The sequence below is a fragment of the Kitasatospora sp. NPDC059973 genome, assembly GCF_042737525.1.
Taxonomy (GTDB): Bacteria; Actinomycetota; Actinomycetes; order Streptomycetales; family Streptomycetaceae; genus Kitasatospora.
The window spans coordinates 1-56,359 of record NZ_JBHWUI010000016.1 but is presented as its reverse complement, the minus strand read 5'-3'; the positions used below and the strand labels follow the sequence as shown (position 1 = coordinate 56,359).

Here is a 56,359-nt window from a genome sequence, read left to right as displayed (position 1 = left end):
CCGGATGGACCTCGCCTGTCCAGTCGGGTCGTCGCAGGGGGAAGTGGAGCGCCTCGGTGACGGCTGCGACGAGTTCTTCCGGGGTGTCCTTGGAGAACCCGGCCATCCATTGGGGTGGGCCGAGCGGTTCGCGGGCGGCGGAGATCCGCCACCAGGCGCCGGGGTCGAGCTGGTTCATGCCGATGCGGAAGCGGTGGTCGGGGCTGCTGACGAAGGTCTGACCGAGGGTGTCGTTGTAGTCGTGTCGCCAGTTGAGGGCGAGGACTGCTCGGGCGATGGGGTCGGTGCGGCTCCCGGTTCCGGCGAGGTAGCGGGGTGTGACGTCGAGGGGTGTGCTCGGGGTGGGCTTGGTGGTGATCGGAAGGGTTCCCTTCAGGGGTCAGCGGTGGCGAGCCGCACCCGGCGTCGGCTGGGTGGTTCCGGCGGGCTGGTCGCCGGGGGCGGCGGGTCCGTGCTGGGTGCGAGGGCGTCGGTCGAGGCGGGCTGCGTCGGTGCGGGCGTCACCGGGTCGGCCGGGCTGAGGCAGGGGGGCAAAGGGGTTCCTGGTCCAGGAGTAGGCGTCTTCGATGTCGGCGAAGTGGCCGATCCGGAGTGTGAACGCCTCGGTGTCGGGCTGTCGGTGTCCCACGAAGACCGCCACGGGCCGTGCTGCGTCGGGGGCCTCCCGGTCGGCGGCGATCACCCATGTCACGAACGGGGTGTCGGCTGGGGATGCTGAGTCGTGGACGTCGAAGCGCGTGCCGGCGTGCCGCAGCAGGTCTTCCGCTGCCGCGGTTTCGGCGTCGGCGGCGTTGAACTCGCTGGGCTGTATTCGCTCCCGCAGCTGTTCGGGGTCGGCTCCGCGGGCAATGAGCCACGCCTCGGCCAGTACCGACATGGGCTCGTCGCGAACGGTGACCCGGAACTGCCCCGTGTTCTGGTCCACTTCCAGGTGGACGCCTGCGAAGGATGGCTTGCCCTGCTCTGCCCTCAGATCGTCGTAGACGAGGTGGAAGTGGTCCGACCTTCCCGGCTGTTGAGGGTCTGGCTGTTCGCACCTCGCTATGGAGGTGCAGGGGTCTTCCCAGTCGGCCAGACGCGAGATGGCGCGCGAGGTGTTCTCGTCGGCGGGTGTCAGCTCGTCGAGGTCCAGGTCGGAGACGATGTCGGTGAAGGGGGCGTGGTACAGCAGGGGCTCCAAGGTCGAGAGGGTCAGCGCGAGGGGCCGCGGTCGCTGGACGGATCGGGACGGTGCAGCCGGGGAGACACGTGGCTGGGGTGCGGCGCCCCGTGCTGCGGTGTTCGGGAGGGATTCAGGCGGGCTGCCTTCGCCCTGGAGGCCGGGGCGGGTGCGAGCCGACCGACCGCTTCATTGGCCAGGCGTCGCAGGTCGGACATGACCTCGGCGACGAAGCCCAGCGAGTCGGCGACCTCGTCTTGGCGGGAGTTCTGGGCGTCGGTGAAGTAGCTGACCGAACGGAGAGCGTCGACGGTGCGCTCCATCACCCCGCCCTCGCCCACCAGGACGTCCAGGGCCCGGGCGGCTTCGGCGGGATCAGGTGCGTGCGCGACGTGGCCGGCGATGTCGTCGATCTCGCCCGCGAGCCTGTCCTTCGTCGCTGAGGGAAGTCGACCGCCGGTCACCGGGACGAAGGGCGGCGGCGAGGGACGGACTCCGAGCGCCGGGTCGAGGGAGACCTCGTATCCGGCGGTGGCCAGCAGCACCGCCGCTTCCGTCGCCTGCTCGGCCTGCTCGAAGTCGCTCAGCCCCTCCGGCAGGGAACGGGGCTCCGTGTCGCTGCCGGGTTCCGGGGTGAACCCGCACATCGACAGGAACCGGGCGGCGTGCGCGTCTCCGCCGGTCGCGGTGACGCGTCCGGCAACACGGACGATGGCGACCGAGTTGGTGTCCGGTGCGGTCACAGGCTCCTCCCGGCCTTGCTGCTGCCGGCCGGGGCGTGGGTGGCCGATGAAGGGGCTGCCGCTGCGGGGTTCGCGTGCCGGCCGCGGGCGGCGGCTGCGGCCCGCCGCGGGTGGAGCGGTTCGACGCGGACCTGGGTCCGGTTGGGTGCGGGCACCTGCCCGAGCAGGCGGGTGGCGGCAAGGGGCTCGACGACCTCGTCGAGCGCGGCCGTGATCAGCTCCGTCGGGGTGCCGCGGGTGAACTCGGCCTTCCACCGGGCGTTGTCGTATCCGCGCGGGCCGCCCCACACGGTGACGGCGGCTACCAGGGCGGGGGGCTCGACGCCGAAGACCGGGGTGCGGATGCCACCTGTCAGGTCAGCGCGGTCGAAGCCGTATTCGAAGGGGTCGGGCTTCAGCCACGGCTGGTCCGCCGCCTCCAGGGAGTAGCGGATCGCTTCGTCGCGAGGATGGCGGCCCCACAGGAGGTCGTCGCGGACGTTCGTGGAGAAGGCACCGAGTCCGGCCGTCAGGCGGTGGGCAACCGCCATGACGATCTCCACTGGGGTCTGGGTGCAGAACCGTGCCTGCCAGTCGAGTTGGGCGACCGGGGACTCGTAGGACGCGATGGTCCAGCGCGGGCCGCGCTTAGTCTCGTGGTCGAGTTCGATCGCCGCGGTGAGGCTCTGGTGGACGGCGACCGAGGTCTCGCCGTTGGGCCGGTACAGGTTCCAGGAGCGGCAGTCGTCGAGGAACGTGGTGAAGGCCGCATCGGCGTCCCCGGGCCCGGCGAGGTGGCCCGGCGTGATGGTGACGGCGGTGTCGGGGGTCAAGTGCTCTCCGCGCAGGGGTTGGCCGGGCCGCCGCTGTCAGCGGCGGCCCGGCACACGGTGGGGGCGGTCAGGGGGCGGGTTCGGTGTCGGCCGTGCCCTCGCGGACCTGCCGGACGGCTTCCGTCAGGCGCTTCTCGGCCACACCGGCGTAGTGGTCGGTGACCTCGATGCCGACGAAGCCGCGGCCTTCCAGCAGCGCGGCCACCCCGGTGGAGCCGCTGCCCATGCAGAAGTCCAGCACCGTGCCGCCCGGCGTGGCGATCTTGACCAGCTCGCGCATCACCGAGACGGGCTTCTGGGTGATGTGCACCCGGCCGGCGCCCTTGGGCTGCGAGGCGGTGTACAGGCCCGGCAGGTAGACCGGATTGGCGTCGGCGTCCATCGCGCCCTTGGACCCCCACAGCACGAACTCACAGTGCTGGGTGAACCTTCCGCGCTGCGGGCGAGCGGCGGGCTTGTACCAGGCCAGCGCGCCGCGCCAGATCCAGCCGCCGGCCTGTAGGGCGTCGGCGGTGGCGCCGAGCTGGCGCCAGTCGGTGAAGACCAGGGCGGTGCCGCCATCGCGGGTGGCGCGGTAGGACTCGGCGAGCAGCTGGCTCAGCCAGTAGGTGTAGGAGCGCTGGTCCTTGTTCTCGCCGGGGAAGGACTCCAGCGTGTGGGCGCTGCCGGCGGTGGTGTACTTCTCGCGGGCGCTACGGCTGGTGCGCTCCTTCGCCGTGCGCCCGCCGCTGTTGTACGGCGGGTCGGTGATGACGCAGTCGACGGACTGTGAGGGGATCTCGGCGAGCCGCAGCAGGGCGTCGCCGCGGTGGATCTTGTAGCTCAGGGGTGCTCCTGCAGAACGGGGACAGGGTGTCGTCGCCCTCGGCCGCCAGGGTGGTCGAGGCGGCAGCGCGAAGCAGGGACCGTACGGGTCTGGGGCTTTCGCGGGGCGGAAATGGCACGTTAGGCGCTCTCCGGCCGGAAACCTAAAAAGGGTCACGCTTTCCACCGGAGCATGATCTTTTTAGGTTTCCGGCCGACCGCCGCCTAACGTCCTCCATGTCGCACGGCGAACCCGGGGCGAGGCAGCCAGATCCCTTTTTAGGTTTCCGGCCGACCGGCTCCTACTGTGTGACAACCCGGCAGGACCGGGCCCCTCCGCGCCAGGTAACGGCACCCATGGCCAGCGGCCGGAGAGGGCCTGGACCCGCCAGCCCACCTGGTCATCGGGCGGACCGCATCCCTGCTTTTTAGGAAAACGGCCGCACCGGACCTACGGTCGAAAAACCCCGTCAACCGAATTCCGTCACGCCACGGAAAGGGCACCGCCATGTCTTTTCGCAGATTACGAGGGCGGCTGGCTGCCGCTCTCGATCTGTCCCGGCCGCACTGTCGCGGCCGGGACGGTGCCCCTGCTCTCGCCTGAAATGGAGAAGCCCATCAGTTCCCTGAACCCGTGCCCGCCCCGACCCCCGTCCGACTTCCTGGCTGCCGTCGAAGGCGGTCGGCCGGACGTCCGATGAGCTGGCAGAAGGTGGTGTGCGGCTGCGGTGCGTTCATCCTGGGCGTCCCCCTCATGATCGGCTTCCCCGCGGTTGCGGTGATGGCGAACGACGCCGCCTCCAAGGCCAACTGCAGCACCGGCGCCCAGCAGGTGGACGCCGCAGCCGTCGCCGCTCAGGTCCAGCAGATCCTGGCCGGCAAGGCCGGGCCCACCACTCCGGTGTCCGGCCTCAACGAGCCGACGACCCAGATCCCGAACGCCAAGGTCATCGTGGCCACGGGCATAGCGATGCAGGTCCCGGCCCGCGGCCAGGTCATCGCCCTGGCAACCGCGTTGCAGGAATCCGGTCTCCAGAACCTCGGGTACGGCGACAGGGACTCGTTGGGCTTGTTCCAGCAGCGCCCGAGCCAGGGCTGGGGCACCCCGGCCCAGTTGCAGGATCCCGTCTACGCCAGCACCGCCTTCTACAAGGCGCTGCTGAAGGTGGACGGGTGGCAGCAGCTGCCGCTCACCGAGGCCGCGCAGGCCGTCCAGAAATCCGGCTACCCGGATGCCTACGCCAAGTGGGAGAGCCTGGCCAGCGCACTGCAGCAGGCCATCTTCCAGGCGCTGGGCGGAAGTTCCCTCACTCCGGCGCCGTCGCCTTCGCCCGGCTCGCCGCCGCCGCCGGCCACGACCTCCTGTGGCACGGACGGTTCGGGTATCGACTGGGGGACGATCCCGCCGGGCACCCTGCCCACCGGGTACGTGATCCCGACCGACGCCCCGCAGGCGGTACAGTCCGCGATCCGTTACGCGCTAGGGCAGTTGGGCACCCCGTACCAGTGGGGCGGCTCCTGCACCGCGCCGCACGGCCCCGACCCCATGGCCCGCTGCGACTGCTCCAGCCTGATGCAGCAGTCGTACCACGCCGGCGGCATCACGCTGACCCGCACCACGTACACGCAGGTCAGCGAGGGTACCGCCGTATCGGTCGACGCCCTCAAGCCCGGCGACCTGCTGTTCACCGAACCCGGGCCCGAGGGCCCCGGCCACGTCGGCATGTACATCGGGCAGGGCCTCGTCGTGCAGGCGCCGCACACCGGCGACGTGGTCAAGATCTCGACCCTCGAATCCTGGCGGCCCGACATCGTCGCCGCCCGCCGCATCGTCCCCTGACGCCAACTGCGGCTCCTCTTCGCGCTATTCGCGCTCTCTTCCCTCTCGCCCCGCCGCGGCCCTGCCGCGTCTACCCCGCCCCCTAGCACGTGGAGTGTGATTGACCACCTACCTCGCCAACGCCGCCGCCAAGGTCCAGCAGCTGGCGTTCGACCCCGGCATCAAGCCCTCTGAGGGCGGACTCCCCGGCCTCGACGTGCTCAAGAGCACCGTCGGCTCGATCAACCTCTTCGCCATCATCGCGGTCGTCGGCGCGCTGTGCGTCTCCGGCATCGTGTGGGCGTGGGGCCACCACACCGGCTCTCACGGCAGTGAGCAGAAGGGGAAGCAGGGCGCCTTGGTGGCGGCCGGCTGCGCGCTTCTCCTCGGCGCCGCGAACGGCATCGTCAGCTTCTTCTCCAACGTGGGGACGAGCGTCCACTGATGCCCACGTCGCCCCAGCCGTTCAAGCCCGGCGGCCAGTCCCTCATGGTCCGCCGCGTGCTCGTCGGCCTGGTGGCGCTGGTGGCCGTCGCCCTGGTGGCCGGGCTCATCGCCCGGTACACCGGCGGCGGCCACCGCAGCCAGGCCGCCCCCACCGCCACCAGCACTACCGCTCCCGGCACCGCCCCCAGCAGCGGGCCCACCGCCGGGCCGAGCACCGCGCCGTCCGACTCGGGCGGCACGGCGGCCACCAACCCGGTGGCCCCGCCGCCGCACACCAGCGATCCGATCGTCTTCGCGAAGGCGTTCGCGCAGGCGCTGTGGACCTACGACACCCGCACCGCGTCCCAGTCGCAGCAGCTCGCCGGGCTGCGCGCCTGGCTGACAAGCGAGAGCACGTACGCCGATCCGGCCGCCCTGGCCAGCCAGGTCCCCGACCCCACCCTGTGGGACCGGATGCGCGACAACGGCCAGTTCGCTACCGGGAAGGTCAACGAGGCGCACCTGCCGACCGCGTTCAACCAGGCCGTGGCTGCCGACCCCACCAAGCTCACGGTGGCCTACATGTACGCGGTCACCGTCACCGGTTCCCAGACGATCACGTGGACCGGCGGCGGTCGGGGCGACGAACAACGGGCGATCACCCTCGCCGTGCAGTGCCGCCCCGGCCGCGACTGCGCGCTCGCGTCCATCGCCCCGACCGTCTACCCCTGACCCGCCCCCTATAAGAAAGGAGGGGGTGCCCTATCGGGTTTTGCGACCTCCCCCTCGCAGGCGTCTTGTGCGACGCCACCCCCGGTGGCATCGCCGACTCGATCACCGGCTCCATCGGCAACTGGATCGCGCGCAGTTGCGGCGACCTCGCGCAGAGCGCGGCCAACCTCGCCTCCCAGGCGGTGGACTCCACCACCTCCGTCGACCTGGGCGCCAGCTGGTTCCGTGAGAACTATGCGATCATCCTGCCGATCGGCCTGGTCGCGATCGTCGCCACCTTCTGCCTGCAACTCATGCGGGCCGCCTGGAAACGCGACGGGCAGGCCCTGGCCCAGGCCGTAACAGGAACGATCTCGGGCGTCCTGTTCTCGTTCGTCGCCGTCGCCGGCACCAGCATCTGCCTGACGGTTGTGGACGCCTTGTCCAACGGCCTGTTCAAGGTCGCCAACAGCAGCACCTCGGACGCCGTCACCCGGGTCATCAAGATCGGGATGATCGCTAGCACCTCCGGCCTCGGGTGGGGCGTCCCGTCCCTGGTCGCCCTCGGCTGCGTCGTGGGCGCCGTCATGTACTGGGGCACGATGGTGCTGCGCAAGGTCGCCATCCTCGTGCTCGTCACGCTGGCCGTCTTCGCCGGAGCAGGCGGCGGCTGGGAGCCGGCGGCGCGCTGGCGTCGGGCGTGGATCGAGGCCACGGCCGCCCTGGTGTTCAGCAAGTTGGTCATGACCATCGTGTTCTTGATCGGCGTCTCCGCGATCGGCAACTCCAACAGCAAGGACGGCATCGGTGCCCTGTCGGACATCATGTCCGGCATCGTCGTGATGGTCCTGGTCCTGCTGTGCCCGATGATGACCTACAAGTTCATCCACTGGGCCGCCGACGGCCAAGCCTCCGACCTGCACCGGACCACCAGCGCGGGCCTGCAGACCGCAGCCGCCGCGGCTCGCAAGGGCGCCACCATGGCGGCGAGCGCCGGAAGCGGCGGCGCGGCAGCCGCTGCCGGAGCCTCCCCGCAGGGCCCTGCGAGCGTCCCCGGTCAGGGCAGTGCCATCGGCAGCACCCCGTCCCCGTCGAGCACCCCCTCCGACACCCCGGCCCAAACGAGCTTCGCCTTCCCCGGCACCGGAACGGGCGGCGGTGCGGGCGCCGTGTCGAAGCCGCTGATCACCCGCGCTGCCTCGGGCACGGGTCAGCCGCTGATCACCCGCGCCGCTGGATCCGCCAGCAGCACTTCGGACGGCGGAGCCGCACCCGCTTCGGCCGGTGAGGGCAGCGGCGGATCGTCACCGGCTGTAGCGGCTGCCGCCGCACCCGGCAGCCCCGGCGCATCGGTCCCGATCGTCCGCGGCGTCCGCCCGGCAGCCCCGCGAGGCTCCTCGCCCGCACCGGCTGGCCCGGCGACCTCCACCGCACCGGTCGCCCCGGCCCCGGCGGTGGGTCCGCCGTCCACTCCGCCCACCTGATCCCGCCCCGGCCGGGGCGCTGACCCCACCGCCCCGGCCGGCCCCACCAGGAGTCGCCCCTGTCCACCGAGTTCCTCTCCACCGTGCGGTTCCCGACCCGCTCCCGTCGCGGCATCCTGCTCGGCCTGAGCCCCGCCCAGCTGACCGTCGTCGGCCTCGCCGGCGCCCTGCTGCTGGTGACCATGGTCGCCAGCGGCCTGGTCGGCGCGGTTCTCCTCACGCCCGTCTGGGCAGTGGCCGCCGCGCTCGTCCTCATCCGCTTCCACAGCCGCTCCGTGGCAGATTGGGCCCCCATCGTCATCCGCTACTACCTGCGCCGCGCCAAGGGACAGCTGATCTGGCTGGCCCGCCCCAGCTCCCGGCCCCGCCGCGACGGTCTGCTCCACCTGCCCGGAACCTCGGCGAGCCTGCGCGCGGTCACCGCCCCTGGCGGGACCATGGGCGCCGTCCACGACCCTGAGCGCGGCACGCTGATCGCCGCCGTCCGCGTCACCTCCCGCGCCTTCGCTCTCCTGGACGCTCCCGCCCAGTCCGCCAACGTGTCCGGGTGGGCCCGCGCCCTGGCCGCGCTCGCCCGCACCGGCTACATCGGCGCGGTGCAGGTCATCGAGCGCACCGTGCCCGACAGCGGCGACGCTCTGCAGCGTTACTGGGCCGAGCACGGCGACCCCGCCACCCCGGTCGCCGGGCAGGTCTACCAGGAACTCCTGGCAGCGGCAGGCCCGACCGCCGCCCCGCACGAGGCGTACATCGCCATCGCCCTCGACCTCAAGGCCGCCCGCCGCCTGATCGGCGAGGCCGGCGGAGGGTTGACCGGCGCCTTCACCGTCCTGTCGCAGCTCACCCCGGGCTTCGAGCAGTCCCTGCGCAACGCGGGCCTCACCCCGTCCGGCTGGCTGAACGGCTGCGAGTTCGCCGCCGTGATCCGCAGCGCCTACGACCCCAAGTCGCTTGCCGCGATGGACCAGTGGTCCGACACCGGCCGCGCCGAAGCCGACCCGGCCGCCGCCGGGCCCGTGGTCCTGGTCGAGGAGAGCGAGCGCATCACCAGCGACACGGCCTGCCACGCCGTCTACTGGATTGAGCAGTGGCCACGCAGTGAGGTGAGCCACGGCTTCCTCCACAGCCTGGTCTTCTCCGCCGGCGTGCGCCGCACCCTGTCCCTGCACTACGGGCCCGAAGACCTCGACGCCGCCCTCAAGGCCGTTCAGCGGCGCAAGGCATCGATCGTCGCCGACGCGGCGGAGCGCGTCCGCAAGGGTCAGGTGGACAGTGAGGCGGACTCCATGGAGTACGCCGACGCCAAGGAGCACGAACGCGAACTGATCTCCGGGCACGCCGACGTCGACTTCACCGGCCTCGTGGTCGTCAGCGCCGACACCCCCGAAGATCTGCGCCGCCAGTGCGCCACGATCGAGACCGCCGCCGCCAGCACCAGCCTGGACCTGCGCCTCCTGAAGTTCGAGCAGGCCGAGGCGTTCTCCCGCGCCGCCCTGCCGCTCGCCCGGATGTGACAGGAGACCTCGTGCCACACCCTCCCTCCGATGGCCCGCGGCTGCTGCGGTTCGCCACCGCCGCCGTGGACGTCCACCACCACACGAGCCTTCCTGACCAACTCCCTGCATCCCGAGTCGAGTTGGATGCTCTCCACGCGCACTGCATTGCCCTGTTCCGGCTCGTCGACACCCACACCGCGACCACCAGGCCGCACCAGCCCGCCGAAGCCGACCAGCTCCACGCCGCCCGGATCCGCCTGTGGCAGACCGCGGACGCCCTCCACGCCGCCTACCACCGCGCCCCCCGCGCCGACGGCCGCGAGCCCACCCGCGAAGCCTGCGCACTGCGACTGCCAGAGGGCGCGCCCGACCTGGCCATCTGCCAGCGACACACCCTCGCCTCCGCCCGGATGCGGCGCATCTCCACCCCCGCCGAGCTGCGCGGCACCCCGGCCTCCTCTTCCCGCGCCTGACAGGAGAAACGTTCCTGCGCACCTCCTCCGCCTCACCACTGTTCACCCCCAGCCGCTCAGACCGGGCCTCCCGCCGCCAGGCCCGCCGCGACCTCGCCGGCGCCCGGCGCACCGCCCGCGACAACTCCCGCCCCACGCGCACCCGCACCCGCCGCGAAGAGAACGAGGAACTGCGTCCGTTCTACCCGGCCGGCGGACGCCCCGGCCCCGCCTCCCTGCGCGGCGGCAAGCTCAAGCTCCCCGCCCACCGGATGACCACCGCGACCGCCTCCGGGGCCTATCCGTTCCTGGCCGAGGGCGGCCTCGGCAGCTCCGGCGTCCTCATCGGCCGCGACGTCCACGCCGAGGCGTCGTTCGTTTTCGACCCGTTCGCCCTGTACGGCAAGGTCGAGAACTTTACGAACCCGAACTGCTTGATCGCCGGGGTCATCGGCCAGGGCAAGTCCGCGCTGGCGAAGTCAATTGCCTTGCGCTCCACGGCCTTCGGCTACCGCGTCTACGTGGCGTCCGATCCGAAGGGCGAGTGGACGAGCGTCGCGCAGGCCGTGGGCGGCACCACCATCGCCCTGGGCCCCGGGCTGCCCGGTCGGCTCAATCCGCTGGACGCGGCTGCCGCGCCGGAGGGCATCGACGAGGTGTCCTGGGCCGGCGAGGTCCGCAAGCGCCGCCTCTTGCTGCTCGGCAGCCTGGCCCGGACCGTCCTGCGGCGCGACCTGCGGCCCATGGAGTACACCGGCCTCGACGTCGCGCTGGACACCGCGGTCCAGCAGGCGGCGACTGCAGGCCGGGGGCCTCTGCTCGGCGACGTCGCCACCATCCTCGGCCAGCCCGCCCTGCTGGACGAGGCGCTCGGCGACCCGTCCCGCCGCGTCGGTGAAGCCTCCCAGGACCTCTCCCATGCGTTCCGGCGTCTGATCACCGGCGATCTTGCCGGGATGTTCGACGCGCCGTCCACCGCCGTCTTCGATCCGCGCAGCCCGATGCTGACGATCGACCTGTCCCGGCTCGGCTCCACCGGCGACGACACCGCACTCACCCTCGCGATGACCTGCGCGAGCGCGTGGATGGAGGCCGCCCTCAGCGACCCCAACGGCGGGCGCCGTTGGGTGATCTACGACGAGGCATGGCGCATCATGCGCCACGCGGCGCTGCTGGAGCGGATGCAGGCCCAGTGGAAGCTGAGCCGCGGGCTGGGCATCGCGAACATGTTGATCATCCACCGCCTCTCCGACCTGCTGTCGGCCGGCGACCAGGGCTCCCGTGCCCGCGCGCTCGCCGAGGGCCTGATGACCGACTGCGCCACTCGCGTCATCTACCGCCAGGAGGCCGACCAGCTGGCGGCCACCGCCGGACTGCTCGGCCTGACCGGTGTGGAGACCGCCGCAATCTCCCAGCTCGGCCGTGGACGCGGCCTGTGGAAGGTGGCAGGCCGGTCGTTCATTGTTCAACATCTGCTCCACAAGGCCGAGTTGGAGCTGTTCGATACGGACGCCCGTATGCATGATCCGGGGCATCCGGCGTGAGCCCGCTCGTCGTCACCGTCGGCCGCCGCCCGGACCTGGATCTGCTCGTCGCGGCGGCAGCGGACCGCCGCAGTGCGCAGTTGCTGGAGCAGGCCGGGTTCGTCCGCGACGACGCGCTCGACCTGCACCGCCCGCGCCGGGACACCGCCGCCTCCATCGCCGAGCGGCAGCTTCAGGACGCGAGCCGACTGCTTACCGCCGCCGGCTACGGCGTCACCAGGGTATACAGCGAGACTGAGCAGCGCGCACGTATGCAGAACCGGCCCTCGTGGGTCGAGGACGGTCCGTTGCAGACCACGGGCAGGACTGCGCGGTCGGACCGGGTCACCGCCGACGTCTGCAACGGGCACCTGGTCCTGCTGGCCTCCCACGATTCCCCGTACGAGAGCCGCGAGTTGCTCGGCCGCTACGCCGCCAGCGGCGAGGGTGCCATCTTCTACACGGAAGCTGCAGGCGGGGAGCCGTTCTACGGCATCGGCCGGTACGCGGACCTGGACGCAGCCCTCGCGGCGTGGACGGCCTCCGGCTACTCCGCCGAGGTCCCAGCCGTCGGCCCGCGCCGGGCCGCGGCTCTCAGCTCGTCGCCTTCCCGGCCGGCACGCACCGCCTCCGTGGCGCCGGCCTCTGCCGCTCCGGTGCCGCCACCCGCCGCCCGGGTGCTCCCGCCGTGGCCGACCACCGGCCGCGCATCGCCCCCGTTCTGACCGGTCCGGCGCTCAACTTCCCATCTCTGCTTGGAGATCCATGCCTAACACCCTGACCCGACTGGACGAGCGCCTGGAGGCCGCCACCGGCGACTCGCTCTCCTCCCTGGCCGCCAACGAGGCCCGCGCCGACGCGGCCACCGCCCGCCTCGTCCAGGCTCACCGCACCCTGGTCGCTGCCGAGACCCGCGTCTCGTTCCTGCGCGTCAAGCTGATCAACATCGCTGCGGCGCGCCGCCGGGTGGACGACACCGTCCTCGACCAGCTCGACGCCCAGCTGGAGGCCCTGGAGACCGCTGCCGACCAGCGCGACCAGCTGGAGACGGAGCTGCTGCTCCTGATCCAGGCCCGCGAGGAGGAGGCCGAGCAGGCGGCCGAACGCGAGCGGGCTGCGGCAAGCGCCCCGGCCCGGTCGGTCCTGGTGATCCAGGGCGCTCCCCGGCGCCGATGACCGGGCCGCACGTGGCCTTCGGCTGGGACTTCGACGCGGGCGAGTTCGCCGTCATCCGGGGGCAGCCCCCGCCGATCGCCGGGGAGATCCTCTACCAGGCCGGCTTCTGGTACCGCGCGCCCGAGGTCGAGCAGAACGGGTGGCGCCAACGCCCCAGCGTCGAGGCGCACGACCAGATCCAGCGTGCTGTCGACGCCCTGCGGGCCCTGTCGCAGTCCGGCGTGCCGGTGGCGAACTGGCACCAGCCCGAGCAGCCCCCGACGAAGGTCCTGGCCTACTACGAGTGGCTCCAGTCGGCCGAGCCGTTCCCGGACGCCGACCTGGCCACCGTGACCGCCCGCAGCACCGCGGAACTCGAGCTGCGCGAGGGGCTGGCGGATCCGCTCAGCCGGGAGATCGCGGCCGACGTCCGGGACGGTCGAATCGTCGTCGAGGCGATCCAGAGGTTCGACGACGACCACTGGTGGCTCGCCCGGCTTGCCGAACAGCTCGACCAGGAACGGCCGTTCGTGATGATCCGCTACAACTCGAACGACCGGTACCTGTCCGGAACCGACTGGTGGAACCCCTCCTACGGGGATATGCCGCGCCGCGACTTCCGCGCCCTCTACCAGCGCGACACCGCGCGTCCCGACCCGGCCAGCCTTCGTGCAGCCGCCGCGGTCCGCGCGCCACTGACCCGGATGGCCGCTGCCCCGTCCAGCCCACCGCCGCGAGCACCGACGGAGCCGCCGCCCGGGGCGTCCCGGAGCCGCTGAACACCGATCCCACGGAGCCAACTCGTGCACAACGATGCCGAATCCACCCACCCCTCCCGTGTCACGTTCCGGCGGTTCCGGGAAGCCGGTATCACCGCCACCACGGCCAGCCGGGACCAGGCGGTGCACCAGGCGCTGAAGGACGCCGGATTCGCACTCGGCCTGCCCGCCGCCCCCGAGCGCTACTCGCTCGCGAGCCGGGACGCGGACCAGCAGAACCGCGCCACAGACCGGGCCATCGCAGCCCTCGGCCAGCTCGGCGTCGAGATCGCCGTCCGCAACACCCCGCCCGGTCGCGCGAGCGCCGCCCGCGCCGGGACCAGTCCCACCCGGGTCATCGCCGCGCCCGCAGCTACGGCCGCCGCCGGCCAGGAGCCGGTCCGGTCGACAGCCCGCCGCTGAACCTCCCCTTCCCCGCCTCCACCAGGAGTAGCGCATCACCCCCCATCACGTCGCCATCACCCGAGATCCGCAGTACGGGATCGCCGCCTCCCTGGGCGCCGATGCCGACCCGGCAGCCCGCGAGGTCCTGCTCCGCGCCGGGTTCCGGCCGCTCGCCGACGGCCGTCTGACCATCGACACAGCCCCCAACGAGCAGAACCTCTTCCTCCACGTGCGGCAGACCGTCGCCTTCCTGCGCCACAGCGGGGTCCAGGTCGAGGCCGCCCAGGAGTTCGACTACACCGCGGCCAGCCAGCCCTCGCTGCCGAGCCCGGCCCAAGCCGCCGCCAGTGCGGACGCCGTCGTCCACCTCGCGCCGCCTGTGCCGAGCCTGGCGCACGAGGTGGCCATCGGCCGGCACCCGCAACTGGGCATCATCGCCCGCGTCCCCTTCGTGCAGCCGCACATCAGGCCGGCGCTCGCCGAGGCGGGGTTCGTGCGCCTTCCTCCTCCCAAGTCCGACCTCTTCGCCCTCGACGAGCCGGAGCACGAAGGCGACCGCCGTGCCACCCGCGCGGTCGCCCAGCTGCGTAACCAGGGTGTGCGTGTGGCGACCGACCTCGCCTTCGAGCCCCTGGGCGGCCCGTACGTGCCGACCGATCCGTTCGCCACCCGGCTCATCGCCGCCATGGACCGCACCCCGGCTTCGCCGGAGCCGAGCCCAGCCGCCGAGCAGACCGACCCCTTCGCCACCCGGCTCATCGCCCCCGAGGACCGGACTCAGCCCTCACCCGCGCCATACGCCGCCGGCCAGTCCGACCCGTTCGGAACGGTCGTGCACACCGGGCCGAGCGCCCAGGACCGCGGTGCCGACGCGCTGCTGCACAACCGCGTGGCGATGAACAACGAGGTCGCCGCGAGCCTGCGTGCCATCGACTCCCAGCTGCGCGCCGATCCCGCCAGCATCGATGTCTCCCGGGTGGAATCGGTGATCGCCCAAGCCGACACCGTCCTGGCCGGCAACAGCCGGGACCTCGCCTCCGTCGCTGCCCGGCCCGCCACCGCCGCAGCCCGTCCGGGCCCGGCGAGCCCTCGTGCCCGGGCCGCGCTCGCCACCGGCGGCCGGATCCGCTCCAGCGCCGCCCTCCAGGCGCAGAGCGCCGCTTCCGCCGCAGCCGCCGTCCCCGCCGTCGACCCGCGCATCCAGTGGGCCGCTGGCCACTCGAATTCCCGCTAAGGAGAGCCAACTTGGCCGTCAAGAAGATCTGGTCCGTGGAGCACTCCTGTGGCCACAGCGTCGACCACGACCTGTCGGAACGCCCCGCCGACAAGCGCGCGGGTTTCGCCCGCTGGCTGGCGGAACGCTCCTGCAAGGACTGCTGGCTGGCCGAGCGCCAGTCGGACACCGCCTCGCGTGAAGCCTGGCTGGCCGAGCGGCGTACCGAAGAGCAGCAGGCCGCCACCGAGTGGGCCGCCCAGTTCCGCATGCCCGCCCTGGACGGTCCGCCCAAGGCCGTGCCGTGGGGCGAGCGCAGCCGCCACCAGCTGGTTACCGGCGCCTACCGGGTCCTCGTCGAAGAGGGCGACCTGGACGAGGGCGACTGGCAGGAGATCGAGGACCAGGTGCGCCTGCTCGACAAGGCGACCTGGTGGATCGACCAGCGCGACGCTGCCCCCGGCGACCTGCCCGAGCTGGTGGCCGCCGCGCACGACGCCCGCACCACCGAGAACCCGTACTGAGCCCCGTGACCGAGCGCCTCTTCCACTTCTACGTCGACGGCTCGGAGCACGGCCCTTACCCCGGTCTGGTCGTTCCCCGCGACACCACCGGGCTCATCGGCCCCTACTGCTCTCCGGCCTTCTCCCGGCTCGCTGCGGAGCAGATCGTCGCGGACCTGCAGAAGGACAACTGCGGGCTGACCGCTCGGTGGGACGGCGAGGTGCTCACCTTCGACTGGACGCGCGACTACGACGGTGACGGCGGCACCGAGTTCGTGGCCCCGGACGAGCGCGGTCTGTACCGGATCGGAGGTCGTTGGCCGTGGGACTACGACGGCCCCCTCGACGCCGCCGAGCGTCACCAGGCGGCACTCGCCCGCTCGGCCACCCGGTCAGCTGCCGGTCTGCCACCGAACGCGGAACCGGTCGCGGTGGTCTCAGCCGCCGCGTCCGCGCTGGGAAGGTGACCATGCACCCGGTGATCTCCCGCTACTCCTCGGCGCAGGACCTGATCGCCGGCCTGGCCACGGCGGCAGCCCACCGGGAGCAGCCGCTGCGGCTGGTGGACGCCTGGCGGTCGGTTCCCGAACTCGCCGCGCTCAACCAGCAGGCATTCGTCGCCGAGCTGACCGCCCATCTTCCCCGGGCAACAAGCCCGTCCCAGGCGGTGAGGTCCCGGATGGTGTGGCAGTGCACGCTGCGTACCGACCCTGACAGGGCCCCCGCCCCCGACCACCGGTTCGCCGAGGTCGCCCGGCGGATTCTGGCCGCCACCGGCATCGCCGTACCGGGCGACCCTGCCGCCTGCCGCTGGGTCCTCATCCGCACGGACCCGCACGAGGCCCGCGTCCTGGCCCCGCTGGCGCGCGCCGACCAGAGCCTCGCCGAGACCTCGCGCGACCGCTCCCTCGCCCTGGCCGTGTGCCAGCTGGCCGAGTACGAGGACCGCAACCCCCGCTTCACGGCAGCCCGTTCGGCCCCGGGGCCGCGCGGCACCGTCGTGGCCGCGCCCCCGGCCGTCATCCCGCAGACCGCGGCCCGCCCCCTCCACCGTCCCCTGTAGGAGCCCCGTGCCCACCGACCCCACCCTCGCCCTCGTCGAGGCCGCGGTCGCCCGTGCCAGCGACGCGCTGCGGCAGATCGAGCGACTGGCGCCCGAGCTGACCGCGGAGCACGCCGCCGACGCCGTCCAGTGGCTGGGCCTGCGCCCCGGACCGGCACACCGACTCGCCGCGGCGTTCACCGCCCTGGGCAACCAGCTCGGCACCGAGCTGGGCGACCAGCCAGAGGTCTGGGAGCCCGTTCTCGACGCAGGCTCCCGGATCGCCTCCGCCGGATTCCGCGCGGCGGCCCCGGCCAGCGACCTCCTCATCGGCAGTACCCGCCACCGCGCCGCCACCGCCACCTCCCCGGCCATCCGGACCGCCGGCCCCGCCCCGCAGATCCATGCCGCCCCCGCAGCCGTCACCCCGCACTCCCGGATCGTCGAGCCGCCCCACCGTTGACCCCGGAGAACCCGATGCCCCCCACAGCCGAGGACGAGTTCCTCGTCCGCCCCCGATACCTCGCAGGAGCCGGCGAGACCAGCCGCGTGCTTCAACCGCTGGTCCACGTACACGGCTGGCCGCACCAGAACACCCCGGCCACCGGCCGGATCGCCGCCACCAGCCCCTGCGGCCGGATCGAGGTGGCCGCCGAGATCGCCGTGTTCCACCTGTGGCGAATCACCATCCGGACCCGCCCGCACGACGCGGAACCGCGCTGGTGGGCGACGTTCAGCAAGGAGACCCCGGCCGAGATCGTCGGTGCACTCGTCCAGGCCCTGGCCGCAGACCGGCACGTGGCTCCCGAGGAGATCGTCACGGAGTGGCCCGGCCATCCGACCGCCGGGTGGCGCCCGCTCCTCAAGGCAGGCTGGGCCGCCTCCGACCTGACGGCCGTGTGCTTCCAGGACCCGGACGGCACGGTCTCGATCATCGACGCTCCCGCCGGGCCGGCCACCAGGGTCGTGGACGGCATCCGGTTCACCTCTCCCGATGGCACCGCCTCCCTGACTCACAGGCCCAAGCCGGACAGCCAGTTCGGCGAAGCCATGGGGCCCTGGATGGTCGAGGTCGCCTTCGGTCCGAACTGGAAGGACCAGTGGAGCGCGGTCCTGTCCGCCGCGACCCCGATGCGCTACCTGAACATGCTCACCTCGGCTGTCGTCGACCCGGCCCCGGTCGTCCGGACGTCGTCGCAGATCAGCAGCGCCACCCGTGCAGCCGCCGCGACTCGCCCGGCGCCGCCTCGGTCCCGCAACCCCTTCGCCTATGTCGAGGCCGAGTTCGCCAGGTCCGACCCCCGCCATCCGACTCAGGGCCACCCTCGCCGCTGACCAGAAAGGCCCCCCGTCCTGACTGCCCCGATCGCAGCCGGGCGGCCAACTCCCCTCCCCCGTAAGGATCCACCCCCTGCCCGCCACCCCGAAAAGCCCCTCGCAGAGTCCGGGCACCGACGCCCTGCTCTACGCCCTGATAGGTGCAGGCGCCGCCCTCGCCGTCTTCGGCTCCCTCGCCTGGATCGGCGGCAACACCGCCAACTCCCTGACCGGAAGCGGCCCCTGGCACGCCCCCTTCGAGCCGGTCACCGCCGCGCTGCACCCCGGCCAGCTCTACCCGCACCTGTCGTCGCCGGCGCTGCTGATCGCCACCCGCGTCGTCCCCGGCATCGCCGCGCTCGCCCTCGCCGCCACCGGCCTGTGGCTGTGGTCCCGGCACCGGAGCAAGCCCAGCGGCCTCGCCACCTCCCGCGACCTCGCACCGCTGCTGCCCGCCGAGATCACCGCCAAGGCACGCGACCTGCGCCCGAGTCTCGCGGACTGTAAAAGACCGGGCAATCCGCCCCGACGAGAGCGGGTTGCTGCTCGGCAACCTCGCGCCGTCCGGCCCGGAGGTCCGCGCCTCCTGGGAGGACGTGTGCGTCGCCATCATGGCGCCGCGAAGCGGCAAGACCACCAGTTTGGCCGTCCCGGCGATCCTGCGGGCCCCCGGCCCCGTCCTGCTGACCAGCAACAAAGCCGCGAGGGATGCCTACACCGCGACCTTGGAGGCGCGGTCCGAGGCCGGCCGGGTCTGGACCATGGACCCGCAGGGCATCGCTCACACCCCGCAGGGCATGTGGTGGGACATCCTGGCCGACGCCAAGGACCTCCCCGGTGCCCGCCGCCTCGCCGGGCACTTCGTCGCCGCGGCGGTCAACGAAAGCTCCCAGGGGGATTTCTGGAGCACCGCCGCCCAGAACACCTTGTGCGCGCTTTTCCTGGCCGCCGGATGTGACCGGCGTCCGATCACGGATGTTCTGAAGTGGCTTGCGGTGCCGTCCAACCGGACGCCCATCGACATTCTCCGCGACCACAAGCTGCTCGCTATCGCGGACCAGCTGCAGGGCACCGTTTCCGGTGCCGTCGAAACTCGCGACGGAATCTATGAAACCGCCCGCCAGTACGCGGCTTGCCTGCTCGACCCGAAGATCTCCCGGTGGGTCACCCCGAATCCTGACCTACCTCAGTTCAAGCCCGAGGAATTCGTAACCGACCAGGACACTCTCTATCTGCTGTCCAAGGACGGCGGTGGATCTGCGGGCGCCCTTATCGCTGCGGCAGCGGACTCCGTGATGCGTACCGCGGTCATCGAGGCCGAGCGCGCCGGCGGACGGCTCGATCCTCCGCTGCTCGCGATCCTCGACGAGGCCGCGAATGTCTGCAAAATCTCGGACCTCCCCGACCTGTATTCCCATCTGGGGTCACGCGGGGTCATCCCGATCACCATTCTGCAGTCGTACCGCCAGGGCCAGAAGGTTTGGGGCGAAGCCGGAATGGACGCGATGTGGTCCGCCGCCACGGTCAAGGTCGTGGGCTCCGGAATCGACGACGCCGATTTCGCGGACAAGCTCTCCCGACTGGTCGGCGACCACGATGTCGAAACCGTGTCGCACTCCACATCGGAATCCGGGCGGTCCACCTCGACCAGCATGCGCCAGGAACGCATTCTGCCGCCGGACCAGATCCGCGCGCTGCGCAAGGGCACCGCGCTGCTGTTCGCCACCGGCATGCGCCCCGCCATGCTTGACCTGCGGCCTTGGTACAAGGAGCCGGGCGCTGGAGCGATCGGCAAGGCGTCCTCCCGCCAGACCGACCTCATCACCGAGCGGGCCCTCGCCGCGGCGGGTGAGGCCGCGTGACTGTCACTCCCGGACCCGCCAGCCGAATTTTGTCTCTCGGCGCCGGCGTGCAATCCACTACGCTTCTCCTGCTGTCCGCGCTCGGCGAGCTGCCGAAACTCGACTACGCCATTTTCGCCGATACCGGCTGGGAGCCCGCGGCCGTTTACCGGCATTTGGACGACGTGGAGCACCGGGTCGCCCGCCCCGCCAACATCCCGATCCTGCGAGTAGCCTCGGGCAATATTCGAGAGGACGCCCTCGACCCGGGCCACCGATTCGCCTCCATGCCCCTTTACATCCTGAACCAGGACGGCAGTCCTGGAATGACCCGGCGCCAATGCACCGGCGAATATAAGATAAAGCCGATTAAGCGGGAAGTGCGCCGAATTCTCGGCTACCCCTACCCGGTCCGAGTGCCGCGCGGAGTGTACGTCGAGCAGTGGATCGGGATCTCGACGGATGAATTCCATCGCGCCAAGGACTCGGATGTCAAGTATACCCGCCACAGCTTCCCCCTTATCGACCTGGGGCTGTCGCGCGAGGACTGCCTGAAGCTCCTTGCCGACCACGGCTGGGCGTCCACCCCGAAGTCCGCGTGCCTTGGCTGTCCATTCCATGGGAATGCCCAGTGGAGGCAGATCCGTGACGGATCGCCTGCAGAATGGGCTGACGTCGTGGAGTTCGATGCCGCGATCCGCGCGGGCAATGCGCGGGCGAATTCCGAGGGGCGTCCTCTACTGGGGCAGGCTTATCTGCACCGTTCGCGCCAGCCGCTGTCCGTTGCCCCGATCGACCGACTCAGCCGCGCCGAGCTCCGTGCCTTGGAGCAGCTCACGCCGGCGGACGACGAGCTGGAGAACGGTCCCGAGGACGGATGCTCCCCGTTCAGCTGTCGCTCGGGAGAGGCGGTCGCGTGACTGCCCCTGCCACCAACGCCTCTCATCTGGACCGCCTGCACCGCGCCGGCCAGGACTCCGAACTCGCGGCCGTCCTCGACTCGGCGGAGGAGGGCCTCCTCGCTCCGCTCCACCAGTTCCTGGAGCACGCCGCAGAGGTCTTCCGCCAGCGGGGCGACCTCCGGTCGGCCGACGCCCTCGACGCCCACAAGGCAACAATCGAGGAGGTCGGCAACGAACTCCACGACCTCGCCGAGGACTTGGCCGCCCCTCCTCGCACGGGCCGCGCCGCCGCCGCGACCTCCACCACGGTCCGCGCCGCCGCTGCCGCCTCGGAGCCTGCGCCTACCTCAACGCCGCCCCCGCGTCCGGTCCGTACGCGCTGACCGTCTCCCCCATTCCCACCAGGAGGTACCGCATGTCTCCCTGGATCGAGTCCGTCGACCAGGCGGAGGCCCTGCGCCTGATCTGCCCCCTACCGGACGGCACCGTCGTCGGGCTGCGGCAGGTGGCCCGCCGCGGCGACATGGTCATTGCCGCCGAACTGGCCCAGACCATTCGAGAGGACACCTGGAGCGGCGTCCGCATCCGTGTCGTCTCCCCGTCCGCCGGACCGGTCGACGCCAACTGGTTCGGCTTCGCGAAGCACGGTGTCTTCAACGAGATTCACCGCGCACCCTCCGCGCGCGACGGCGGTGGCGAACTCACCCGCTACAACGCCGACGTGATGCTGATCCCCGAGGGCATCGACGCCTTCCGCCTTCGCGACGCCGTTGCCGAGTACACCGCTGTCTTCGCACCGCCGCCTCCAGCGGAGTTCACCGCATCCGCCCACCTGGGCGCCGTCTTCAGCATGGCCCGCCGGCTGGACCACCTCGGCTCGATCAAGCCGGAGACCCTGGCCGGCCGGGCCTTCGAGTACGCGGAAGTCCTGCGGGACGTCGCGGGAGAGATCCACCGCGACCTGCTGCCGCTCACAGGAGAGCGGCGCGCTGCCGACAACGCGCCGGTCGAGGTAGCCGAGGGGCTGGCCGCGCTGCGCAAGCTCCGCGCCGCGATGACGACCCTCGCCCACAGTGCCGACGAGGCCGCCCACCCCGGCTTCGCGGACGTGTTCAGGGAGCATGCGGAGGACCTGGACGCGATCGACAACGAGATCACCGCCGACCTCGCGGCGGACCGCGCCGCTTCGGGCGGAGCCCGCGTCGGCGCTGCGCTTCGCGCCTCCGCCGCGCCGGCACCCTCCCGGTCGGCTGCCAGCACCCCGTTGTCCATCTCGGAGCCCGACCGGCCGCAGGAGCGGGGGCGACGCTGAGCTACCGATACCCGGAGATCCCGCCGCGCGACTTCCAGCCGCGCCTGTCCACGGCCGGCGACCTGCGTTGGCCCACCGAGGGTCCACAGATGGGCCCGTGGACGCACGAGCAGCTCGTCTCCCTCGCCCATCCCTGGCCCGTGGCCTGGTTGTTCCCGCCCCGCCCCGGCGATCGTCAACGGGTTGTCAACTTGTTCGCCGGGCCTGGCGGTTGGGAGCAGGGCCTGCGGGTCCTGGACCCTTCGGGGTTCGACGTGGTCGGCGTCGAGATCGGCTGGGACGCCTCGGCGACCGCCGTCGCGGCCGGGCACCGGCGCATCGTCGCCGACGTGCGGACCCTCGACCCGGTCCACCCCGCGCTGCGGTACGTCGAGGGCCTCACGGTCAGCGCCCCGTGCCAGGTCTGGTCACCTGCCGGCAAGCGCGAGGGCCACCAGGAACGCAACATCGAGTTGCTGCTCGACACCCTCACCATGGCGTGCGAGGCGACCTTCGGGCACTACCACGACACCGGGGAATGCGAGGCTGCCGACACCTGCGGCATCTGCTCCGACCCCGACTGGGACGGCTACAACGGGTTCACCGGGCCGCTGCTGACCTTCGACGAGGCACGCTCCCTGGTCCCGCAGATGAGCGACGAGCGCATCGGGCTGATCGCCGAGTCGCTGATCTGGTCGCTGGGGCTCACCGCCCGCTACGACAACCTCCGTTGGATGGCGATGGAGCAGAGCAGTGCTCTGCCGGAGGTGGTGCTGGAGGCCATCTCGGAGGAGCTGCAGATAGCCGACTGGTGCTCGGCCGACTACCAGGTCCTTGATGCCGCCGACGTCGGTGTCGCCGCCCACCGGCGGCGCGTCTACCTCGTGGCCGGGCGTCACCACTACGTCAACCTGCAGGCCATGCAGCCCGCCGAGCTGGTCCCCGGCCGCACCCTCGCCGAGGCCCTCGGCTGGCCGGAAGGCGTGCGCGTCAACACCCGCGGCAACCGGCGGACTTCCGGCGGCAACGAGTTCTCGGCCGACCGCACCGCTCCCGGCACCACCAGTAAGATCCGCGGCTGGTACTGGTCTGACAACAAGGACCGGAAGTACACGGTGCCGGAGGCGGCGCTCACCGTCGCCATGCCGGCCGACTACCCGTGGACCGGCTCCCGATCGTCCGCCTGCCAGCAGCTCGCCGACATTGTGATCCCCACCGAGGCCGCGCGTGTGGTCGGCGGCGCGATCCTGCACAAGGACTGGGAGCGGCCTGTCTCCCAGTACCTGGAGACGATCTACAGCCCCGAGAGCCTGGCTCTGGCAGCCCCGGCCGCCGCCGAGCCGTTGTCGCCCCGGGTGACCGCGGCCACCTCCAGCGGCACCGCGCAGGTGCAGATGCTGCCCGGCTTCGACGACCTCTTCGTCGCAGCCGCACCCACCGCTCGCAGCCGGGCGGCCCGCCCCCGGTGACCCTTCCCCGGCTCCGGCACAGGCCCCACGCCGGAGCCGGGGACGACCGCTACCCCCTCCACTACTTACGGAGACCGACCATCGACCGCACTCCTGACCGCCCGCCCGTCGTACCGGACCGGTCGTCCGGGCCCGGCGCCTGGGCCGCCTACCAGTCCGCGCTCTCCCGCTACGCCGCGCGACAGGCCGCTGTCCGCCAGGCGCTCAGCGCCGACAGGCGGGCCCCGATCGAACCTCCGCGGCCCCTCCCCTCACCCCGCCGCCGCAGCTCAGGCCGCTGAGTTCTTCCTCGCTCGACCATCCCACCAACCTCCGCGACTCGTAACGGACTTGTTCACAGTGCACCCTCCTCTGCTGCCTCCCGCGGTGCCGCCGCGCCCCCGCCCCGGCGCACACACCGACGCACCGCCCTCCCTTCCGATCTCGCGAATCGACGGGCGCTGGCATCTGACCGTCGGCCTGGGCCACGTCCCGATCGAGGACGACGCCCTCACACGCGACCTGGAGGCCCTCGCTGCGCTCCTCGCTCCCCCCGCCTCACCCGGGCGGCGCCTGTGAGCGTCGACAGCCCTGGCCTCAGCCCGCAGCTGGAGGCCGAGCAGGCGGTACTCGGTGCCTGCCTCCTCGTTCCCGGCCAACTGGACTCGCTGCGGAGCTGGTTGGAACCCCGGCACTTCCTGCGCCCGGCCCACGGTCAGTTCTTCGCGGTCCTGCTCGCCCAGCGCGACGAGACGCCGCTGCCGACCACCAGCGACCAGCACCGCGACTGGGCACTGCGGGCGATGGCGTCAGGCTCGCGCACCATCCCGGGCTTCAGCGCCAGCTACGGACAGTCCCTGATCTCGGCGTGCCCGGCAGCGGACCACGCCACCGCGTACGGGCGGATGGTGCTGGAGACCGCGGTGCGCCGCGCCCTGGAACAGCACGCCCACCGGCTGCTGGCCGCCTCCGAAAGCGGCTCCGTCCGCTCCACCATCGACCTGACAACCGCGCTGCACACGGTGATCGACCAGCTCACGACGGCCTGGGGAACCATCGACGTCCGATCGACGAAGCCGCTGCCCGCGCCGGACGCCCAGGCCGGCCCCCGATCCGGACGCGCCGCAGCGGCAGCCCGCGACAACGAGCGCATGCTGCTGGCCTCGCTGATCGAATCGCCCGCCCGGATCAGCGAGACCGCCACCTGGCTGACCGACAGCGACTTCATAGCCCCGGAGCACGGCGCGGTCTACAAGGCCCTGACCGCCCTGGCGCACCGCGGCGAGCCCGTGGACGAGCTCACCGCCCTGTGGGAGGTGCAGCGGCGCGGAGCCCTGGCCTCCGGGACAACCACGGTCGAACAGGTCCGGAGCCTGCTGGCACCGGGCATGCCGGGAGATCCGGACTACTGGGCCGAACGCGTCCTGCGAGCCTCGCTCCTGCGCGCCTCGGCCACCTCCGCGGGGATCGTCCGGGTCCTGGCGCTGGACGCCTCCGTCTCCGCCGGCACCCTCCTCGGCGACTCGCTGCGCGCCCTGGAGCCCGCCGACCGGCTGCAGCAGCGCCACCGAGCCGCCCTCGGGTCCACCGGTCCGGAGAGGCGCGGGCCCATTGTCCTGGGCGCCCGCCGCCAAGCAGCCACCCGCACTACCGCCGTCGGGCCGGACCGATCCGCCCGGCCCGCCGCCGAACCCTCCCCTCCACGCCGCTGACTCCCGAGCAGAGACCTCATGCCCCTACCTGTCCCCAACTCCAGCGCCGCCCAGCGGCTGCGCGCTGCGGCCGACCACGCCGAGGCGCTGGAGACCGCGCTTCCCCGCGCCTACCGCGAGGAGGGCGTGCCGGCCCTCCCCGAACTGGCCGGTCACGCCGACGCGATCGACGAGCACCGCCGCTCCGTCCTGGACACCGCCGTCGTCCTGGCCGCGCGCCCACACCCGGCCACGGCCGAGCGGGTCGAGGCCCGAGCGCTCGCCGCGGCAGCCGAACGGCTGGCTCGGGCGGGCGCGGCGATCAGCCGCGGCGCTGCCATGGCCGCCCGCCTGCACGAAGTCGAAGGCGTCGGCGGCCCAGCCGCCGAGGAGACCCGCGAGCGCGCCACCCGGCACGTCAACCACTCCCTCTCCCACACCCGCATCGCCATCCGCGAGACCGTGGAGCAACTACGCGCCGAGGCGACCCGGTTGTCGCTCACCACACCGTCCGGGCGCGGCCCGGCGGCCGTCGCGCGCTCTGCCGACCGCGGGGCCCGCATCATCGCCGCCCCTCCCACGCGCCCCGCCGACCAGCAGCACGCGGCCGGCCGACGCCGCTGACCCCGGAGTCACCCTGACCAGCACAACCCACACCTCCATCCGCGACCTGCCCACCGTCGCCGGGATGCTGCGACTGCTCGGCCGCGTCACAGGCGCGCCACCTGGGCCCGGCCAACTGGCACCCGACCCCGCCGCCGTCTCGGAACGGATGGCCCAGGCCCTCGTCTTCGAGCGCCAGTGCCGGCAGCTTTCCGCCGACAAAGCCGCCGAACCGCAGTTGGCCAGCGCCTACGCGGCAGCGGCCGTCCGCTCTGCCACGATCACCCGGCATCTCGGCGTTGCCCTCGACCTGTCCGTCAAGTGCGCCCTGACCGAGCGCGGTGCCCCGCGCAGTGCGGCCGAGTCACTGCAGCAGCGCCGCCACAAGGCCGCGGTGGCGGCCCTGACCGAAGCCGAGAAGGAGGCCGATCTCGGCCACCATGAAGTCCTCGGCTTCGCCTCCCGGATCGCCGCCTCCACCACCGACCCCCCGCCTGCCCAGCCGGTCGCTCAGCCCACGTCCCGGAGCCGCCGATGACCGGCGACCAGCACGAGGTGGGGCGGCTCCTGCGGAGCATGGCATCCGGCGCCCTGGAGGCGGCGGCGGGGCGACCCGGGCCTTCCGAACCCGTCGATGTCGCCGAGCAGCTCCAGGACGTGCTCGCGCTGCAACGGCACGCTGCCGCCAGCGTTGCCCGCTTCAACCAGGCGTCACCCGAGCAGGGCGCCGCCCGCACCGGCGCGCTCGTGTTCGCCTGGGCGGCTGCCCGCCTGGGACTGGTCGGCGCAGTCCTCGGGGAGACCCTGGAGGCCGCGGCCCACCTCTGGGACTCCGATATCGCCCCTCTCAACGCCCGGCAGTTCGACGTCCTGGAGGGCATCGTCGCCCAGGGGCTGGAGAGCACACAGCTTGGCCTGCGGGCCCTGTCGGCCGATCTCCTCGCCGCCAGCGCGGCCATCACCGCAGGGCCGCCCTGGCCGAACGTGCCGCTGCCTCCGGCCGCCGTCGCCTTCGCCGACCCGTCCGCACCGGAATCTGCGCCGATGCCGCCCGCCGCCGGCGAGCACGAGCCGCGCCCCGGCGCAGCCCGGCAGCGGACACGGCATCTCCTCATCGTGGCCTCGCCGCCTGCCGCCTCCCCCAGCACACCGCCAACTGCGGCCGTCCTGCCGTTCCGCCGTCCCTGACACGGCGCAAACCGCCCGACCGCCCCTTCACCGTACGGAGCCCGCCATGCCTACCCCCGACCCCGCACCGACCCCCGTCGACTACCAGAAGCGCCTTCGCCTGGTAGCCGACCAGGCCGAGGCACTGGCCAACGGACTGCCCGGCCCCCTCGCCGCCGACCCCGGCGTCCCGGACGCCCGCGTCGTCGCCCAGCAGCTCGGCGCCCTCCAGTTCGTGCAGAGCAGCGCGCTCGGCGCCGCCGACTACGCCAACAGCATCCCGCTCGACCCCTCCGCCACGAGCGCCGCCCGGCGGACCGCCATCGCCCTCGCCGGAGCGCACACCCGGGTCACGGAGGCGACGCGGCATCTCGCGCAACTCTTCCAGCACTCCGTCACCGCGGATGTGTGGGCGATGCCCGACGCGCAGCCGGTAGACCCGCGCCAGGTCTACGCCGCCGCTCGGCACCAACTCGGCGCCGCAGCACGAGAGCTGCGGAACGAGGCTGACCGCCTCCCGTCCGCCGGGATCTCCCATCTGCCCGCCGCGGCCCGCCAGCGTGCTGCGCTGACCCTGCCGCAGCGGCTGCGCCGCGCCTTCACCGGCCGCTCGGCCGAGCCCACTCCCGCCGCCGCCCTGCCCCGCAGCTCCGCCAAGCCGCGCCGCTGAAACCCAGGACCCCCACCATGACCTCCAGCACCATCGAGACCCAGTCCCAGTGGCTGCTCGGCACCGCCGGCAACCTGCACGCCTTCCGCGAGGAACTGTGGCGCCTGTACACCTACCGCGATCCCCAGACCGTCCGCCTCGACGCGGTACTGGCGGGGATGACCCAGGTGCAGCAGACGCTGCTGGCCAACTCCACCGACGAGTACGACACCGTCGCTCTCGACTCCACCAAGCCCGAGGACATCGCCTGGCGGCGGTGCACGGTGGCCTACGCCTACGCCGGGCTGCTGAACGCCAAGGCGATCCTGCGCCTGCAGCCCGCGGTCGTCTCCGCCACGCTCATCCGTCTCACCCCCGGGCCCGCCTACGCCTCGCCGCACCGCCTGGCCTACTTCAAGTCGCTCTCCGCCGGACAGGAGGTCCTCGACGAGGCCGTCTGGAAGCTGCGGGAGGCCGCGGAGCACCTGACCGGCCCGGAGCCCGAGCTGCTCAAGGCGTTCACCGGCGACGCAGCCTTCCGCATGGTCCGCTCGGCCGCCGTGACCGCCAAGCCCGCCCAGCCCAGCACCGCCCAGAAGGCGGCCGGGGCCGACGCCGTGGTCGTCGTCGCGCCGCCCAGCCGCGCCGCCAGCGCCCGCGCCGGGGCGCGCCGATGAAGGCACCCAACCGCGAGGGGCCGCGGATCGGGTCGATGTGCTCCGGCTTCGGCGGCCTGGACATGGGGGTGCAGGCCGTACTCGGCGGCGAGGTCGTCTGGCACGCCGAGATGAACCCCTCCGCCGCGCAGATCCTCGCCCACCACTGGCCTAGAGACGCCAAACCTTGGCGATATCACTGCAGTTGACTGGTCGAGCGCCCCCCCGATCGACGTCCTGACAGCAGGCTTCCCCTGCCAGGACCTGTCGGTCGCCGGAAAGCGCGCCGGCCTGATGGAGGGCACCCGCTCCGGACTGTGGCTGACCATCGCCGACGCGATCGACGTCCTCAAGCCGAAGTTGGTGATCATTGAAAACGTACGCGGAATCCTCAGCGCAGCCGCTGCCGCGCCAGCCGATGGCGACCTGGAGTGCGGCTGGTGCGATCTGGGAGACAGCGGAGGTGAGCCTCCTCTGCGGGCACTTGGCGCGGTACTCGGAAGTCTGGCCAACCTCGGGATGGATGCGCGGTGGACGCTGCTATCCGCGGCAGCCGTCGGTGCCCCTCACCGCAGGGAGCGCCTCTTCCTCGTGGCCTGGCCCGGCAGCTCCGGGCCTGCCGACCCCGCGGGCGCGCGATGCGAAGGGCCCGGATGCCTGGAGGGCCGACCTGGGGCACACGGTGGCTCTGCTCAAGACTCCGACGAGCAACCTCGGGCAGATCGGCGGCAGCCAGCACCCGGACAAGCGCCGGTCGGGCGGCCACGGCCCGAACCTCTCGGACGAGGTGGAGCACCTGCTACTACCCACCCCGAAGGCCAGCGACGGGACGCACGGAGGCCCGAACTCCCGTGGGAGCAAAGGGGATCTGACGCTCCCCTCGGCGGCGGCGCAGCTGCTGCCCACGCCGCGGGCCTCGGACACCGGGACGCCGGGGCGCCGGGCGGGGCAGGGGTTCCGGCCGCCGCTGTCGGCGGTCCTGCTGCCGCTGTGGGACCGGGTTCCGGAGGAGTGAGCCGGTGGGGCCCCTACGCCTCGGCTGTCGCCCGATGGGAGGCGGCCACCCGGCCTGCTCCTGAGCCTGTCGACGGCAACGGTCGCCTCGCCCCCGAGTTCGTCGAATGGATCATGGGCCTCGATGTCGGCCACGTCACCGGCGTTCCCGGGCTGTCGCGCTCGGCCCAGCTGACCGCTCTCGGCAACGGGGTGGTCCGCCAGCAGGCGGCTGCCGCGATGCAGCTGCTCGACGCCCCCGGTCTCCTCGCCGCCGCCTGCTGCGGCGGGCGGCGGTGAGCCGGGCGCGCTTATACCGCACGATCGGCCGGATGCGTCCGGCCGATCGCGGCGGAATCTTGTCTCACGACCCCGCGACCGCACCGAAAGGTCTCTTCCTCCCTTGACCGCATCCGAGCCCGACGAGGGCGCCGAGCCGAACTCCGGCTACAGCGGCGCCCAGATCGAGGCCCTGTCCGCGAAGCTCACCGCCCTGGCGGCCGGCTTCGACGCGCAGGCCGAGCAGCTGGCCACCATGTCGACCGCGCTGGAGCCCGAGGACGACGCCCCCGTCGCCGAGCCCATGTTCATCGTCGCCTTCGAGGACCCGGCCTACTGCAAAAGAGGTCGAACTCATGGTCCCGTGGGTCGACGAGATCTTCTCGAAGATCTACGGACCCGAAACCACGGCGAGTCGGCCGTGGTGCGTGCGCTGGCCTGAGCACCCCGAGGCCGTGGCGCGGCTGCACGCCCTCTGGCTCGCCTGGCAGGCCGCGATCGACCCCGAGTCGGGGGCCAACGGACCCAGCGCGTGGCAGCGCGACCACCTGGAACCGGCGCTGACGAAGCTGCGCGGCGCCGACGGTCCCTTCGGGGCGTGCACCAGCTCCGCCGGGCACGTTAGCCACCGCCTGCTGGAGCACCCGGCGCTGACCGACCCTGACTCCCTCACCCTCCCCACCTCGACCTGATCGGAGGCCGACATGCCCGACCTCAGCCTGCCCGAGTGGCAGCCCGCGGACCCCGCCTCCGCCCGTGCCCAGCAGCACTTCCTGGATGCCGAAGGGGTCTACGACCTCCTCATCGAGACCGACCCCGACGATCCCGAGCCCGACAGCGACAACTTCCTGCTGTTCGAGGACCTCACCGCCTACCAGGGGAGCGACCAGCCCGCGCTCGCCGCGCACCTGCGCTACGGCGCCGACGGCACCTTCACCCTGAGCACCCGCCAGGCCCCCACCTTCACCATCGCTGCGGCGTGGCTGGTCGCCCGGGGCGCTGATGTCGGTGCCTTCCTCCACCGCGCCGGGCACTCCGGCTCCCCGGTCGACGAGCGCAGCGCCACGGTCGCCGCCCGGTTCATCTCCGACCACGCCCGCTACGAGCAGGTCGAGCACGCTGTCGAGCCCGGCGAGACGTGGGTGATGCTGCGCGACACCACCTCGGCCGGTGCCGCTGCCCCGTTCCTGCTCCAGCTGGAGGCCGGCGACCCGGAGCGCGGCTACACCCTGCGCGAGGGAAGCTTCTCCAGCCCGCAGGAAGTCCAGCAGTGGCTGGAGCACCGCCGTGCCGCGCTACCGCCCGTCGCCCAGGGCGCGGCCACCGTGGTCTACAGCCCGCAGGCGCAGGCGGCACGCGCCCGCACCACCGCCGTGCCCGCCAAGGGCACCGGCGCCGAGGCCGCCCCCGCAGCCGTCCCGGTACCCGCCGGGCGGCGGGCAGTGCGGTGAGCGAGCAGCGGCCGAGCAGTCCTCCGGTGGGCTTCTCCGCCCACCCGGAGGCGCTCGCCGACCTACTGGACGCACCGGCGGACGTACGGGACCTGGCGCTGGAATACCTGGACCGGCTGCTTCGCGCCGAGGTCCGCGGGCCGCTGCTCGACCAGCAGGGCGACCGCGACCTGCGCGATGCCCGCAAGCTCTACCTCGACGACCGAAACGCCTACAGGCTCGTTTACACCGAGCACCGCGCACCGAACAACCCCCGCCGCCTGCTCGGCATCCACCTGGTCGCGGTCGGGCGGCGCTTCAACATCGCCGTCTACAAGACGGCGGCCGAGCGGCTGCAGGCCGAACGGCTGAAGCAGGCCGCCGCGCAGGAGGCCCCGCGGTCCGGCATGCCGGCAAGGTTCCAGGCTGCCCTCGCCGCCTCTACCGGCCGGCCCTCACCGGCCCAGGCTGTCGCCGCCTCCCCCAGCGGCGCCGCGCCCACCGTGGTCGCCGCACCCGCCGCCCTCCCGCCAGCTGCCGTCCGGCGCTGACACCCGACACGCCCACTGCCACATCGGAGTTCGCCATGCCCGCATCCGCCACCGCCACCGTCCTGGACCGCGCCCAGCTGACCGCCGAGGGGATCTCCACCCGCTGGTCGACCCGCGTGCTGCGCACGTTGGGCTCCTCCGGCCCGCTGCGTCCGGCCGAGATCGTGGACGCCACGCCGATCCCGGCGGGGAGCCTGCACAAGGTGACCGGTCTGCTGGAACGGGCGGGCACCATCACCCGTCTGCCCCTCCCCGGCAGCCACCGGTACGAGCTGGCGCTCACCGACGCCGGTCGGGCCCTGGGGCCGGTCCACGCCGCCGCCCTGGCCTGGGCGGACCGGCACCTGGTCGGACGCGGGGACCTGGCGGCACCCGAGGCCACCGACGACGCCATGAGCCTGTTCGCCAGCCCCCACACCGGGTCCGTGCTGTTCGAGCTGGTGGCGAGCGAACCGTTGACGGTCCCGCAGCTCGCGGAGCGGCTCCCCGTCGGTGGCTCGGGCGTGCTGCACCACCGCCTGTCGGTGTTGGCCGAGCAGGGCCTGATCTCGCGCAGCGGCACACCGAGGTCCTACCGGTGGGCGATCAGCGAGGCCGGCATGCACACCGGCGCGATGGTTCGCGAGCTGTCGGGCTGGGCGGATCGGCACCTGCCCGCTACCGCCCGCCCGGCATCCGGCCAGCGCGCGGCCTCCTCCTCCGTCGCCGCGGCCTCGAGCCGCAACGTCACGGTGGTCGCGGCCCCCCGCCCTGCCAGCACGCGGACCGCTGCCGCCAACCTGCACCGCGACACCCTGCGGATCCACTTCTCCCACGCCCCCAGCCCGCAGCCCCCAGCCCTCCTGCACAGCGCCGCCGCCGGCCCCCGCCGCTGACCGCCATCCCGCCCTCGACCGGAAGCCCCGCCCTGACCACTACACCCACCGCCACCACCCGGCGGCCCGGCCCCGACCGCCCGATCCGCAGCGTCCTTCGCACCCCGCACGTCACCGTGCTGCTCACCGCCACCCTGGTGGGACGGCTACCCACCGCGATGGCCCCGCTCGCCCTGCTGCTCGCCGCCCGCGCCGACCACGCGGGGACGGCGATGGGAGCGATGCTGGCCGCGCTCTACGCCCTGAGCTCCGCCGTCGGCCAACCCCTGCTCGGCCGGGCCGTCGACCGCCGCCGTCTGGCGGGCGTCGCCCTTGCCGCAGCGGCCGTCGCGGGCAGCGCGTTCGCTGCACTCGCCATCCTCGGCACCGGCCGCAACCCCGCGCTCTCGTGCGCCCTGGTCGCGGTCGCCGGTCTGGCCACACCGCCGCTGGAGGCCGGGCTGCGGGCGATGTGGCCGCGCCTGGTCGCCCCGCAGGACCAGCAGGCGGCCTTCGCCCTGGACGCCACCGCCCAGGAGCTGGTGTACGTCGCCGGGCCCGCCCTGGTCACGGTCCTGTGCCAACTCTTCTCACCCGCTGCGGCGTTGCACGTCTGCGCCGTCCTCGGCCTGGCCGGCACGGCTCTGGTCGCCTCCCGCCGCCCGGCCCGGTCCCGCAGCTCCGCGCGTCGGTCGGCCCACTGGCTGGGGCCGCTGCGCTCGCCCGGCCTGCTCGTCCTACTGGGAGCCGCCGCGCTCCTGGGCGCGAGCCTGGGGTCGTTCAACGTCTACGCCCTGACCGCGGCCGACCGCCACGGCACCGGTTGGCTCGCCGGGGCACTGCCGGCCGCCCTCTCCCTGGGCAGCCTTCTCGGCGGCATCGTCTGGGCCCGGATCGCGCACAGCGCCCCCACCGGCCAGCTGCTGCGAACGGTCAGCGTGCGCTTCGCCGTGCCGTTCGCGCTGTTCCTGCTCACGCCCGAGCCGGCGCTCGCGGTGGCCGCCGCCGCTCTGCCCGGTCTCTTCCTCGCCCCGTGGTTGGCCGAGGCATTCCGTCTGGGAGACCGGCTCGCGCCCCTGGGCACCGCCACCGAGGCCGCGGCCTGGCTGGTCGCCGTCATCGGCCTCGGCGGCGCCACCGGAACCGCCCTGGCAGGGCAACTCTCGGCCAACGGCCCCGTCCCCGTCGCCGCGCTCACCCTGACGAGCGCCGCCGCAGCCGCACTGACCCTCTCCCTGCGCCGCTGACCCGCCCGGCACCCACAGCTCTCAACTGCCAGCGGATCGGCGCACGCCAGCCCCACCTTCAACTTGTCTCCGGAGAAGCCTTCTTGCACCACTCGACCGCCCCCGTCACCATCATCTGGGACTGGAACGGGACCTTGCGCGACGATGTCCAGGACCACCTCGACGCGCTCAACACGACACTGCCCGACCTGGGCAGCGACCCGATCACCCTGGAGCGCTACCGCGCCGAACACCGCACCCCGATCCGGGACTTCTACGACGCCCTGCTCGACCGCACCCTCACCGACCAGCAGTGGCACGACGCCGACGCGGCCTTCCAGCGCGAACTCGCCCAGCACCCCGTGCGGCTGCAGCCCGGCACCCGTGACCTGCTGCTGCGGCTGCGCGCGCGCGGAATCCGGCAGAGCCTGCTGTCCCTGTCCCTCCACGACCGGCTGCTGACCGAAGTCGGCAAGACCGGCATCACCGGACTCCTTGACCGGATCGACGGCCGCCACGAACCGGTCGTCGGCAGCAAGGCCCCCGCCATGGCCCTGCACATCGCCGCCCTCGGTGCTGCCACCGACCCGGCCCGCACCCTGGTGATCGGCGACACGGTCGACGACGCGCTCGCCGCCCTGTCCGTCGGCGCGGTCCCAGTCCTGCACACCAGCGGCCTCCACTCGCCCCAGCGCCTGGCCACTGCCGGCGTTCCCGTCGCCGACGGCCTGGAGGCCGCCGTCGAAGCCGGCCTGTCCATCATCAACTCCGCTGACCTGGAGCACCGGTGACCCCCGAGCCGCGCGCCGGGCGGCCCGTCCAGGAGTGGAGGCCGCGCAAGGCCGGAAACGTCGACCTCGGCACCCGCCTGGTGTGCACCCGCCTGCAGGTCGAGCACCCGCGCCGTCTTCCCGGCGCCGGAACCGTCACGGTCCACGGCGCCGTCGCCGACCAACTCGCGTCCGAGGCGCGGCGCCTGGACGACGTGCAGGCCCGCATCGTGTACCTGGCGACGGCCCTGCGCGGTGACCTGCAGCGCATCGTCGAGGGCCACGAGGCCGACCTGCCCGCCATCAACGGCGTTCTCCACAACACCGCGCCGGCTATCGACCTGCTCGCCGCCCGCCGAACCGAGCTGCACCGATCGGTGACGTCCCTCATCGAGGTCTACGAGACCTTGCCCCCCTTCGTCCCCGCACCCGCACCGGTGCCCGCCGCGGCGGCGAAGACGACCCGGCAGCGCGCCGCCTCCCCCCGCGCCCGCCGCCCGCCCGGCGAGGCGACTTCGGCGACCGCTGTCCCGGCGAATGCCGCGCGGCCACGGAGCCGATGAACATCTGCCTGCCCGACGAAGGGACCACGACCTGACCAGCCCCTGGGACACCGGGCCGTACTACGACGCCGAGGGCAACCCACTCCTCGCCGGCCAGCGCCTGGTGCGGCACCACCTGGACGTGTCCTCCTCGGACCTGCGGCGCCGCCACCGCGACGAGGAAGGTGCACACCGCGAACTGGCCGACCACGTCGACCTCCTGGCCCGCCAGGTCGACCTCCTGGACGACCAGATTCGCGCGAAAGCCGCCTCCATCCGCGACCGCCTGCTCCCGCTGTCTTGCGGCAACCACCGCGGCGTGGACACCAACGGCGTGCTGCGGCTGGGCGCCATGGACCTAGAGGTCCTCGGCATCCGGTACGCCCAGAGCCTCGACACGCTGGAGCACACCGTCCTGGCCTACCAGCGCGCCGCCCCCGCCGCGCCGCCGCCCGATCGCGCCACCGCAGCCAACGCCCGCGGCGCTGTCCACTCCAGCCCCACCCTCGCACCCGCCCTCGCATCCGCCCCCAGCACCGGAGAACCCCATCACCGACGTGACCGAGCCGCTCCTCGCCATTGACGAGGCCCTCAAGGTCGAAGAGCTCGAAGCCCACACCGAGGAGGACAGGCGCAGGTGGTGGGAGTTCGCCTACGAGCGGAACATCGGCGTCCTGGCCGCGCAGCACACCGCCAACCCGCACACGCCGCTGCTGACCGACTCCTACCTCGTCGTGCACGACGGCACGATGACCTGGGATATCCCCGGCTCGGACCAGCTCGCCGGAATCCACGTCCAGCGCGACCTCGGCGCAGGAACGTTCCGGCTGGAGTACGAGCGGGCACCGATCGTGGCGCTCGCGCAGAACTGGCTCGTCTCCCGCGGCGCCGACCTCGACCAGGTGACGCCGCGCGACGAGGGACTGCCGACCACCGACCAGCCCAGCCGCGACCTGGAGCGGCGGCTCGCCCTGACCGGAGACCGGTACTGGTTCGCGAACTCGTACACCTCCGATGTCGTCCTGGACCCCGCCCACGCCGCAGGCGGACCACCGAGCGCTAACGAAGACCTCATCTACGACTTCAGCACCTGGATCATCGCCGAGGACCAGCGGCCGGAGCCCGGACTGCACCCCGTCCGGGTGTTCTTCGAGGACGTCGACTACCTCGCCCGCACGTACACCCTGCGGGAGGGAGGCTTCCCCGACCGGGACGCCGCCTACGAGTGGACCCGGCGTGCCGGCGATCCGGACAACCCGCTCCCGCCCGTCGAGGTCGCGCCCGCATCCAGCCCGCGCAGCGCCGCCGCCCGCGCCACCAGCCCCTCCGCCGCAGCAGGCCCCGCCGCGTCCGCAGTCGCGGTCTCGCCCCACTCTCCCGATACGACCGCCACCCGCACCCGGTGACGGCCCTGCCCCTAGGAACGCCCATTTCCACCGAAGTTCAGCAGGCGCGCCGCCGCCCGCGCACCAGCGAGCCCCGCACCGCGCAGAAGTCCGTGCGCCTGACCCCGACCGCGCTCGCGGCCATCCGCGAGCGCGCGGCACGCGAACATCTGACGGACTCCGGCTTCATCGCCAACGCCGCGCTGGCCGCCGCCCTGGCCGACGGGCCCGTCGGCCGACCCGACACGGACCCCCGCCGACCGCTGGCCGAAGCGCTCGACCGCCTGGCCGGCGAGCTGCGCACCCTCACCGATACCGTCCCCGACCCCGAACGGGGGCAAGAGGCGCTGACACTGCTCTCCGGTCTCGCCGAGCGGACCTATGCCGCCCTCGACGCCGTGCTGGAGGCGGCGTGATCCCCGACATCTCCACTGGCAACACGCCTCGCCCGCTGCTCAGTTACCTCTACGGCCCCGGTCGGCGCGAGGAGCACGAGGACCCGCACCTGGTCGCTGCCTGGGACCGGCACGGGGCCCCCGACCCCGGCCGTGACCCGGGCGCCACCGTCGGCCGACTGGCTGCCCGGCTGGATCAGCACGCCCAGCTTCGTGCCGCCGAGCTCGGCAAGATGCCGCCCAGCAGGGTGTGGCACTGCTCGGTGCGTACCGCCCCCGAGGATCCGCTGCTCACCGACGACCAGTGGGCCCAGGTGGCTCGACGGATCGTCGCCGCCACCGGGCTCGCCCCCGCCCAGGGTCCAGGGTGTCGGTGGGTGGCGGTGCGCCACGCCGTCCACCACATCCACATCGCCGGGATCAGCGTGCTGCCGGACGGCTCGCGTCCGGCGATGCACCGCGACTCGACCCGGGCCCAGGCCGAGTGCCGGGCGATCGAGGCCGAGTGGGGCCTGCGCCTCATCGGCCAGGGCGACCGCGCCACGACCAGCTTCCCCACCACCGCCGAGATCATCAAGGCCGAGCAGCAGGGCTGGGACCAGCCGTCCCGCGTCTGGCTCCAGCAGCGCATGCGCCATGCCCTGGCCGGCGCCCGCACCGTCGAGGAGTACGCCGCCGCCCTGGACGCCGACGGTGTCCTGCTGCGCTGGCGCACCGACGAGATGGGCGCCCGGGTCGGGTACAGCCTCGCCCGCCCCGGCGACACCGGGACCAGCGGCATGCCGGTGTACTTCGCCGCCGGCCGCCTGGACTCCGCTCTCACGCTGCCGCGGCTGTCCCAGCTGCTGGCCAGCGGCCTGACCTCGCAGCCGTCCTGACTACCTCCCGGCGCTCCCGACCCGATCTCGCCGAGGAGGCGAACCCGCTGACCCCCACACCGATCGACGACTTCACCCGAGCGCTGGCCCTGCGCCTGCCCGGCCCGTGGAGCCCCTCCCTGCGCAGCAACACCACCGCTGCTCAGCGCAACGCCCTGATGGACCGGCTGTGGGACCTGGGGACCGCCCACTGGGCGCTGCTCGACTTCGTCAACGACCGCGTCGGCCAGGTCAACCACCAGGCGGGCCTGGACCTGGTGGTCGTCCGACGGCCCCTTCGCTCCCACCAGTACCTTGTGGCGGCCCTCGTCCCCGTCGGCCACGGACTCGCCCACCAAGTCCAGGACTACGCCGTTCCGTTCGGCGTCGCGGTCACCGACGACCCCGTCCGCGCCGCCGCCTCCGTCGCCCGGCGATTGCTGCCCTCCTACCAGCAGGCGCTGCGCGCCGTCGGCCACAGCGCGGGCTGGAGCACCCTCACTGCGATCCCCGCCAGCCGGGCGGTGGCTGCCACCGGCCGCAGCGCCCATGACGTCACCGTTCTCGCTTCCCCGCCAGCCACCGTTTCCGCCCCGTCCGGCGCCAGCACGCGCCGAGTCCGAACCTGATGGAGCTGCCCGCTTCTTGTCCACCGCCGCACCGCCCCGTCCCGACCTCCTCGTCCGCCCCGCCCACCTCGCCGGGCCAGGGGAAACCGACATCGTCTTCCTCCTCGCCTCCGAGCACGGCTGGTTCCGCCCGTTCAACGCCCCTGCCGACCTGGTCCTCATCAGCCCTCAAGAAGGGCTCGCCCTCACCCGGCAGGCCCGGCAGTGGACAGTGGCCGGACCCGGCGGCTGGACAGTCCGCTTCTGCGACCGCGCTCCTGCCGAAGTCCCCTATGCCCTCATCACAGCAGCTCAGGAAGCCGAGACCGGGCACACCGCTGGCGCCGGACCGGCCACCGGCCACACGGCCACCGTGCTGCTGATGGATTCCGGCTGGTCCGGGTTCAACCGCGATGGGTACCGGCTGGTCGCCGCACCCGACCGTCGAGCCGCCCTCTCCTGGCCCGACACGGCCCCTGACCCTGGCCCGGTACTCACTGCCGCCGCGCGTACCGGCGTGTGGACCGTCGAGTTCAGCCGAAGCGCACCCGACTACCTGCTCACCGCAGCCACCGCAGCACTGCTGCGTCCCGTGCCACGGCAGGCGGAGCAGATCCCGGAGCAGTTCCGGCACCTCGTCCGCGCCACCCCCCTCCACCCCGACCGCAGCGGTGACGGCCCCGTGGGGCGAACGGCCGCGGCCCGGGCACACGGCATCGCCTCGCACCCGGCCCTGCGATACCTTCCCCCGCCCTCCCCCCCGCCTGCCACGCCCACCGTGCACTACAGCCCAGCGGGACCGGCCCGTCCGCGCCCGGATCCGCGCTGACGGGCACCGGCGGATCAGTGGCGCCCCCAAGCCCCCGAACCGACCACCACATCACGGAGCAGTCCTGACCTCGCATCCCCTCGACTCCGTCGGCAACGTCAAGGCCGGCGCCCCGGCGCTGGACGAACTCGCCGACCAACTCACCACGGCCGACACCGAGGCGGCAGCTCCAACAGGGCTCACCGCCCAGCCCTTCGCCGCGATCCGGCACCCCCGCACGGGCGAGATCACCACCACCAGGTACAACGCCCACGCCCGGCGGATCCTGCTCCAGGCCGGCTTCGAGGAGGCCCCTGGCTGCGCCTGCCCAGCGACGGAGGCCGGCACGGACCCGACGCACGGGACCGCTCGGCAGTCAGCGAGCTGCTCGCCGACGGCATACCCCGGCCGGGCACGCCCGTACCCGCCAGCAGCCCGCCTTCCCAGCACATCGCCAACCCCGCCCGCACGCGCACCCGTTGAAGGATCATCGCCTTGACCACACCCGGACCGCCCGCCAAGCCAGCCCACGCCAGGCCCGGCGAACTACGGGCCAAGGTCGCCCAACTGCTGGCCAACCGGCCGTCGGACAAACTCACCATCGGGGAAATAGCCAAGACGCTGGGCCACTCCCACGGCGCTGTCCAGCAAGCGGTCACGACCCTGGTGCGACGCGGCGAGGCCGACCAACCCGGTGCCGGGCCGCAGTTCCGCGCGAACGCAAAGACGGCAGCAGCCGCGCAAGCCGCGGTGATCAGCCCACCGGGCACCCACTCTCCCCGTGCCGCCGCTGCCACGGCCCGCACGACCGTTCCTGCTCCGAGCACACCGAAGCAGAGCGTCGGCCCGATCCGCCGCGCGGGGGGACAGCTCTACCACCCGCGGCAGCTGGCCGACCTTCCCGACGTCGAGGCGCTGGCGCGCCTGCGGGACGCCGACATCCCGGTGCTGCTGTACGGCCCCCCGGGCACCGGCAAGACGAGCTTGGTCGAGGCCGCGTTCCCGGACCTGATCACCGTCGCCGGCGACGGTGACACCACCGTGGGCGACTTGCTCGGGGAGTACACGCTCGATGACGGCGGAGGCTATGTCTGGCAGTACGGTCCGTTGGTCACCGCGATGACCGAGGGCCGCGCACTGCTGATCGACGACGCGACGCTGATTTCACCGAAGGTGCTGGCGGCGTTGTATCCCGCGATGGACGGACGCAGGCAGGTCCAGATCAAGGCGCACAAGGGCGAGACCATCGAGGCGAAGGCCGGCTTCTTCGTGGTCGCGGGGCACAACCCCAACGTGCACGGTGCCGTGCTGACCGATGCGCTCGCGAGCCGGTTCTCCGTGCAGATCCAGGTCGGCACGGACTATGACCTGGCCGAGGCGCTGCGAATCGATCGCCGGGTGGTCCGGGTCGCCCGACACCTCGCGACGCAGGTCGAACTCGGCGAGCTGGGCTGGGCGCCGCAACTACGGGAACTGATTGCCTTTCAGAAGACGGAGGCCGTCCTCGGATTCAAGGCAGCGCTCGGAAATTTGATCGGCATCGCGCCCCTTGAGGACCGCGACGTCGTCACCTCAGCCGTCAAGAAGATCGCCGGCATCAAGGACGTCGCGCCCCTCACGCTCGGTCGGCAGCTCTCCGCCGCGACCGCTCCGGCTGCCCAGATGCCCCCGGGGAGTTCCGGCTCCGCATCCCGGGGCAGCCAGCGATGAGCGCCCACCACCACGTCCAGTCCTCCGCCACCGCGGCCGACGACGCCGACCTCGCGCGCTGGGACGATGACGGCGCCCCGCCCGCACAGCCCCGGTCGTCCCCGGCCGCGTGGCTGCGCGTGGGTGCCGAGCTCGGCGACCGGCTGGTCGCTCTGTCCGGCCGCCAGGACCTGCTCGTCACCTGCCGCCCCGGTACCCGCAGCGGCGCACCGGCGGCCTATTTCCCCGGCCTGGGGGAGGTCGAGTTCGACGCCACGCTGTTCGACCCTCTTCAGGCCCACGAGGTCCATCCGCGGATCGTGGGCGACGAAGAGAGGTATCCCGCCGCCTGGGGAGTTTTCGTCCACGAGGCCGCCCATGCCGCCCACTCCGTATGGACGGAGCCGGCCGGCGCGCACCCCCGGATCGTGGAGGCCGCGCTCCTGCTGGAGGAGAGCCGTGTCGAAGGCGCCCACCTGACCAGGCGTCCGATGGACCGCACGTACCTGCGCACCAGCGCCCGTACGCTGGTCATGCCCGACATCGCCAACCCGAGTTTCCAGGGCATCGAGCACGCCGCCAGCGTGGCTGCCCTGATCCTCGGTCGCCGTGACGTCGGCATCCTGGACGGGGGCGAGACCCGGGCGGTCGCCGAGCTGTGCGAGCAGGTCCTGGGTGCGGACCTGCTGGCCACCCTTACCGGCATCTGGACTGCGGCCCATCGGTGCGCCGACCACGACGCCACGACCATGCTCGCGCACGCCCAGGACTGGTGCGAGGCTCTGGACGCTGCTGCACCGTCCCTGCCCGCCCCGCCAGAGGACCTCACCGATCTGCTGTCCGGCGCCGTGGTGGTCGTCATGGACAGCATGGCCGCCAACGACCGTGCGGACCTCGCGGCACAACTCGCCGCCGACGACGCCATGGCCGCACACGCCAAGGCACAAGCCCAGGACCGCGCCCAGCGGGCCGACGGGCAACGCAAGGCCGCCGCCACCGCCCGCTCCGTCTTCAACCCCCGCGGCATCACCGTCAGCCCCGACGGCACACCCAGTCGCACCAGCCCGATCACCGGCACCCGCAAGCCGACCGCCGCCGAACAGACCGCCGCCGCGCACCTGAGCCGCGCGCTCCGTGCCGCTGCCTACCGCGAACGGACCGAGGAGCGGACCACCAGCCCCACCCCACCCGGCCGCCTCAACATGAGGGCCGCCCTCGCCCGCGACGCCCAGCGCGCGTCCGGGTCGGTGCCCACCGCGGAGCCGTTTACCCACACCCGGCGCCGCTCCACCGCCACCCCGCCGTTGCGGGTGGGGATCGCGGTGGACGTCTCCGGCTCTATGAGCGCCGCCTGCGGGCCCGTCGCGTCCGCTGCCTGGATCGTGGCCCGCGCAGCGGCCCTGACAGGCCCCGACTCCCGCACCGCCACCGTCGCCTACGACAGGCATCTGACCGCCCTGACCCGGCCCACCCATCGGGCGCCGGAGCGTGTGACGACGTTCAACGCCCGCGGCGGCAGTCACAACCTGGGCGATGCTATCGACGCACTCGACCACGGCCTCGACCTCGGCCGCCCCGGTGCCGGCCGCCTTCTCGTGATCGTCACCGACGCTCGGTACGGCAGCGACGAAACCGCCCAAGCCGTCACCCGCGTCAAGCGGCTCACCGCCGCCGGCTGCGCCGTACTCCAGCTCACCCTCACCGCGGAGTCCCTCCACTTGCCGGGGACCACCCTGCTTCACCTGCCCCGGCCCTCCAGCGCTCCCGTTGCCATCGCCAAGGCTGCTACCGACGCCATCCGCAGGACACGCTGACACGCCGCCACACGACCACGGTGATCAGACGTAGAGGCCCCGGTGCGGCGACTTATCCACCACCACCGGCCAGGCTCACCAAGACTCCGCAGGGGTCATCGAGACAGGACATTCGCGCGCCTGTGCCCGGACCAATTCGGTTCGGGCGCAGGCGCGTTCGCCTGCGGCAGACAACTTGCACGAAGCCCTTCACGGGACTATGTGATCCGGCCCTTCCCAAGCAAACATGGACCTCAGTCCGTGCCCCGCCTAGGAAGGTGACCCCGCTGACCGTCGTCCTGTCTGCACCCTCCGCCCCCAGCCTCCGCCCCGGTGACACCGTGCCGAGCCGCAAGTGGCTCCTCGGTGAGGGAAACCCGAACGACCTGAACTCCTTCCTGTACGAGAACCGCTGGACGTACGTGATCGACGCCGACGGCGGTCTGCACGCCGCGTCCCCTTGCACCCGCGTGTACCTGGGCTACCAGCCGGACAACCCCCACGCCGACACCTGGACCATCTCCCTGGACGGCACCGCCCGCCAGCCCGGCTGGCGCGCCCGGTTCGACCGCCACACCCCCGTCGAGCTGGTCCTCTCCGTCCTGCGCACCCTCGTCGAGCACCCGGGCCGCTGAGCACCCGCCCGCCACACCGCCCCTGCCCCCGCCCGAAGGGAACGCCCATCTCCACCCTGCGCTCTGTCCGCGCCAAGGCCCGCCTGCTCCACCGCATCTCGGCGGCTGAATGGCTGACCGGCTGCGCTATGTACACCAGCTTCCTGCACGCGATGCTGCTGTGGCCCGGCCGACCGCTGCTGGCCGCTCTGCAACTGGCGTCCATCTTCCTGATGCTGTGGTCGATGCCCCCGCTCGTCGCTGACGCCCTCGGCGACCGACCGCCTCGCCTCCGCCGACCGAACCGCTGAACCGGCAGCGCCGGGCCCAACGGCCCGGCGTGCAGTCACGGCACGCCTGTGCCGCGTCCAACCCACCGCCTTCGGAGGCGCTTTGCCCCATCCGATCGAGCTGTCCGGAGACGTCCTCGATCCCGCTGCCGTCCGCCGTGCCTTCGGTACCGCCTACGGACCGCCCGGCGCTGACGGCCACCGCGCGGTCTTCGCTGTGCTGGCCTTCCTCGCCCCCGTCGACCGATACCTGATCGCTCCACTCGGAACCCGTCCCGGCGGCTCTGCACCCGCGGCGGACCGCTGTGGTTGGGTGGAGCCCGACGCGCTGGACGAGCTGGTGGTCGCCCACCCGGTCCGCGCCCATGGCGGCGGCCGGACCGTGTGCCACCACCACATCCGGCCAGCGGCACCCGGAGCGTGCCGCACGTGCCGCATCCGGCCACCGCGCCCGGACTGCAACTTCTTCCGCACCTCCCGCTACGCCCCCATCCCCGAGGAGGAATCCTGATCACCATGCCCCGTACACGCCACGAGCTGCACTGCGCCGCCCTCGCCACCTCCGTGAGCACCACCGCCCTCGCTGCGGCAGCCGTCGTCTTCGCGCTCAGCGGCCCCGGCCGTTCGACCGCCGTCGCGCTGGTCGCCCTCGCGACCAGCGTGCTGACCTTGTACTGGATCTCCCGGGGCCTGGACACCGATGCGGACCATGCCGTGCGGGGCTGGCTCGACCAGCACGGTCATGGCCGACTCGACCAGATCGCCTCGGGGACCGGACTGCGCGAGGCGACGGCGAGACTGTCCCTGGTCCGCCTCGGCCGCTCCGCCGAGGTCACCTCCTCCGGCGACCCGCAGAGTCCGGTGTACCGGCTCGCGGACTGACGCTCCCGCGACATGCCGAAGGGCGGTGGGGCACAAGGAACGCCCTTGTGCCCCACCGCCCTTCGGCGCATACAGCATGCGGTCGAGACGTCGGGCGAGAGCGGGTCCTCGCCCCGAATCAGCCACGACTTCACGGCGGCCGGACCGGAGGGTCCTGGCCGGCATCCTGCCGGAGCAGAATCAGTTGAAGTAGATCCCGGCGAATTCGCCCCCGAAGCCCAGGTCCGTCAGCGCCTGATCGGCGTCACCCCAGGACCGGTCCGCGTAGGAGAAGTTCGCCTCGAAGAAGTCGAAGTCCAGTTCGCCCTCCTCCCACTCGAAGCCGCACCGGCACCGCACGAAGACCCGTCGGCGGGTCTCAAGGAGCAGCCAGTCCCGGTTCGCCCGGCAGGTGGCGCAGACGATGAGGGTGCCCCGCGGGTTCAGCTCGGCGGGATACTCGACGGCGCGGATCACGGAGCCGCCCGGGGCAGGCTCGGGAACCATCACCGGGTAGTCCGGGATGTGCAGGTCGGCCGGGAGCGGGGGGAGGTTCGAGGGGTCGTTCGGGTTGAGGTCGCGTCTCGGCGAGTCCGACAAGCTGCAAGCCCTTTCGTCACGGGAGATGGTGGCTTTAACCGGGCCTGCGACTGGAATATTCCCGAAATTGGACACCGATACCTGATCGTTACCCTTCTGCGGTGCGGGCTGCTCCAGCTTCTGCTAGTCGTCACTTGCCTTGGCCTGGCGCTACCGGGAACGGACCGTTCGGCTGCCGCCGGCATCACGGTCGGAGTGCGCTGCGGCTTCGGCTGGCCCGGTGATGCTGGCCAGGGCCGGTGAGCGGGCGGTGGCGGAGGCGGCGCGCTGGTCACCGGAGCCGTCGGCCGGGGCGCGAAGGAGGCGGAGCACTGCCGGGCCGTGGGTGAGCCACTGGTGCGCCGGGTGCCAGGCTTCCTCGTTGCGCTGCTGCAGCGCGTCCGTGAAGCCGGGTTCGATGGGAGCCCCCTTCGCATCCACCCGGTTCGGCTGCCCCGCCTGCCAGTCCGCGAGGATCTGGGCGGCGTCGCCGAGGCCCTGGCCGAACTCCTTCACCGACCACCGGGTGCGGTCGTCGACCGGAGCTGCCAGGCGGGTGCGGGCGGCGAGCAGCAGGGCTTCGGTGTGGGGCAGCACTTCGGCCAGGTGGGCGAAGACGGCCGCGTCGCGGCGGACCAGGCCGGCGCTGTAGGCGCGGTCGTCGAGGGGGAAGCCTTGGTCGTCGCAGAGGCTGTCCGATACGGCGTCCCACTGGTCGGTGGCCAAGTGGGCGGCGCGCAGGGACCGTTCGAGCAGGTCGGTGCGCGCCAGGTCGAGCAGGTTCTCGTGGATGGGCAGGAGTCGGCGGGTGATGAAGTGGGCGGTGCGGGCCCGTTCGAACGGGGAGGTCGTGCTGCCGCTCAGTGGGGCGGTGGTGCCCAAGACGGGGGTGTCCTGGTAGAAGTCCAGTTCCAGGTTGCCCAGGCTCACGGCGATGGTGTCGATCTTGGCGAAGCGTCCGCTGCGGGTGGAGTACTCGGTGGCGAGCAGGCCGAGCGGGCGGCCGGGTTCGCTGAGGACCGCGGCGCGGTCGAGATTGCGGTGGGGGATGAAGGGGCCGCAGAGCCGGTCGGCCAGTGCTGCGGCCTGTTCCGGGGCGGGCTGGGCGTGGTGTTCGGTGGTCCATGCCCCGGCGAGGCGGGCGGCGAGGTCCTCGGCGAGGTCGTGCAGGTCCACAGGTCTCCGTGTCGGGCAGGTGAGGGATGGCGCCGGACGGTCGGGCGGTTCGTCGGGGCCGTGGCGGGCCCGGTCGTCGTGAGTACCGGGCCCGCCGGGGCCTGTGCGGGTCAGGTGGCCTCGGCCACCTCCAGGTCGAGCAGGTCGGCGACCTGTTCCAGGCGGTCGTGGACCTGGTCGGCGTCGGTACCGGTGACGACGAAGTGGGCGAGGCGGCCGGTGTGCAGGTTGCCGCCCTGGCCGGGGTTGAGCATCTGCTCGCCGATCCCGTGCTCGAAGCGCAGCCGCTCCAGCCAGCCGGGGGTGCCGAGTTCCTGTCGGGCCTCGGCGCGGCGGACGGTGCCCGAGGTGGCGGGCGAGACGAAGCGCACTCCGGCCGCTTCCCGCCGGGTGGGGGTGAGGTCGGGCTCGCGGCCCAGGGCGATGTCCGCGGCGACGGCGGGCAGGTCGATTCCGGTGGCCAGCTGGACGAGTCGGCCGATCAGGTCGCCGCCGATGCGGGCGTTGACCTCGATGAGGCGCGGGCCGCTGCTGGTCAGGCGCATCTCGACGTGGGACACGCCGGCGTTGACGCCGAGGGCGTCCAGAGCGGCCTCGGCGATGGGGCCGACCTGTGCGAGGAGGTGGTCGTCGGCGACGACGGTGTGGCCGACCTCCTGGAACAGCGGCTCGGCTCCGAGGGCCTTGCGGGTGACGGCGACGGGAGTGGTGATGCCGTGCACGGTGATGCACTCCACCGAGATCTCGGGTCCGTCGAGGTACTCCTCCACGAGGACGCCGGTTCCTTCCGCGCCTTGGCCGGCGGCCTGCTCGGAGGCGTAGGCGAAGGCGGCCGGGAGGTCCTCGGCCTGCTCGACCTTGATCACGCCGATGCTGGCGGCGTGCGCGGCGGGCTTGAGGACGACGGGGTATCCGATGCGGCGCGCGGCGGTGTTGGCGGTGACGAGCGAGGTGGCACGGATCGACTGCGCGGAGGGCACGCCCTCGGCGGCCCACACGGCGCGGGCGACGGCCTTGTTGCGGCACGCCGCGGCGGTCGCGGACGACTGGCCGGGCAGCCCGAGGTCGGTGGCGATCTGTGCGGCGGGCAGCAGGCAGTACTCGTCCCAGGTGAGCACTCCGGCGATGGTGTGGCGTTCGCCGAGACGGGCGACTGCGGCGCGCAGGGCGGGAAGGTCGTGAGGGTCGGCGACCTCGTGGTCGACGATGTGCGCCAGCTGCCAGGTCGGCTCGGTGGAGTCGACCAGGACGATCCGCTGGCGGCGCGCGGCGCCTTCGAGGCAGTAGGCGCGGTACGCGGGGTTGCCGATGGAGATGACGAGCAGGACGGTGCTGTCCGTGGCGTGGGGCATGCGATCTTTCCGGTAGGGGCAGGGCCGGGTGCGGTCAGGCGCGGGCGGGTCGGCGGTTGGAGGGCTGGAGGGCGAAGACGGCGGCGCACGCGGAGGCGAGGACGGTGCTGCCGGTCCACAGCCACCCGGATCCGTTGTCCAGAGCGACGGCGCCGATCAGCGGTGCCACCAGGGCGGAGCCGCCGAAAGCAGCGCCCCAGACGCCGAGGTAGCGGCCACGCGCTCCGTCCGGTGCGAGTTCGGTGACGTACGCGGCGGCGCCGACGCAGAAGGCCATCTCACCCAGGGTCCACACGGCGGCTGCGGCGACGTATCCGGTGGCGGAGTGGACGAGCCCGTTGGCGCCCATGCCGAGACCGATCGCCAGGGCCCCGGCCCCGGTGGTCCGTAGGGGGGCGCTTCGTTCCATCAGCGGTTGGAGCAGGGGCTGCAACGCCAGGACGGTGACGGCGTTGGCGACGTTGACCGCGCCGTAGACGGCGGGCGAGAGGCCGTCGGCGCGGATGGCCAGCGGGATGCCGTACACCATCTGCTGGTACACGGTGAGCGTGACCAGCGACAGGCCGGTGAAGGTGAGCAGGCGCCGGTCAGCCAGGACGGCGCGGTAACGGATGGGGTCCGGGGCGGTGATCGGCTGGTCGCGGGTGGCGGGCAGGGCGAGGATGACCGCGGCGAAGGCCACGCAGGTCAGCGCATCGACCACGCAGAGCCAGCCCATGTGGGAGCTGGCGAGGTAGCCGCCGACGATGCCGGAGGCGGCGGCGCCCGCATTCAGCATCCAGTACTGCAGGCCGAAGCCGCGGGCGCGCTGCTGCTCGGAGACCACGTCCGCGATCCAGGCGGTGATCGCGGTGCGGGGCGCGTCGAAGACCAGGCCGATCGCGGCGGCCAGGGCCACCAGTTCGGGGACGGTGGTGGCGCGGGCGAGCAGCCCGTACGCCGCGGCGGTCAGAGCGAGGGAGACGACGATGGTGCTCTTGCGGCCGAACCTGTCGGCGGCGACGCCGGAGAGCGGCTGGCCGAGCACCCATCCGGCGCCGAACGCGGCCAGGATCTGGCCGGCGGTGCCGATCGACAGGTGGAGCTGGGTGACCAGGTAGAGGGTGAGGTACGGGACGAGGACGGCACCGATGCGGCTGACACCGAACCCGATCACCAACACCCAGTACGTGGCCGGGAGACGGTTGGCGGGCGGGGCTGTCGTCGGTTCGGTTTCGGCGGCTGTCGACAAGGGGCTGCTCCGGCAGTCGGGTTCGGGTGTGGTCGGGTCAGGCGGCGGTGTGCGGCTCGACGCGGATGTCCAGCACCGCGCGCAGGTGGGCGACCTCCTGGTCGAGGGTCTTGAGGTTGTCGGGGACGTAGAGCACCCGGCCGGCGCGGGTCATGGTGCCGATGCCGGCGGGTGCGGGCTGGCCGACGATGAGGCGGATGTCCGCGTCGAGGACCCCGGGCAGCGCTTCGACGGTGTCCCGGTCGGTGACGTGGGTCACCGTCCCCGCCGGGGCGGGGATCATGACGGCGGTGAGCGCGGGGAAGCGCGGGGTGCCGTCCAGGTCCGGTACCTCGCCGGTGGCGAGGGCTGCCAGGGTGGCGGGCAGGTCGAACGCGTACATCACGGAGGCGAGTTCGGTGATGCTGCCGCCGCCCGGTCGGGCACCGGCTTCGCCGACGAACAGGCCCTTGGTGCGGTCGCGCAGGATCTCGCAGTGCACGACGCCGCTCTGTGCGCCGAGCGCGGCGGCGGCGCGGGTGGCCAGGGCGGTGACGTCCTGGGCTTCGGGGTGCTCGGGCGGCAGGACGGTGTCGAAGGAGGCGTCGCCGATGCTCTGCAGGAGCGGGGCGTCGTAGCGGCCGGGTACCGCGAGGAGCACGGTCCCGCGGTGGACGTAGAGGTCGCAGAAGAACTCGGCCTCGACGTCGAGGAACTGCTCGACGAGGAATCCGTGGGGGGCCTCGTGCAGGGAGTCCAGGACGTGGCCGGCGGCGAGGCGGCCGGTGGGGTCGGTGGTGCGGGTGTCGAACGCCCCGGCGCCGACCAGTTCCTTCAGATCCTCCGGGCTGCGGACGACGAAGGTGTTCAGCGTGGCGAGCCCGGCCCGGGGCTTGACCAGCACGGGCCAGCCGAAGTCGCCCGCGGCGGCGCCGACCTCGTCGGCGTGGTGGACCACCCGGTGCCGGGCCACGGGCAGGCCGGCGGCGGCGAGGGCGGTCTTCATGGTCGCCTTGTCGGTGTAGGCGCGGGCAGCGTCCACCGTCAGGCCGGGCAGCGCTCGCAGCTGGCGCAGGTGCGCGGCGGCGACGATGGCCTGCTCGTCGATCGTGGCGATGGCGTCGACGTCGGGCAGGGAGTGTTCCAGGGCCGTCAGGGCGTCGAGGTCGTCCCAGTGCGCGATCGTGTGCCGCGCGGTGCCGGGGACGGCGGCCGTCCCTTCGGGCTGGAGGACGGAGACGGTGTGGCCGGCGGTGAGGAGGGCGTTCTCCAGCAGGGGGTTGCCGGTGGACAGGACGAGGACGTGCATCAGGTGGGTCACTCCGGTGTGCGGGAGAAGGAGGTGGGGGTGCGGTGGGGTGGCGGGCGTCCGGGTAGAGAGGGACTTCTAGCGGAGGGGCCGGGCTTCGTTCGGCGGACGGTCGCTGGTGGTGATCCGCCAGGCGGTGGCGGCCTGACGGGCGCGGGCCTCGGCCTGCTCGGCTGTGGCTCCGACGGCGTACACATGGCCGGCGGGGGTGAGCGTGCCGACGCGCGTGGGGCTCGGTTGACCGGCGTGGACGAGCTGCTGCACGTCGATGACGCCGGGACGCTTCCGGATCTCGTCGGCGCTGTCCATGCTGGTGATCCAGCCGGGTGGGGCGATGGGGGCGGCCCAAGCCACGGCCGGGCCGTCGCTGCGCGGGTCCGCCTGCGGGGTCAGGTTCATGGCCAGGTCGGCGGCGAGCGCCCAGGGGTCGATGCCGTGCCGGAGCCTGAGCAGGTGGGGCAGCATGGCACCGCCGGGCCGCAGCCCGATCTCCCCGACCAGCAGGTCGCCGGAGCGGGCGCGCAGGATCTCGACGTGGGCGAACCCGGATTCCAGCTGGAGGGCGTCGGCTGCGGCGCGGGCCAGTTCGACGACCTGCTGGGCGTGGTCGTCGTCGGGGCCCAGGAGCACCGCGCCCAGGACGGCGGTGCCCAGCAGGGGCCCGGGATATCGGCCCGGCACGGCGTAGACCTCGCGGCCGTGGTGGCGGAGGATCTCGCAGTGGTACTCGGCGGCGACGTCGATTCCCTCCTCGGCGATGAGGCCGCCGCTGGCGTGGTCCAGTCCCCGGTGGATGCCGGAGGCGTGGAGGCTGGCGGGCAGGGCCTGGGGGCCGAAGGCGTCGCTGGCACGCAGGCGGTCGAGGTGGGGCTGGTCGCGGACGAGGAGGGTGCCGATCGAGGCGAATCCCCGGCGGGGCTTCACGACGACCGGCCAGCCGAGCAGTTCGGCGGCGCTCTCGATGTCGGCGACGCTGTCCAGCGGGACGTGCCAAGCGACGGGGACACCGGCGGCGGTGAGCACGTCCTTCTGGACGTGCTTGTCCGTGGCGGCTGTTGCCGATGCCACGGACTGGCCCGGGAGTCCCAGCCGGCGGCGAAGGACTGCGGCGGCTCGTAGGCAGGGCTCGTCGGTGGTGACCACCGAGTCAACGGGCAGAGCAGCCAGTTCGCGGGCGAGGACGGACAGCTCCCGCCGGTCGTCCCACGAGGCGACGGTCAACATCGGGTAGGGGACGCCGCGGGCCTGGCGGTCGGCCTGGACGGCTGCCGGCACTACGGCGAGGATCTGCTGCCCGCGCTCGACGAGCCGGTCCTCGAGGTGGGAGCGGAGAGCGGAAAGCACGACAAGCATGCCGACGTTCCTCCTTCTGGTCATGTCGGGATGGGGATGGGCGGCGGGGTGGCCCCCTGCGCCGGGGGCTGGCCGTGCGAGTGGGGCGCTACCGCAGGCGGACGGCGGGCTGGTGGGGCTGGCCGGTGGTCACCTGGGGCAGCCGCTCGCGTGGCGCGGGCGGCGGCAGCGCCACGGGGGGCAGGGCCGCTGAGGTGGCGCGGGCGGCCGAGTCGCGGGTGATCGACGGCGCCGCTGCTGGTGCGGCGTGGACGACCACGTCGAGGAGGTCGGCGGGGCAGGCGTAGCCGATGCCCGCGTTCCGGAAGGACTGGACGGCGCGGGTGACCGCGGCGCTGTGCTCGGTGAGTCCGGTTGTGCCGGGCGGCAGTTGGAACCGGACGTCCGTGTTGGTGGATCGGTCCACGAAGCCCGCCTCGCGCAGCAGCTGCTCGGCCTTGGCCTGGGTGGCCAGCAGTTCCTCGCGGCCGGGGACGCCCAGTTGCTCCAGGCGCTGGTACAGGACCGCCAGCATGGCGGGCACGCTGCCCCGGTTGTGCTCGTGCGGGCCGCCGGGCTCGCTGTTGTAGATCAGCTCGAACTGGTCGTCGTCCTCCGGGTGGTCCCGGGTGACGTGCCAACTGTCAGGGAACCCAGGGATGGCGCTGTCGACGTCGCCGGTCTCCTGCGGAGGCGAGATCGTCAGGTGTCCGCCGTCGGGCAGCAGGACGTGGACGATGTAGTCGCTCAGTCCGAAGTCCTCGACGCACTCCAGCCCGCGGTGTTCGAGCGGGCCGGTGATGTGCGGATACCGGCGGCTGATCCTCGCCGCGTCGAGGGGCCTGGGTGTGAAGGGGCCGAAGACGTAGGCGTTCAGCTCGTCGGGCTTCTCGGTGAACAGGACGGTCACCTGGGGCTCAGGCTCCACGGTCGCTCTCTTCTGCTGCGCGGGACGGGGGTGGTGCGCCCGCCGACGCAGCGTTGATCGCGTCCGTCGGCGGGCGGATCACCAGATTCCGCGCCGCGCGGCCGGATGCATCCGGCCGACCTTGTGGTAGGAGCTGCCGTGGGAGTCTGGACCAGCGAGGACGTCTTGGGCGAAGATCACGCTCAGCCCCGTCCGCTAGCCGCAGGAGACGCCTCGATGGACAGCAAGGATCTGTGGTACTTGGCCGGCCGGCGTGCCGAGCGGCATGCCCCTGCCGGTGACTACCTCGCCCGGCGGTGGGACCAGGCGGTCCGCGAGGCTGCCTCGCTGATCGAGCCCGGCCTGCCCCGGCACTACAGCTACGGCCCCTTCGTCCCCGCGCTGGACGTCATCGCCCTCGCGCTTTACAGCCGGGACGACTACGACCCCGGACGCGGTCCGGGTTCGTGTGAGATCGCCGACATGCTGGCGTCGCCCGATGCAGAGCAGCGGGTCCGCGACGGGTTGGCCGGGCGCGGCCACCGTGCCCCCGATGACCCGCTGCTGGAGCTGCTCTCCTGGCTGACGCGGGAGAAGCAGTGGGATCCCAGCTGGGACGCCCTCCCCTCCCTGGAACAGCCCTATCCCGGAACCGCCTTCCGGTGGGCCGTCGAGTGGTTCGACTACTGGCTACGGAATCGCGCGCTCCAAACCGGCTGAGCCGACGCAAACGGACCTCGGGGCGGCGTTCAGCCTCGGTTCGCGCTGCTCGGACTCCCGCCGAACGAGACAGTGGACCGGCTGCATAGGTACCACCCGCTGACCGGACGGCCGTCCTCATCCTGCCAGGTAACCCGCGCCGACCAGCGGATGCTGCCCTGACGCAGCCGCCAGCGTTCGATTCGGACGGACCGCCACTGCCCGCCGATGCGGATCTGGGCCTGCGCCCAGCGGGCTTCCGCCGGCCAGCTCCGCCCAGGACCAGCGAGCAGCTGGACCGGAGCAGGCACCGCGTCCTCATGGTCGCCCCGAGCGGAGGGGCGGTCGGGGCGAAGGCGTGGAGGTGCGGCGCTCATGGCAAAATCGTACATCCGTTCGGTTACTGCTTGGGCCTTCCTCCCTCTGGGCTGGTCAGATCGGTACGGGCATCCGCTCGGACAGCAGAGGTCCGAACCCGACGTCTGTGGCTGCCTTCTCCAGGTGCCGCTTCATGGGGTCGCCGACGAGGAACGGGCTGATGGCCTTGCCGGCGAGGTAGAGGCAGACCGGGATCCACACGCGGTTCGCGTCGACTGTGACCTTGCCTGTCGCGTAGAGCGCTCGTGCCTGCCCGTGCTCCCGCTCGACGAACGCCTCCCCTGTCTGCAAGGAGGCGTGCGAGTAGGAGGACAGATAGCGGTAGACCGGGTAGAGGTTCCGCAGGCCCCGAGCCTCGACCAGGTTGGCGACGTTGCTGGCCTGGCCCTTGAGCGTCGCGTGGCGGGCCTCGGCAGCGGCGTCGGGGAAGTCGAAGACCGGCTCGTCCCCGACCAGGATGTCGCTGGGGATCTCCCACTTGATCCGTTCGAGGTTCTCGATCAGCTTCCTGCGCCGGTCGAACTCGGCGGCTTCCAGTGCCCACAAGCCCTCGGTCTTATGCTCCGCCAGCCACTCCATGAAGTGCGCGTGCTCGATGATGCTGCGCATCTGACCAGCCGCCTCCACCGTGAACTGGGAGTCGTAGGCCCGCATCAGCAGATCGGCCTGGCGGTTCACGAACATCCACCACCCGAGGAGTTGATGCGCGTAGTCGGCTTCCTCGGCCAGCACCTCGGGAGAGGACGCTGTGACCTTCTGCGCCTCGTCGATGAGGTGTTTGGTGAGGAGGCGAGAACGCCTGATGCAGCTGGGGTTGTCGCCGAACTTGTATGCCATCCCGCGAGGTTAGGGCGCTCGATGTCTCTGCGGCACGACGTTTTCCCGTACCCGCGCGGTGACCGGAGCAATCGCGTCCCTCACGACCGGGCCCATCGGGGTCAGGCCGTCAACGGAAACACCGAGGACGCCACCCGGTGGATGGCGTCCTCGGTGCTGCTTTCTCAGAGCGCGACCACGGTAGCGCGCCGCCGCCGACCGTGCGCCCGCTCGGTCAGCGGGCCGGGCGACGCCGTGGCGCGGGCGCGGGGGCGGCAGGCCGTCCGGCCCTGGTGGGGGTGCCGGGCCGCACTGGCTCGGTCGAGGGTGCGGCCGACAGCCCTGCGATCCGGCGCACTCGCCAGACCATGACGGCGGTGACAGAGTCGGCGGTGTCCAGCTCGCGCCAGGTCTTCGCCTCCTCCAGGAGGGCGGCCGGGTCGTGGCCGGCGGCCTCGGCCTCGGCGAGGGTCGCGGCTAGCGCGTCCCACCCCTCCTTCTCCTGCGGAGCGCCCTCGGCGACGGACAGCCGGTCGCGGATTACGGCAGCCTGCCGCTCCCGGATCGCCGGAGGCAGCGCCCGTCCACCGGTGGCCATCGCCGCCATCGGCCTGGCGGAGACCGTGCGGTATGCCGCGCGCAGTTCGCGGGCGGCGGCGTCGGCAGCGGCGGCCTGCTGGGCGTGGCCGCGCCCGGAGTGCCAGCGGGCGGCGGCGATGGCCAGCAGCACCAGTGCGGACAGCAGCATGGCGGTCGCGCCGCCGTCCTCGCCCCTGTTGGTGGCATAGCCGCTGGAGAGCATCTGCCGAGCCGCGTAGCGCAGGCTCCGGTTGTCGGCCCGCTCGGCACGGACGTGGCTGCGCGAGGCGCGCTCGAACGCCCGCGCTGCGGCCAGGAGCTGGGCCCGAGTGTCGGCCGGGGCGCGGATGGCGATCACGTCGATCACCTCGATCGCTCCGGCGAGCTGGGCGGCGACCTGCTCGTCGTCGCCTTCGTCGATCGTGCGGGCGGCGGCTTCGACCGCGCCGGCCGCGCCGCGCCGGGCTTGGGCGGCCCGGGAGCCGGGTGTGCGGGCCTTGCCCGTCGCCGCGCCGTCGGGCTGCGCGGTATCGGCAGCGTCGACCGGCCCCGCGCCCAGGCGTTTGCGGATGCGGGGCAGGGACAGGTCCGGGGCGAGCCGGGAGCCGCCGAAGTAGATCGGCTCGCCCTCGGCGTTGCGGTCGTCTGGGTGGGCGACGGAGTACCCGAGCACATCACCGGACGGTGCGATCTTGAGGTGGACCAGGAGGCCGGCCGTCTTGAGTCGGTCCAGGAACTCCGCCTCGTCGGCGGCGCCCGCGAGGGCGCGCCGGGCGGCGTCGCGCAGCTGGAGCCGGACGGGTTCGTCTCGGCCGAGCCGCTGCGCCTTGTGGCCCTCCGCGCTGGTGGGCCGTTTGGCGGCGGTTCCGTCGCCCGGGTTCAGCTCCTTGAGGCCGAAGTCGCGCTCGATCTGCCGGCACTCCGTCTGGGCGCGCTTCGCATCGTCGTTCAGGCGGGCTTGGCGCAGGTCGCCGCGCACGATGGTGGCCATGATGTGGATGTGCCGCGGGTCGTGGCGGACCGCGATCCAGCGGCAGCCGTCGGGGTCGCCGGGCTCGGCGATGCCGGCGGCGGCGACCACGCGGCGGGCGACCTCGGCCCACTCCTCGTCGCTCAGGAGCCGGTCGTCGGGGTCCGCGCTGACGGGACAGTGCCAGACGTGCCGCTTGGGCCGCCGGTCGCCGAGTTGGTTGACCCGCAGGTCGAGCGCGGCCTCCAGCTGCGAGAGCGTGGCGTTCGGGTCGCGGCCGGGGTCCGGGGCGAACCCGTCCCAGGAAGCGACGATGTGGGGGTCGGTGTGTTCGTCGTGCTTGCCGGGGCCGTAGAGGTAGGCCAGCAGTCCGTACGTCTTTGATCCGCGGCTGACGTCAGGGACCACCGGCGGCCCCGGTGACGAGCTGGGCGGCGGTGCGGTCGACCGTGGCGACGGCGGCGCGGACCGCGCCGAGCGTGGCGTCGAGGTCGGCGGGCCGGACCTGGCCGCCGGCATTGAAGGCGAAAGCGACTTGGTTCAAGTTGTTGCCGACGCGGGCGAGGTGGGCACGGGCGGAGACCAGGGTGTCGACGGCTCGGTCGAGTCGGTCTTGCGGATCTCGGGCACTGCTGTGGCCGCGGGCGGCGGCGAGCGTGCTGGTGGCGACGAAGCGTGAGACGGTCTGCTCGCGCTGCTCGGCGGCGGCGATGATCTCGTCGCGCTCGGCGGCGTTGAAGCGGGTGACGATGCGATGGGGGCGCTGCTGGGCGTCGCGGTGGCGACGGCGCGGGCGGCGCTTCGGCGTCAACTCATCTTCTGCTGCTGTCGGTTGTGGCGTGGTCGTGGCTTCTCCTTTCCTCGGTTCCCGGAGCGCCCTCGCTCCGGGTTCCTGGGTGGAGTCGAGCGCCCTCGCTCGACACCACCCACGTCCCACGCCCCCCCTTGGGGCGAGGGCAAGTGCCGGGGGGCGGTCTCTTATAATCATAAACGAGGCCCCCAGACCAACACACCTAGGGGATTGCGGGAGAAGGATG

Annotated in this window: 65 protein-coding genes and 2 pseudogenes (1 of these 67 cut by a window edge); 52 read left to right on the top strand and 15 right to left on the bottom strand. The window is 72.7% G+C overall.

The window, feature by feature from the left end; all coding sequences use genetic code 11:
- The 5 genes from ACFWA9_RS07320 to ACFWA9_RS07300 all read right to left on the bottom strand — a co-directional run.
- Positions 1–277 carry the start of a DUF317 domain-containing protein gene (locus ACFWA9_RS07320; RefSeq protein ID WP_380384118.1) on the bottom strand. Its footprint begins 1,787 nt before the window's first position, so the window shows 277 of its 2,064 coding nt (coding positions 1–277); the start codon lies at positions 275–277; its stop codon lies beyond the left edge, outside the window.
- 102 nt (positions 278–379) lie between these two features.
- Positions 380–1,180 (bottom strand): hypothetical protein, encoded by an 801-nt coding sequence (locus ACFWA9_RS07315; protein ID WP_380384078.1) that lies wholly within the window; start codon positions 1,178–1,180, stop codon positions 380–382.
- 11 nt (positions 1,181–1,191) lie between these two features.
- Positions 1,192–1,902 (bottom strand): hypothetical protein, encoded by a 711-nt coding sequence (locus ACFWA9_RS07310; protein ID WP_380384075.1) that lies wholly within the window; start codon positions 1,900–1,902, stop codon positions 1,192–1,194.
- Positions 1,899–2,714 (bottom strand): DUF317 domain-containing protein, encoded by an 816-nt coding sequence (locus tag ACFWA9_RS07305; protein WP_380384072.1) that lies wholly within the window; start codon positions 2,712–2,714, stop codon positions 1,899–1,901. Before ACFWA9_RS07305 ends, ACFWA9_RS07310 begins: the two co-directional genes overlap by 4 nt.
- 67 nt (positions 2,715–2,781) lie before the next feature.
- Entirely contained in the window at positions 2,782–3,540 is a 759-nt protein-coding gene (locus ACFWA9_RS07300; protein WP_380384115.1) for a DNA-methyltransferase, read from the bottom strand.
- Between the two features lie 675 nt (positions 3,541–4,215).
- Here ACFWA9_RS07300 and ACFWA9_RS07295 point away from each other — a divergent pair.
- The 51 genes and pseudogenes from ACFWA9_RS07295 (at position 4,216) to ACFWA9_RS07045 (ending at position 44,036) form a co-directional block, all read left to right on the top strand.
- Positions 4,216–5,358: a C40 family peptidase gene (locus tag ACFWA9_RS07295; RefSeq protein ID WP_380384069.1), complete on the top strand. Its 1,143-nt coding sequence runs from the start codon at positions 4,216–4,218 to the stop codon at positions 5,356–5,358.
- Positions 5,359–5,458: 100 nt separating this feature from the next.
- Positions 5,459–5,782 carry a DUF6112 family protein gene (locus ACFWA9_RS07290; protein ID WP_380384066.1) on the top strand — a complete coding sequence of 108 codons (324 nt, stop codon included), beginning with the start codon at positions 5,459–5,461 and terminating at the stop codon, positions 5,780–5,782.
- Complete coding sequence (locus tag ACFWA9_RS07285; protein WP_380384063.1) at positions 5,782–6,495, top strand: hypothetical protein; 714 nt, start codon at positions 5,782–5,784, stop codon at positions 6,493–6,495. Before ACFWA9_RS07290 ends, ACFWA9_RS07285 begins: the two co-directional genes overlap by 1 nt.
- Positions 6,496–6,560: 65 nt before the next feature.
- On the top strand, positions 6,561–7,958 hold the full coding sequence (locus ACFWA9_RS07280) for an ATP-binding protein (protein ID WP_380384060.1): 1,398 nt from the start codon (positions 6,561–6,563) through the stop codon (positions 7,956–7,958).
- 83 nt (positions 7,959–8,041) lie between these two features.
- Complete coding sequence (locus ACFWA9_RS07275) at positions 8,042–9,472, top strand: SCO6880 family protein (RefSeq protein ID WP_380384057.1); 1,431 nt, start codon at positions 8,042–8,044, stop codon at positions 9,470–9,472.
- Between the two features lie 11 nt (positions 9,473–9,483).
- The gene (locus ACFWA9_RS07270) at positions 9,484–9,927 is read left to right on the top strand and encodes a DUF6238 family protein (RefSeq protein ID WP_380384055.1); all 444 of its coding nucleotides are present in this window, start codon (positions 9,484–9,486) and stop codon (positions 9,925–9,927) included.
- Positions 9,924–11,450 (top strand): ATP-binding protein, encoded by a 1,527-nt coding sequence (locus tag ACFWA9_RS07265; RefSeq protein WP_380384113.1) that lies wholly within the window; start codon positions 9,924–9,926, stop codon positions 11,448–11,450. Before ACFWA9_RS07270 ends, ACFWA9_RS07265 begins: the two co-directional genes overlap by 4 nt.
- A complete protein-coding gene (locus ACFWA9_RS07260; protein WP_380384052.1) occupies positions 11,447–12,154 on the top strand; it encodes a hypothetical protein in 708 nt (235 codons plus the stop codon). The genes ACFWA9_RS07265 and ACFWA9_RS07260 overlap by 4 nt, the downstream gene beginning before the upstream one ends.
- Before the next feature lie 40 nt (positions 12,155–12,194).
- Entirely contained in the window at positions 12,195–12,605 is a 411-nt protein-coding gene (locus ACFWA9_RS07255) for a hypothetical protein (RefSeq protein WP_380384049.1), read from the top strand.
- Positions 12,602–13,363 (top strand): hypothetical protein, encoded by a 762-nt coding sequence (locus tag ACFWA9_RS07250; protein ID WP_380384046.1) that lies wholly within the window; start codon positions 12,602–12,604, stop codon positions 13,361–13,363. The genes ACFWA9_RS07255 and ACFWA9_RS07250 overlap by 4 nt, the downstream gene beginning before the upstream one ends.
- Positions 13,364–13,387: 24 nt before the next feature.
- Complete coding sequence (locus ACFWA9_RS07245) at positions 13,388–13,765, top strand: hypothetical protein (RefSeq protein WP_380384044.1); 378 nt, start codon at positions 13,388–13,390, stop codon at positions 13,763–13,765.
- Positions 13,766–13,976: 211 nt separating this feature from the next.
- Positions 13,977–14,981 (top strand): hypothetical protein, encoded by a 1,005-nt coding sequence (locus ACFWA9_RS07240; protein ID WP_380384041.1) that lies wholly within the window; start codon positions 13,977–13,979, stop codon positions 14,979–14,981.
- Between the two features lie 11 nt (positions 14,982–14,992).
- On the top strand, positions 14,993–15,484 hold the full coding sequence (locus tag ACFWA9_RS07235; RefSeq protein ID WP_380384038.1) for a hypothetical protein: 492 nt from the start codon (positions 14,993–14,995) through the stop codon (positions 15,482–15,484).
- A 5-nt stretch (positions 15,485–15,489) separates the two neighbouring features.
- On the top strand, positions 15,490–15,930 hold the full coding sequence (locus ACFWA9_RS07230) for a hypothetical protein (RefSeq protein ID WP_380384035.1): 441 nt from the start codon (positions 15,490–15,492) through the stop codon (positions 15,928–15,930).
- Positions 15,927–16,526, top strand: coding sequence for a hypothetical protein (locus tag ACFWA9_RS07225; protein ID WP_380384032.1), 600 nt, complete (start codon positions 15,927–15,929; stop codon positions 16,524–16,526). Before ACFWA9_RS07230 ends, ACFWA9_RS07225 begins: the two co-directional genes overlap by 4 nt.
- A gap of 7 nt (positions 16,527–16,533) precedes the next feature.
- Positions 16,534–16,968 (top strand): hypothetical protein, encoded by a 435-nt coding sequence (locus tag ACFWA9_RS07220; RefSeq protein WP_380384029.1) that lies wholly within the window; start codon positions 16,534–16,536, stop codon positions 16,966–16,968.
- 14 nt (positions 16,969–16,982) lie between these two features.
- Positions 16,983–17,840, top strand: a complete 858-nt coding sequence (locus tag ACFWA9_RS07215) for a DUF317 domain-containing protein (RefSeq protein ID WP_380384026.1) — start codon at positions 16,983–16,985, stop codon at positions 17,838–17,840.
- A 76-nt stretch (positions 17,841–17,916) separates the two neighbouring features.
- Positions 17,917–19,684: pseudogene (locus ACFWA9_RS07210) on the top strand (type IV secretory system conjugative DNA transfer family protein).
- Positions 19,685–19,731: 47 nt separating this feature from the next.
- A complete protein-coding gene (locus ACFWA9_RS07205) occupies positions 19,732–20,583 on the top strand; it encodes a hypothetical protein (RefSeq protein ID WP_380384111.1) in 852 nt (283 codons plus the stop codon).
- Positions 20,580–20,948, top strand: coding sequence for a hypothetical protein (locus tag ACFWA9_RS07200; RefSeq protein ID WP_380384024.1), 369 nt, complete (start codon positions 20,580–20,582; stop codon positions 20,946–20,948). The genes ACFWA9_RS07205 and ACFWA9_RS07200 overlap by 4 nt, the downstream gene beginning before the upstream one ends.
- Before the next feature lie 32 nt (positions 20,949–20,980).
- Positions 20,981–21,877, top strand: coding sequence for a hypothetical protein (locus ACFWA9_RS07195; RefSeq protein WP_380384021.1), 897 nt, complete (start codon positions 20,981–20,983; stop codon positions 21,875–21,877).
- Between the two features lie 191 nt (positions 21,878–22,068).
- The gene (locus ACFWA9_RS07190) at positions 22,069–23,325 is read left to right on the top strand and encodes a DNA cytosine methyltransferase (protein ID WP_380384019.1); all 1,257 of its coding nucleotides are present in this window, start codon (positions 22,069–22,071) and stop codon (positions 23,323–23,325) included.
- A gap of 554 nt (positions 23,326–23,879) precedes the next feature.
- A complete protein-coding gene (locus ACFWA9_RS07185) occupies positions 23,880–25,016 on the top strand; it encodes a DnaB-like helicase N-terminal domain-containing protein (protein WP_380384016.1) in 1,137 nt (378 codons plus the stop codon).
- Between the two features lie 18 nt (positions 25,017–25,034).
- Positions 25,035–25,619 (top strand): hypothetical protein, encoded by a 585-nt coding sequence (locus ACFWA9_RS07180; protein WP_380384013.1) that lies wholly within the window; start codon positions 25,035–25,037, stop codon positions 25,617–25,619.
- 64 nt (positions 25,620–25,683) lie between these two features.
- Complete coding sequence (locus ACFWA9_RS07175) at positions 25,684–26,136, top strand: hypothetical protein (RefSeq protein WP_380384010.1); 453 nt, start codon at positions 25,684–25,686, stop codon at positions 26,134–26,136.
- A complete protein-coding gene (locus ACFWA9_RS07170) occupies positions 26,133–26,786 on the top strand; it encodes a hypothetical protein (protein WP_380384007.1) in 654 nt (217 codons plus the stop codon). The genes ACFWA9_RS07175 and ACFWA9_RS07170 overlap by 4 nt, the downstream gene beginning before the upstream one ends.
- 46 nt (positions 26,787–26,832) lie before the next feature.
- Positions 26,833–27,435 carry a hypothetical protein gene (locus tag ACFWA9_RS07165; protein ID WP_380384005.1) on the top strand — a complete coding sequence of 201 codons (603 nt, stop codon included), beginning with the start codon at positions 26,833–26,835 and terminating at the stop codon, positions 27,433–27,435.
- Positions 27,436–27,452: 17 nt separating this feature from the next.
- Positions 27,453–28,091: a hypothetical protein gene (locus tag ACFWA9_RS07160; RefSeq protein ID WP_380384002.1), complete on the top strand. Its 639-nt coding sequence runs from the start codon at positions 27,453–27,455 to the stop codon at positions 28,089–28,091.
- A 174-nt stretch (positions 28,092–28,265) separates the two neighbouring features.
- A pseudogene (locus ACFWA9_RS07155) lies at positions 28,266–28,607 on the top strand (DNA cytosine methyltransferase); the annotation flags it as partial.
- Positions 28,608–28,752: 145 nt separating this feature from the next.
- On the top strand, positions 28,753–29,085 hold the full coding sequence (locus tag ACFWA9_RS07150; RefSeq protein WP_380383999.1) for a hypothetical protein: 333 nt from the start codon (positions 28,753–28,755) through the stop codon (positions 29,083–29,085).
- Between the two features lie 113 nt (positions 29,086–29,198).
- Positions 29,199–29,363: a hypothetical protein gene (locus ACFWA9_RS07145; protein ID WP_380383996.1), complete on the top strand. Its 165-nt coding sequence runs from the start codon at positions 29,199–29,201 to the stop codon at positions 29,361–29,363.
- A 103-nt stretch (positions 29,364–29,466) separates the two neighbouring features.
- Positions 29,467–29,784 carry a hypothetical protein gene (locus tag ACFWA9_RS07140; RefSeq protein WP_380383993.1) on the top strand — a complete coding sequence of 106 codons (318 nt, stop codon included), beginning with the start codon at positions 29,467–29,469 and terminating at the stop codon, positions 29,782–29,784.
- Positions 29,699–30,034: a DUF4913 domain-containing protein gene (locus tag ACFWA9_RS07135; RefSeq protein WP_380383990.1), complete on the top strand. Its 336-nt coding sequence runs from the start codon at positions 29,699–29,701 to the stop codon at positions 30,032–30,034. Before ACFWA9_RS07140 ends, ACFWA9_RS07135 begins: the two co-directional genes overlap by 86 nt.
- A gap of 12 nt (positions 30,035–30,046) precedes the next feature.
- Positions 30,047–30,793 (top strand): hypothetical protein, encoded by a 747-nt coding sequence (locus tag ACFWA9_RS07130; protein ID WP_380383987.1) that lies wholly within the window; start codon positions 30,047–30,049, stop codon positions 30,791–30,793.
- Positions 30,790–31,323 carry a hypothetical protein gene (locus ACFWA9_RS07125; RefSeq protein ID WP_380383984.1) on the top strand — a complete coding sequence of 178 codons (534 nt, stop codon included), beginning with the start codon at positions 30,790–30,792 and terminating at the stop codon, positions 31,321–31,323. Before ACFWA9_RS07130 ends, ACFWA9_RS07125 begins: the two co-directional genes overlap by 4 nt.
- A gap of 35 nt (positions 31,324–31,358) precedes the next feature.
- On the top strand, positions 31,359–32,198 hold the full coding sequence (locus tag ACFWA9_RS07120) for a winged helix-turn-helix transcriptional regulator (protein ID WP_380383981.1): 840 nt from the start codon (positions 31,359–31,361) through the stop codon (positions 32,196–32,198).
- A 116-nt stretch (positions 32,199–32,314) separates the two neighbouring features.
- Positions 32,315–33,424, top strand: a complete 1,110-nt coding sequence (locus ACFWA9_RS07115; RefSeq protein ID WP_380383978.1) for an MFS transporter — start codon at positions 32,315–32,317, stop codon at positions 33,422–33,424.
- An 83-nt stretch (positions 33,425–33,507) separates the two neighbouring features.
- Complete coding sequence (locus tag ACFWA9_RS07110; protein WP_380383976.1) at positions 33,508–34,194, top strand: HAD family hydrolase; 687 nt, start codon at positions 33,508–33,510, stop codon at positions 34,192–34,194.
- Entirely contained in the window at positions 34,191–34,736 is a 546-nt protein-coding gene (locus ACFWA9_RS07105; RefSeq protein ID WP_380383974.1) for a hypothetical protein, read from the top strand. Before ACFWA9_RS07110 ends, ACFWA9_RS07105 begins: the two co-directional genes overlap by 4 nt.
- A complete protein-coding gene (locus ACFWA9_RS07100) occupies positions 34,711–35,298 on the top strand; it encodes a hypothetical protein (protein ID WP_380383973.1) in 588 nt (195 codons plus the stop codon). Before ACFWA9_RS07105 ends, ACFWA9_RS07100 begins: the two co-directional genes overlap by 26 nt.
- Positions 35,273–36,121, top strand: a complete 849-nt coding sequence (locus tag ACFWA9_RS07095; protein WP_380383970.1) for a hypothetical protein — start codon at positions 35,273–35,275, stop codon at positions 36,119–36,121. The genes ACFWA9_RS07100 and ACFWA9_RS07095 overlap by 26 nt, the downstream gene beginning before the upstream one ends.
- Positions 36,118–36,516, top strand: a complete 399-nt coding sequence (locus ACFWA9_RS07090; protein ID WP_380383967.1) for a plasmid mobilization protein — start codon at positions 36,118–36,120, stop codon at positions 36,514–36,516. Before ACFWA9_RS07095 ends, ACFWA9_RS07090 begins: the two co-directional genes overlap by 4 nt.
- A complete protein-coding gene (locus tag ACFWA9_RS07085) occupies positions 36,513–37,373 on the top strand; it encodes a relaxase/mobilization nuclease domain-containing protein (RefSeq protein WP_380383964.1) in 861 nt (286 codons plus the stop codon). Before ACFWA9_RS07090 ends, ACFWA9_RS07085 begins: the two co-directional genes overlap by 4 nt.
- 158 nt (positions 37,374–37,531) lie before the next feature.
- Positions 37,532–37,981, top strand: a complete 450-nt coding sequence (locus ACFWA9_RS07080; RefSeq protein WP_380383962.1) for a hypothetical protein — start codon at positions 37,532–37,534, stop codon at positions 37,979–37,981.
- A 16-nt stretch (positions 37,982–37,997) separates the two neighbouring features.
- Complete coding sequence (locus ACFWA9_RS07075) at positions 37,998–38,789, top strand: hypothetical protein (RefSeq protein ID WP_380384127.1); 792 nt, start codon at positions 37,998–38,000, stop codon at positions 38,787–38,789.
- Between the two features lie 202 nt (positions 38,790–38,991).
- The gene (locus tag ACFWA9_RS07070; protein ID WP_380384109.1) at positions 38,992–39,267 is read left to right on the top strand and encodes a hypothetical protein; all 276 of its coding nucleotides are present in this window, start codon (positions 38,992–38,994) and stop codon (positions 39,265–39,267) included.
- The gene (locus ACFWA9_RS07065; protein ID WP_380383959.1) at positions 39,264–40,478 is read left to right on the top strand and encodes an AAA family ATPase; all 1,215 of its coding nucleotides are present in this window, start codon (positions 39,264–39,266) and stop codon (positions 40,476–40,478) included. Before ACFWA9_RS07070 ends, ACFWA9_RS07065 begins: the two co-directional genes overlap by 4 nt.
- Positions 40,475–42,271, top strand: coding sequence for a hypothetical protein (locus tag ACFWA9_RS07060; protein WP_380383957.1), 1,797 nt, complete (start codon positions 40,475–40,477; stop codon positions 42,269–42,271). The genes ACFWA9_RS07065 and ACFWA9_RS07060 overlap by 4 nt, the downstream gene beginning before the upstream one ends.
- Before the next feature lie 257 nt (positions 42,272–42,528).
- Positions 42,529–42,885, top strand: coding sequence for a DUF317 domain-containing protein (locus tag ACFWA9_RS07055; RefSeq protein WP_380383954.1), 357 nt, complete (start codon positions 42,529–42,531; stop codon positions 42,883–42,885).
- A gap of 128 nt (positions 42,886–43,013) precedes the next feature.
- Positions 43,014–43,175 carry a hypothetical protein gene (locus ACFWA9_RS07050; protein ID WP_380383952.1) on the top strand — a complete coding sequence of 54 codons (162 nt, stop codon included), beginning with the start codon at positions 43,014–43,016 and terminating at the stop codon, positions 43,173–43,175.
- A 495-nt stretch (positions 43,176–43,670) separates the two neighbouring features.
- Positions 43,671–44,036, top strand: a complete 366-nt coding sequence (locus ACFWA9_RS07045; protein WP_380383949.1) for a hypothetical protein — start codon at positions 43,671–43,673, stop codon at positions 44,034–44,036.
- A 180-nt stretch (positions 44,037–44,216) separates the two neighbouring features.
- Here the strand turns inward: ACFWA9_RS07045 and ACFWA9_RS07040 are convergent, their stop codons facing one another.
- From ACFWA9_RS07040 to ACFWA9_RS07010, 7 genes are all read right to left on the bottom strand, one after another.
- Positions 44,217–44,615 carry a hypothetical protein gene (locus ACFWA9_RS07040; protein WP_380383946.1) on the bottom strand — a complete coding sequence of 133 codons (399 nt, stop codon included), beginning with the start codon at positions 44,613–44,615 and terminating at the stop codon, positions 44,217–44,219.
- A 150-nt stretch (positions 44,616–44,765) separates the two neighbouring features.
- On the bottom strand, positions 44,766–45,770 hold the full coding sequence (locus ACFWA9_RS07035; RefSeq protein WP_380383943.1) for a hypothetical protein: 1,005 nt from the start codon (positions 45,768–45,770) through the stop codon (positions 44,766–44,768).
- Between the two features lie 110 nt (positions 45,771–45,880).
- A complete protein-coding gene (locus ACFWA9_RS07030; RefSeq protein WP_380383940.1) occupies positions 45,881–47,122 on the bottom strand; it encodes an acetyl-CoA carboxylase biotin carboxylase subunit family protein in 1,242 nt (413 codons plus the stop codon).
- Positions 47,123–47,156: 34 nt separating this feature from the next.
- Complete coding sequence (locus tag ACFWA9_RS07025) at positions 47,157–48,278, bottom strand: MFS transporter (protein WP_380383937.1); 1,122 nt, start codon at positions 48,276–48,278, stop codon at positions 47,157–47,159.
- Positions 48,279–48,390: 112 nt separating this feature from the next.
- Complete coding sequence (locus ACFWA9_RS07020) at positions 48,391–49,641, bottom strand: acetyl-CoA carboxylase biotin carboxylase subunit family protein (RefSeq protein WP_380383934.1); 1,251 nt, start codon at positions 49,639–49,641, stop codon at positions 48,391–48,393.
- A 78-nt stretch (positions 49,642–49,719) separates the two neighbouring features.
- Entirely contained in the window at positions 49,720–50,994 is a 1,275-nt protein-coding gene (locus ACFWA9_RS07015) for an acetyl-CoA carboxylase biotin carboxylase subunit family protein (RefSeq protein ID WP_380383932.1), read from the bottom strand.
- 88 nt (positions 50,995–51,082) lie between these two features.
- On the bottom strand, positions 51,083–51,901 hold the full coding sequence (locus ACFWA9_RS07010) for a hypothetical protein (protein WP_380383929.1): 819 nt from the start codon (positions 51,899–51,901) through the stop codon (positions 51,083–51,085).
- A 216-nt stretch (positions 51,902–52,117) separates the two neighbouring features.
- On the opposite strand from ACFWA9_RS07010, the gene ACFWA9_RS07005 reads away from it, so the two are divergent.
- On the top strand, positions 52,118–52,600 hold the full coding sequence (locus ACFWA9_RS07005; protein ID WP_380383926.1) for a hypothetical protein: 483 nt from the start codon (positions 52,118–52,120) through the stop codon (positions 52,598–52,600).
- A gap of 411 nt (positions 52,601–53,011) precedes the next feature.
- On the opposite strand, the gene ACFWA9_RS07000 is transcribed toward ACFWA9_RS07005, so the two are convergent.
- From ACFWA9_RS07000 to ACFWA9_RS06990, 3 genes are all read right to left on the bottom strand, one after another.
- Positions 53,012–53,794 carry a DUF5677 domain-containing protein gene (locus ACFWA9_RS07000; RefSeq protein ID WP_380383923.1) on the bottom strand — a complete coding sequence of 261 codons (783 nt, stop codon included), beginning with the start codon at positions 53,792–53,794 and terminating at the stop codon, positions 53,012–53,014.
- 214 nt (positions 53,795–54,008) lie between these two features.
- Positions 54,009–55,730 carry a relaxase/mobilization nuclease domain-containing protein gene (locus ACFWA9_RS06995; protein WP_380383920.1) on the bottom strand — a complete coding sequence of 574 codons (1,722 nt, stop codon included), beginning with the start codon at positions 55,728–55,730 and terminating at the stop codon, positions 54,009–54,011.
- Positions 55,720–56,133: a plasmid mobilization protein gene (locus ACFWA9_RS06990; protein ID WP_380383917.1), complete on the bottom strand. Its 414-nt coding sequence runs from the start codon at positions 56,131–56,133 to the stop codon at positions 55,720–55,722. Before ACFWA9_RS06990 ends, ACFWA9_RS06995 begins: the two co-directional genes overlap by 11 nt.
- Positions 56,134–56,359: the final 226 nt, after the last annotated feature.

Excerpts from the sequence above, each read along its gene's own strand:
- ACFWA9_RS07160 (WP_380384002.1), top strand. The coding sequence starts at position 27,453 with ATGACCTCCAGCACCATCGAGACCCAGTCCCAGTGGCTGCTCGGCACC.
- ACFWA9_RS07020 (WP_380383934.1), bottom strand. The coding sequence starts at position 49,641 with ATGCACGTCCTCGTCCTGTCCACCGGCAACCCCCTGCTGGAGAACGCC.
- ACFWA9_RS07215 (WP_380384026.1), top strand. The coding sequence starts at position 16,983 with ATGCCCCCCACAGCCGAGGACGAGTTCCTCGTCCGCCCCCGATACCTC.
- ACFWA9_RS07255 (WP_380384049.1), top strand. The coding sequence starts at position 12,195 with ATGCCTAACACCCTGACCCGACTGGACGAGCGCCTGGAGGCCGCCACC.
- ACFWA9_RS07285 (WP_380384063.1), top strand. The coding sequence starts at position 5,782 with ATGCCCACGTCGCCCCAGCCGTTCAAGCCCGGCGGCCAGTCCCTCATG.
- ACFWA9_RS07060 (WP_380383957.1), top strand. The coding sequence starts at position 40,475 with ATGAGCGCCCACCACCACGTCCAGTCCTCCGCCACCGCGGCCGACGAC.
- ACFWA9_RS07175 (WP_380384010.1), top strand. The coding sequence starts at position 25,684 with ATGCTGCGACTGCTCGGCCGCGTCACAGGCGCGCCACCTGGGCCCGGC.
- ACFWA9_RS07100 (WP_380383973.1), top strand. The coding sequence starts at position 34,711 with ATGCCGCGCGGCCACGGAGCCGATGAACATCTGCCTGCCCGACGAAGG.
- ACFWA9_RS07045 (WP_380383949.1), top strand. The coding sequence starts at position 43,671 with ATGCCCCGTACACGCCACGAGCTGCACTGCGCCGCCCTCGCCACCTCC.
- ACFWA9_RS07005 (WP_380383926.1), top strand. The coding sequence starts at position 52,118 with ATGGACAGCAAGGATCTGTGGTACTTGGCCGGCCGGCGTGCCGAGCGG.
- ACFWA9_RS07135 (WP_380383990.1), top strand. The coding sequence starts at position 29,699 with ATGGTCCCGTGGGTCGACGAGATCTTCTCGAAGATCTACGGACCCGAA.
- ACFWA9_RS07165 (WP_380384005.1), top strand. The coding sequence starts at position 26,833 with ATGCCTACCCCCGACCCCGCACCGACCCCCGTCGACTACCAGAAGCGC.
- ACFWA9_RS07080 (WP_380383962.1), top strand. The coding sequence starts at position 37,532 with ATGGACCGGCTGTGGGACCTGGGGACCGCCCACTGGGCGCTGCTCGAC.
- ACFWA9_RS07120 (WP_380383981.1), top strand. The coding sequence starts at position 31,359 with ATGCCCGCATCCGCCACCGCCACCGTCCTGGACCGCGCCCAGCTGACC.
- ACFWA9_RS07295 (WP_380384069.1), top strand. The coding sequence starts at position 4,216 with ATGAGCTGGCAGAAGGTGGTGTGCGGCTGCGGTGCGTTCATCCTGGGC.
- ACFWA9_RS07050 (WP_380383952.1), top strand. The coding sequence starts at position 43,014 with ATGTACACCAGCTTCCTGCACGCGATGCTGCTGTGGCCCGGCCGACCG.
- ACFWA9_RS07130 (WP_380383987.1), top strand. The coding sequence starts at position 30,047 with ATGCCCGACCTCAGCCTGCCCGAGTGGCAGCCCGCGGACCCCGCCTCC.
- ACFWA9_RS07195 (WP_380384021.1), top strand. The coding sequence starts at position 20,981 with ATGTCTCCCTGGATCGAGTCCGTCGACCAGGCGGAGGCCCTGCGCCTG.
- ACFWA9_RS07250 (WP_380384046.1), top strand. The coding sequence starts at position 12,602 with ATGACCGGGCCGCACGTGGCCTTCGGCTGGGACTTCGACGCGGGCGAG.
- ACFWA9_RS07170 (WP_380384007.1), top strand. The coding sequence starts at position 26,133 with ATGACCGGCGACCAGCACGAGGTGGGGCGGCTCCTGCGGAGCATGGCA.
- ACFWA9_RS07145 (WP_380383996.1), top strand. The coding sequence starts at position 29,199 with ATGGGCCTCGATGTCGGCCACGTCACCGGCGTTCCCGGGCTGTCGCGC.
- ACFWA9_RS07180 (WP_380384013.1), top strand. The coding sequence starts at position 25,035 with ATGCCCCTACCTGTCCCCAACTCCAGCGCCGCCCAGCGGCTGCGCGCT.
- ACFWA9_RS07030 (WP_380383940.1), bottom strand. The coding sequence starts at position 47,122 with ATGCCCCACGCCACGGACAGCACCGTCCTGCTCGTCATCTCCATCGGC.
- ACFWA9_RS07000 (WP_380383923.1), bottom strand. The coding sequence starts at position 53,794 with ATGGCATACAAGTTCGGCGACAACCCCAGCTGCATCAGGCGTTCTCGC.
- ACFWA9_RS07015 (WP_380383932.1), bottom strand. The coding sequence starts at position 50,994 with ATGCTTGTCGTGCTTTCCGCTCTCCGCTCCCACCTCGAGGACCGGCTC.